This window comes from Alteromonas sp. ABH2_165, from assembly GCF_056159945.1.
This window is the reverse complement of the sequence record NZ_JBSWWF010000008.1, coordinates 230686-287267: the sequence shown is the minus strand read 5'-3', so window position 1 is coordinate 287267 and position 56582 is coordinate 230686. Positions and strand designations below refer to the sequence as shown.

The following is a 56582-nucleotide window of genomic DNA, read 5'->3' as shown; positions in this document are numbered from 1 at the left end:
CGGTTTTTGTGTGGAGTTTGCGTATTCGAGTGCGCTAGAATGCCTCTTACTAAATGCAGTAATAGACGTATCAGTCGGTTAAGCAGGAATAGACAACAGATATGAAACCAATTCGATTAATGATGCCACTGGTAGTGGGCGTCATGATTAGCGTGACGGGCTGTAGCTCATCTGACGATTCAGAAGAACGCGCAAGACTGGCCAACATGGGCTCTCAGCAAATGTACGACCATGCGAAACGCAGCATGTCAGTAGGTAACTTTGGGCAAGCCGCAACCACCCTCAGCGAACTGGATTCACGTTATCCGTTTGGTCCTTTGTCTAATCAGGTGCAACTTGATCTGATTTACAGCTACTACAAGTCAGGAAAAATTGACGAGACGTTGGCGACTATCGATCGCTTCATTCGTTTGAACCCTAATCACTCTGATGTTGACTACGCCTACTATATGCGTGGGCTAACCAACATGGAATCAGACGCCAACCTGTTTCAAGAGATGATGCAAATCGACCGTTCAGACCGCGATCCAACAAAAGCACGAGAAGCGTTTGAAGATTTTCGCCGTTTGATTCTGCAATATCCTGACAGCAAATACGCCGTTGATGCCAAAAAGCGCATGATGTTTATTAAACAACGTTTGGCGAAATATGAAATTGCCATCGCCCGTTTTTATATGCGCCGTGAAGCCTATGTTGCCGCTGCGAATCGTGGCCGCTATGTACTGGAAAATTACTCCAATACCGACCAGGTGCAAGAAGCACTTGAAATCATGGTTTCCAGCTACGACCTGTTAGGTCTGAACGAGCTTAAAGAAAACGCCATGAAAACGCTGAAACTGAATTTCCCAGACAGTGATTTTATTGGCTAAACGCCCTGCCTACATACAAAAAAGCCGGATTACTTTCTAAAGTAATCCGGCTTTTTTTATACATGAATATTACTGCACGAAGTCATTCATGTGCGATTGGTCGGGCAGCGCGTCGAACGCACCATAACGTGCTACAGCAACAGCACCGCATTGGGTAGCAAACCGCAGTGTTGTTAGAATATGTTCAAAGTTTCCTGCCCACTGCACAAATGAATGTCGGTTTTCCACAGCGTTTGACATCATAAACAAGAATCCACCCACGAAAGCGTCTCCGGCTGCGGTAGTGTCAACAGCCTCTGCCTCGGGAACGGGAAACGTGCCATCTGTGTCCCGGGTATAAAACGACACGGGTTTCGCGCCATTGGTTAATAAAATCAATGAAACACCGCTGTCTAGCCATTGCTGAATTTTACTGTCGACCTGACTTTCACCATACAATTCGACAAGTTCTTCCCGGCTCGCCTTTATCATGTCTACTTTGCCTGCCGCATCGCTGATAACTTCTGGCGCCAATGCCACGTTATCCCAGAATGCCGGACGGTAATTAATATCCAAACAAAGTACACTTTCTGCATCAGTAAATTGCTTGAGTCCGGCTTCGGTAACCTGTCGTAGCGCAGAGGTACTGAAAGACCCTGAGCAAAAACTCACTATTCGCGGGCGGTCAAATAGCGCGGATACCAAATCAGCTTCGGTTAGGTCGGTATGGGCGGCATTATCAATATAAAAATCGAAAGAGCGCTCACCCTCATCATCAAGACCTACGAATGCCAGCGCCGTTTTGCCTTTGTCAGAAAAAGCCGTGAATGTGGTATCGACGCCAAGTTCAGTTAACGTTTGATGTAAGTAATGTCCAAATTGATCTTTACCTAACTTTCCAAAAAGCGCGCTGTCTCCACCTAACTTAGCTACTGCCACAGCGACGTTCGCCGGCGCACCACCGGCAAATTTTCGGAAACTTTCAATCGTGCCGCTGCCGTTTTGCTCTTTGGTTGCAAGCATGTCGATTAATGCTTCCCCCATACACAATACCTGCATGTACTGTCTCCCGTTAACGTTTCAGACAATCATCTGATTAATATTAAAAAAGTAGACCCGCCAGGTCGACGTCCAGTCGTAAACCCACCACCCACGCATCAGGTAAATCTTCAGCGCGTGACCGCTCATTAAACTGATCGGGGTTGATGATGTAATGCAGGTTTGGCTGAATTCGAATGTGGTCATTAAACTGAATACCGTAGCTCAACTCCATCATTGTCTGACTGCTCGCAGGCATTCCTACGCCACCGTTCAACATCCTGAGCAGCGCCTGGTCTTCGAGGGCGTCGTCGCTATACTGCTGACGGGTTATCACAAACCCAATGGTGTCTTCGTCTCGTCCAGCAAAGGTGCCATGTTTAACAAATCCTGCTTTGATAAAGTAATCTTGCGTTAGCTCACCGGAAAGCCCAGTCAGAAACGCGCCAAAAACGGTAACGCTACGTTGAGAATTCAAATCTGGCCGCAACACAGTTTGTTCAAAACGCACAAAAGCACCTGAACGACCATTTCGTGTGGCATAGTCTTCAGCCGTTACTGCGGCAAAATCACCATTGCTGTCACGGGCTGGATCGGTATAGTCAGCACCATCGTACCAACCACCAATTTCATACTGCCGCGGATAGCTATCATTTTCCCAACTGGTTCTGTAACCCAGCGTTAACGGTACTATTACACCGGTTGATCCTGACGTGCGCCAGTCAAAACCATGATCGCCTGGTCGCTGATGCACGGTATTCTCTTCGTACACACCAGCATGAAAATACATCTTGTCATTGATGTTGTACTGGGCATGTCCTCCCCAACTCGAAACCGGCCACCAGGTAAAGTTACTCGTACGAAAAACGAAGGTTGGATTACCGCAGGCTGCGTTGGTCTGAAAATACTGGCATAACGATGAGCCAAGGAAACTGATGTTCGCCACGGTCCTGCCCGCTTCTACCTGAAGCTGACCATCGAAGAATGTTTTTTCAATGGTTAACCGGGCTAAGCGGGAGCTTTGTCCACCGTAAATTTCCTGCACCGAGGTACTATTACCAATGTAGTTTTGAGCCAGGTTCTGGCCATGACGATTCGTCAGCGCAACATGAATTTGGGTATCTTTCCATTCGACGGCCTTTTCCATATCGAAATCTGCGCCAAGGAAAAGTTGCCCGGCGTAGGCACTTCCGCGTTGCTCACCACCTTTCACATTGGCAGCCGCTTCCCCGGTGTACGCTGCTTGCCAGTGAATATAATCCATGCTGTTTTCAGCGGCAGTGGCTACGGAAGAATGACCCAGGCTGAATGCCAAAATGCCAGAAGAAACAACGCCCATCATTGGCATTACATTCATCATCGCCTGGTACAGACGTGGCTTCATTGAAATGCTTTTTCTGCTCATATTACGTCCTAACTGGGTGTAATCAGTAGGCACAACTCGATTACACCGTATTAACAGAGGTTCTGGAAGCGCAATGTAAAGCAGGTGAAAATTTAAATCAACTTTTATTATTTAATTATTTACAAACTAAATTGGGCAAGTAAGGGCAGGTTCGCACAGCCGAGTGCCCGCGCTTCAGCACCTACGGTACCGGGAAGGAAAGCAAGAGAAGACAAGCCCCGCAAGTCGGCCTGTTGGTAGTGATGTTTACATCGCGCCAGCAATTGTTGCTTAACGGACAGTGGCAACGCCCCTTCTATAACAACGGCGTCTAAATCCAAAAAGGCGTGGGCACTAATGGCTGCATGGACAATCCCTTCAGCAACCGACGCTATCCAACCACTTAAACCGGGAAGGTCCTCAGGCCAGTTTTGCTGACGGCCGTGCATAAAGCTGGTATCCACACCGGCTTCTTCGAGTTGTTTTTCAAGCAGATAAACCGATGCCACGTCAAGTAGCTGCTTGCTGTTACCGGCATAGGTGAAAGGTAAGGAACCTACCGCTCCACCATTGCCGCTTCGGCCTACATGTAGTTGCCGGTTTAGTACCATGCCGCCACCAATAAACGTCCCCACGAAGCAGTATAGGTAGTCGCTAAGCTGCCGGTGCTGTCCAAACCAAAGCTCTGCGGCACAGGCTGCAGTATCGTCGTTACAAAGATAAACCGGTAAATCGACAATCGATTGGATTGCCGCCAGTACATCGTACCCTTTCCACTTCGCGAGCTTATCCGCCGGCGCCCCCGCCTGTTCGCTCCAACGCCAAATTTCAAAGGGCATAGCAATGCCAACCCCGCTAACCCGGCCAACTTCGTCTTCGTCCAGCGTAGACAAAATGGCCTTTAGACCTCTTGATGCGAACCGTTCCATGGCTTCTACACACGGATATTGCCAATGCTCACAGAGTGAAGCACGCACGGTGCCACAAAAATCAATGAGTGAAATCTGCATACTACGACGGCCAATTTTTAACCCTAGACCATAGGCCCCCTTAGCACGCAAATAAAACGGCACGCTAGGCTGACCGCGCTTGCCCCGGTGTGGCTCACCTCGCTGCAGCAAGCCGTCTTCTTCCAGCCGATTGATGATGACAGTGGCGGCCTGGGCTGATAATCCGGTTTCTTTTGCTATTAGCGCTTTCGGTAACTGCTGATGATGTCGGATGAGGGTAAGAATGCGCCGCTCATTCAAGGCTCTGAGGCCTGACTGCCCTTTGGCTTTAGTGCTTTGCTGCCATACGGCTGACGTGGCATTGGGTTCCTGATGGGCTGAATTCGGCATAACAACACTCTTATTTACATTAAATCAACAGCCTATAGTAGACCGTCAAACCCCTGATGCCCAGTATTAGTTAGACATCCGCTAACACCCGGCCTAGATCAAAAGAAAACAGATTAAATAAATTATGTTGATTTATTGACACTGAAAAAAAATGTTGTTTAAATCGCTTAACTAAAATTTTACATTGAGAGGCATGAAGTGCGAAAACGTGCACCATTGGTTTCAAAAGATACTCTGCTCCCTTTTATTTTGCTTACCATCTGTTTTGCCGCCTGGGGCGTTGCTGCGAACATGACAGATCCGCTGGTAAAGGTGTTCAGTAAAATTTTCACTATGTCGTCTTTGCAGTCAGCATTGGTTCAATTCGCCTACTACGGTGCTTACTTCTGCCTGGCCATTCCCGCCGCATTCATTAACAAGCGGTTTTCTTACAAAACTGGCGTACTCACCGGATTGGGTTGTGCCGCTGCCGGTGCTTTTCTGTTTTATCCTGCAAGTCAAACCATGACGTATGGCTTTTTCCTGCTCGCGTTGTTCGTTCTGGCTGGCGGTTTATCGATTCTGGAAACCTCGGCCAACCCTTATGTGATGGCCATGGGCTGTGAAAGAAGTGCCACGCGCCGTTTGAACCTTGCCCAGGCTTTTAACCCGGTTGGCACCAACCTTGGCGTGTTTCTGGCTGCCACCCTTATTTTGCCGAATCTCAATCAGGCATCCGCAGAAGAGCGTGCGGCTATGTCTGCGGCTGAACTGAAATCGGTTATCGGTGCCGAACTTGATGCTGTTATGCTGCCGTATGTCGGTATGGCGTGCGTACTGGTGGTAGTGTGGATTGCTATAGCCTGCATTAAAACGCCAGTAAATGAATCAACAGAACAGAAGAGTGAAAACATTCACTTAGGTGCATCTTTTAAGCGACTACTGGCAAACCGTCACTACCGCTTTGGTGTGCTGGCGCAGTTTTTCAATGTGGGCGCGCAGACCTGTGTTTGGACGTTTACCATTCAATACGCCATGGCAGCGACAGGCGGCAATGAAGTTGATGGTGGGCAAATCCTGCAATACAGCATGATTGTATTTCTGATTTCCCGCTTTGTAATGACCTGGGTTATGCAGTACCTCTACCCTGCAAGACTGCTTATGATCATGTCACTGGTTGCTGCGGCGCTGTGTATCGTAATGACACAAACCTCAGGCGTTGTTGGCATACTCGCACTGGTGTCTATCTCTGCGTGTTTGTCGCTCATGTTTCCAACCATTTATGGCATTGCCCTGGACGGACTAGGAGACGACACGAAACTAGGTGCAGCAGGCCTTGTTATGGCAATTTTGGGCGGTGCGATTCTGCCACTATTCCAAGCTGCACTCATCGACTCTAACGGTGTAGTGGTTTCTTACATTGTGCCGGCACTGTGCTTCTTAGTGGTTGGCGGATATGGTATATTTGATATAAAAACACGTGAACATAAGCACGACCAAACAGCTTCAACCGAGGAACGCACTGCGTCACCATTGTCGAGTAAATGATTGAAAGCGTGATTGAAGGCGCAAAGAAGTTTAACAATCGAGAAGGTCAGTAAATATTGCTGGCCTTTTTTATTGTTCGAATAACCGTTCAGCGGGTTAATAACGTTTATCGAAAGAACAAATGGCTGAAAGGGTTTAACAGCCGGGCAATGCCAGAGGTGAAATGAAGGGGCTCATCCAGTAACGTAAATACCAGACACCCCTCTCGATGATCAGAATGAGGGGCATGGGTATTATCGTCGGTCATTACGACAAAATCACCGGTACGATAGTGGTTAATGCCGTCATTAAATTCACCATCAAGTACCAAGGTATACTCCACTCCGCGATGGGTGTGTTCAGGTACACTGCCCCCCCGCCCCATGTAAATAAAATTCGCCACGCCAGGATAATTTAACTCTACAGGGGCTTGCCATAATCGACCTACAAGTCCCGACCAGTTACCTGTTTTCGCTGCAATTCGCTGAAGCGTAGGAGGTAAAGTAAATTGGTGCCCGTCGAGCTCAAGTGTTTTCACAAGGGAAGAAGTGGCGATAGACTCTAGAGTCGACACATTGAGTTTGTTGTCTGGCGCAGCTGGGGCTGTCTCACATGCTGGAAGTTGGGTTATTGCGGCGAGCATTGCGCCGTAGTTTTCCAGTGAATCTTTCGGCTGTGGGGTATCAAACACTTCAGCAGCAATGAGTTGGGTTTGATGATGTACGAATTGGCGGCATCTGTGACACAGATCGCAATGCGCCGAGACGATTAACGCCTCGGCGGGGGATATATTACCTTGAACAAATTGTGTTAGTTGGGATTGCTCTGGGTGATGCTTAATCATGATCCTGTAACATGCCTTTAAGGCGTTGCAGCGCTAGCCGCGTGCGGGACTTCACAGTGCCTAATGGAATATGAAGTTCATCTGCTACCTCTTGCTGCGACTTGCCATCGATGTAAATAGCTTCAATAACCGATTTTTGCTTCAGCGGTAATTCTTCGAACATAAATCCAATCTGCTCTAATGTAATTTGCTCATCAAGAGACTGCTCATTGGCATCAGGCGTTTGTTCGCAAAGTACCGGCCATAAATCATCGGAACAAATATCTTCCTTTCGATTCTGCAACTTACGGAGCATATCAAATCGGATGTTACGTGCAATGGTGAAAATCCAGGTGGAAGGGCTACCCTTCTCAGCATTAAACAGATGTGCTTTTTGCCAGACATTCGACATTGTGTCTTGCACCATCTCCATTGCCAAGGCTTCATTTCCCATTTGCTTTAACGCATAAGAACGCAAACGGGGGGCAAAATAACCAAAAACTCTTGCGAACGACGCTTTGCATCGTTGTTCTGCAACTTTAACAATGTAGTCTGACATTTCTGCCGCACAATCTTTCGGCTTAATTACGCTGTTACTTTGTTCCACTGGAATTCCAACTAACATAAGTATTGTCCATATCCTATAAAGTTAATAGTCGCTACGAACAGACAATTCAAGAAGATGACAGAAATGTAAGATTTGCTCAGACTGACCGTGTAATTATTACAAGGTACTTATTGCACTAGCGCCGACAAATAATTTTGTAATTTGACGCAATCTCTTTGAGCAAGAAAATACTGTTTCTGTTTGGCGTCTACGGGGAGCAACTCTAGCCAGCGGTACATTATCCAAAGCGGGTCGTTAAATTCCGGCTTCTCGTACATTTGGCCTAACTCGGTGTAGCGCTCGAAGATCTCCTTTAAACGTTCGTCCATAGGTGAAATCTGTTGAGGTGTTAAGTCACACTTCCATTCTGGTAATGCATGACACTTGCCAACTCGCAACCCATCGGGTTCAGTGGACATTTCAGTAACCTCTACACAGTACTCACCAGCAACCTTTATGCCAAGCAACCCATCTTCGAGCATGTCGAAGTCGATCACAGAGGAAACCGTACCGATAGGAAAGACATGTGTATTTGCCGTTTTGTCACCGGCTTGATTTAGCATGCAAACCACAAATTTACCGTTACTCGCACACACTTCTTTCACCATGCGAATGTAGCGTGGCTCAAAGATCCGAAGCGCCATACGACCTTGTGGAAGCAAGGTTGCCGAGAGCGGAAATAAGGGTAGGATTTGCTGCGTCATACACAATTTATGTTGATGTTATCTTCATCATAACTACGGCAAAAAATAAATTTGGATCGCAAGATAACGACAGGTTTTTCGACTGCAGATTCTCGCTTCCTGATCTTGTTGTCAGTAAATTTGGTATACAAGTAAGACGTTTTTACATACTACTTTTCACATTCATAAAGAATCAGCGCCGTGAACATGATTGATAAATTTTGTAAGTTGTACGCCGAACTTCACGATACAGATATGTCGGCATTGGGAACGATTTACACAGAGCATGTAGAATTTATTGATCCCATTACCACCCACAGCGGATTACAAGACCTCACGGACTATCTTTCTTCATTAACTGAGCAGGCTAAAACCTGTTTCTTCGATATTCATGATGTGCATGCAGAGGGTCACACAGACACAGGTTCTGCAACCATTACCTGGACCATGCGTCTAACGTTGAAGTCAAACGCAAAGCAAATGACGCTGGATGGCGTCAGTCTCATAAAGTTTGCTGATAATAAAATCTTTTTCCAGCGCGACTATTATGACCTCGGCGAAATGGTGTATGAGCATGTTCCTGTGCTTAGCTGGATTATTAAAAAAATTAAACAAAGGTTAGCCTCATGAAAACTATTCTTGTTACTGGTGCCACATCCGGTATAGGTAAAGCGTTTGCGCTGCATGCGGCGTCTGCGGGCTACCACGTGATCGCTTGTGGACGAAATGAAGATGCACTGGCAGAACTCAGTAAAAACAGTAAGATAACAACAACTCAGTTTGATTTAACGGATTTGGCAGCAACAAAGTCGGCCATTGCGGAACTGTCATTTGATATTGCCGTGCTCAATGCCGGTAACTGCGAGTATGTCGACGTTGATGATTTCCAACCCGAGATGTTTCGTCGGGTTTTCGAAATTAACTTTTTTGGCATTATTCACAGCGTCGACGCGTTATTGCCTAAACTAAAAGCTGGCGACCAACTGGTCATTGTCGACAGCATGGCGCGACTGGTGCCGTTTACACGTACTGAAGCTTACGGCGCCAGCAAGGCAGCAGTGCACTACTTTACTAAAAGCCTGGAAGTGGACTTGGCGCACAAAGGCATTCTTGTGCAATCTGTCTCGCCGGGATTTGTAGAAACGCCACTTACTGATAAAAACGACTTCGATATGCCGATGAAAATAACCGCTGACGAAGCGGCGAAAGCATTACTTGAAGGAATAGAAAAACAAAAACACAGCCTGTTTTTCCCTACGGGATTCGGTTGGATCATGCGTACATTGCACAATCTTCCCACAGGTATTCAAAGATGGTTGTCTTTAAAAATGAGGCAACAGCAGTAATAAGGGTTTTAATATGCAACGGCGAATTGCAATTATTGGCAGCGGCATTTCGGGACTGACTTGCGCTCACCTGCTACACAAACAGCATGATGTAGCCGTATTTGATATTAACGATTATATAGGTGGCCATACCGCCACTAAAGAAATCAAAGTGAAGGGGCGTGCTTACCAGGTCGACACCGGCTTTATCGTATTTAATGACTGGACCTACCCAAATTTCATCAAACTCATGGATAAGCTGGGCGTGTCACGTCAGCCTACTGAAATGAGTTTTTCGGTGCATAGTGAAAAATCCGGTCTTGAGTACAACGGTAACAATTTGAACACGCTGTTTGCCCAGCGCCGCAATCTTTTCCGCCCCCGTTTCTGGCGCCTAGTTCGCGACATCCTCAAATTTAATAAAGCTTGTAAAGCACGTCATGAAGAAGCGCGCGAAGAAGATTTTACCACCACGTTGTTTGAATACATTCAATCGCTTGGCCTAAGTGACGAGTTTGCTAACCTCTATATTTTGCCCATGTGCGCGGCTATTTGGTCTGCCAGCCTTGAGCAAACCAAACAGTTTCCCCTCGCCTTCTTTTTGCAGTTTTTCAATAACCATGGCCTGCTCAGTGTCAACAATCGCCCTCAGTGGTACACATTGATCGGCGGTTCTCACAGTTATATCCCTGGCATCACTAAAGGCTACGAAGATAAAATTCACCTGTCGTCAGCGGTCTACAAAGTAAAAAAAATAGAAGCAGGCTGGGAGGTATGTATTGAAGGCCGGGAAAGCAACGTTTTTGATGAAGTGATTTTTGCGTGTCACTCGGATCAGGCATTGCGTATGCTAGATGCGCCTACCGATGCACAACAAGCGATACTTGGCGCTATTCCTTATGCCAGTAATGATGTGGTGCTTCACCTCGATACCACACAATTACCCGACAGAAAGCTGGCTTGGGCGAGTTGGAATTACCGTTTAAAAGAAACACCGGATGAGCGTCATGCGCCGGCCTCGGTTACCTACGACATGAATATTCTGCAGCGTTTTGACAATGCCCCGGTCACCTTCTGTGTGACGCTAAACAACACAGATGCCATTGATGAAACAAAAATCTTACGACAATATTCTTATGCCCATCCTCAATTCAGCGGCAGCATGGTAGCCGCACAGCGTCGACGCGCTGAAATCTGTGGCATTGATGGCATACATTTTTGTGGCGCATACTGGTACAACGGCTTTCATGAAGACGGCGTGCGCAGCGCATTGGATGTCTGCGAACGTTTTGGGGCTTCGCTGTGAACGTAAAACCCAGCGACATGGAAAGTGCGATCTACCAGGGCAAAGTTTTTCACCAACGGTTTCGCCCCACTCAGCACAAATTCGACTACGATATATACTTGTTTTGGTTGAAATTGTCTGAAATTGATTCCCTGAGTCATACACTGAGACATTTTTCTATCGGCAAACGTGGCTGGCTCAGTTTCCATCGCGATGATTATTACGGTGAGCCATCAGTGCCGTTAGATGAAGCGATACGCCAAAAAATGACGGCGCTTAATCAGGGTAAAAAGCTCGATGGTGAGGTTTTCTTTTTTGGTCAACTTCGCACTTTAGGCATTTATTTTAGCCCGGTAAATTTTTACTTTTTAAGAAGTCCTGAGCACAATCGCTTCACGCATATGCTCGCTGAAGTCAGCAATACGCCGTGGAATGAACGACATTACTATTTGGTTGATATGGAAACCCAGGAAGATACCGAGAAAGCCTTCCATGTGTCGCCGTTTAACCCACTGGACATGACTTATAAATGGACAATTAGGCAGCCCGATGCACATTTCAACCTGGTAATGGCGTGCCATCGAAAAGAAAAGGATTTTACCGCTGGTCTGAATATGAAAAGAATTTCATTAGATAATACTAACCTGCGCATTATGCTTAGACGTATACCTAGTATGACAATAAAAACAGTGGTGGGGATTTATTGGCAGGCGTTGAAGTTATTCATCAAACGCACACCAATATACGATCACCCTAACAGCCAGGAACCGAGATAATGTCACACGGTGAATCAGCGTTTATTTTTGAGCAGGAAGCCAGCGGTATAGACCGCGCCTGTCGCGCAGCTTTTTTAAAAGTGCTGTCGATTTTACCTGAAGGTCACATGACCATTCAGGAAAACGGCACGACAGTGGGTGAATTCGGTAACCCGTCACACGATTTGAAAGCAGACGTAAACATTCTGAATGTGAAAGCTTACCGTCAATTATTATTTGGTGGTAGCGTTGCAGCGGGCGAAACGTACACCGATGGCTTGTGGACAAGCAGCGATCTTACGTCGGTCATTCGTATCTTTGCTCGTAACCTACCAATGCTGGATAAATGGGAACAGAAATACCGTTTGTTCATGCTACCTTTTCAGAAGGTGCAGCATTTTCTCCGCCGCAATACCGAAATTCAGGCGAAGAAGAATATTGAAGCCCATTACGATTTGGGCAACAAGCTCTATACCCGCTTTCTCGACCAGTCAATGATGTATTCATCTGCTATCTACCCAGATCCCAACGCATCGCTATCTGACGCCCAGACGCATAAATTAAAAACCATTTGTGACAAGCTGCAACTCAAAACTGGTGAACATTTAATGGAAATCGGCACGGGCTGGGGAGGGCTAGCCGTTTACGCAGCGAAACATTACGGTTGCCACGTGACTACCACCACCATCTCTGAAGAGCAGTTTGCGTATGCACAAGAATGGATAATTAAAGAAGGGTTGAGCGACAAGGTTACCTTATTAAAGCAAGATTACCGAACCCTTGAGGGTCAGTACGATAAACTTGTTTCCATCGAAATGATTGAAGCGGTGGGCAAACGTTATCTGGGGAACTTTTTCAGTAAATGCGCTTCACTGCTAAAGCCTGAAGGGCTCATGCTGCTGCAATCTATCACCATTGATGACCGCCGCTACGAAAGCTACAGCAACAGTGTCGACTTCATTCAGAAATACATTTTCCCGGGCGGGTTCTTGCCCTCGCAACTCATTATTAATGATTACCTGAAACGTCACAGCGACCTTTCAATTCGCGATTTGCAAGATATCGGCTTGGACTACGCTAAAACCTTAGATGATTGGTACGAGGCATTCATCAATGCCAGAGACCCCTTAAAGCAGGACGGTTACGATGAACGTTTTATGCGTATGTGGACTTACTACTTAAAATACTGTGAAGGTGGATTCCTTGAACGCACTATTTCGACGGTGCAATTGCTGCTGTCGAAACCGCATTACCGCGAGGCAATTACACGGGGCGCATAACAGCGCCCCTCTTTATTCTTCTTCCCCGCCGCTGGCGCTGTTGTTGAGCACCGAGATAGGATCTGAAATCAGTGGCTTGCCTTGGTTGATATTGATCTCTACCCGGCGATTACGTGCTCTGTCGTCAGACGTAGCCGCGTTTTCCACCAGCGGTTTAGTGTTTGCAAGCCCTACTACCGACATGCGGGATTCATCAAAGCCTGGCGCATTTCGCAACTCTTCAGCCACCGCCACCGCACGCTGGGCAGACAAGTCCCAGTTTGAACGATATAACTCATTCGCTATGTGCTGACCATCACTGTGGCCTGAAATCTCAATTTCTCCCGGCATATCTGCCAGCATCGTACCAATTTTTCTGAGCACCGGTTTGAACTGAGGCTGTAAAAATGCAGAACCGGCAGAAAAAGAACCATTCTCACGAATTCTGATCGTGATCTGCTGACCCAGCGATTCCATTTCAATCGAACCGTCTGCAATTTCTTTCTGCAGTTGTTCAGCCACCTTTTTCATCATTTCGTTATCTTGTTCTTTATCAGAACTTTGCGACGAGGATGCGGCAGAATCAGATGCTGTTTGTTGCGCCTGACCACCACGCTGATCACCCCGTTGGGTTTGACGGCCCCCGGAGGAATCTTCATCACCGGCCTGGAACTCCAAGGTCGGCTGCGTCATATCAATGGTTTGCTGCTGAATGGTTTCAATGGGGGTAGGATCAGGTCGACCTGGACGGAACTCCATCGCAATAACGCTCGTTCCTTTAGGGATATCCTTTACTTCGATTTTATTTTGCACACCAAAGGCAAACTTCATCGAACCTGCGATTTGTTTAAACTTCAGTACGTCCATTTCCGAAAATGACAACAGCAGTACGAAGAAACACATCAACAGTGACATCAGGTCGGCAAATGTCCCCATCCATGCCGGCAGACCGGGAGGAGGACATTTAGGGCATTCGTCAGACATCGCCCCTACTCCTCATCACCGCCGCGCTTACCGGCAGCAATGTAGTTTTTCAAAATGCCTTCAATGACTTTCGGGTTCTGGCCATCAGCAATGCCCACAATGCCATCAAGGATGAGTGACTGATTGAGCTTCTCTTCTTCTTTGCGGTTCTCAAGCTTCGCTGCAATGGGCAGACAGATTACGTTGGCTAAGAATGCGCCGTAAAGTGTAGTTAACAATGCAACCGCCATCGCAGGACCGATAGACTTCGGGTCGTCCATGTTAGAAAGCATGGCAACCAAACCAACCAAGGTACCAATCATTCCCATGGCGGGGGCAACGTCGGCCAGGCCTTTAAAAATAGAACCACCAAACTCGTGTCGCTCGGTGGTCATCAGAATATCTTTTTTCAGCGTTTCGCGAACCACTTCAATATCGTGTCCGTCTACCAGCATATCTACCCCTTTCTGCATAAAGGGGTTATCAATTTCTGCTTCTTCCAATGCCAGAAAGCCACCTTTCCGTGCCGCATCTGCCATTTCAACGATTTTTTCAATAAGCGCATCTGGCGGATCGATTTTAAACATGAACGCTTTACCCGCCACCTTGCCGGCACCGAAAAATTGGCCAAGGGTGAACTGGGACATAACCACGAAAATAGAACCACAGAAAACGATGAGCACCGAGGCGACATCGACAAACATGGACAGATCTCCACCGAGGATCATGGCCATGACAATAAAGCCGATACCACCTAACATGCCAATGACGGTTGCTAAATCCACTTATTGCTCCTCAAAAAACTCGTACTAGCGCTGTTGGCAGGTTGTTGTGAATGGTCGTTTACGACCTTGTTTATTATAACCTGTTTTATTCGACCTGCCGGAAACTGTCATCGCTGACTTATACTCTATCGGCCAGATTTCTGAATTCTATAATCAAAGCATGAACTTTTCAGGATGAATCCTCATTATCAGGTATCCTGAGCGAAACCAGTCGGATAGCCGCTTTTTCCGGCATGCTCATTGGACAAACCAATTGACCCGGCGGAAGCCCTCGGTTAATGTGCGCGTTTACCATTAGTTACCCACGGGATCTCTGACGTGTCTGAAGAAAAAGCGCCTTCTCAACCTTCATTCGAAGCCTCGCTGCAGGAACTTGAAGCCATAGTGACAGAAATGGAATCCGGCGAATTACCGCTTAATGAAGCATTGGAAAAGTTCGAGCGCGGTGTAAAATTATCTCGTCTCAGCCAACAGGCTCTCGCCCAGGCAGAACAAAAAGTCAAAATTCTGCTCCGCGAACAAGGTGAGGACAGCCTCGTTGACTTCACCCCATCTGAAGACTGATTAACGGCGCCCATGGTGCCTCTGCTACCCGTTTTACAGGTAATTCATGATTAATATCGACAGCTTACGTCAGAAGATTAAACAAAATACTGACGAAAGCCTGCTGCAATACGTAGCACAACTACCTGACCACGCCCCGCAACTTCGTGCGGCTATCGAATATTCATTACTGGCTGGCGGTAAGCGCATGCGCCCTCTGTTGGTTCATCTTATTGGCAACACGCTGGATATTCCTGGTCAGGATCAAGCTGCAATTAGCATGGCCATTGAATGTATTCATGCTTATTCACTTGCCCATGATGACTTACCCGCCATGGATGATGATGATCTCCGCCGCGGAAAACCCACTTGTCATATACAGTTTGATGAAGCAACAGCCATTCTCGCTGGCGATGCACTGCAAACGATGGCGTTTAGTATTTTAGCCGAAGCGCCAATGAGTAAGTTCGCCCAGGATAAGCGCGCTATATTAGTTAGCATCCTTGCCCGTGCCTCAGGCTATATGGGCATGTGTGGCGGCCAGGCTATTGATTTGGCGTCTACAGGTAAAACCATAGATATCGATGCACTAACGCGCCTGCACCGTTTAAAAACAGGGGCGTTATTGCAGGCTTGCGCCGAAATGATCACATTACTGGCTGAAGAACTCGACCCTGCGCACCGTAACGCCCTTATTCGTTACGCCAGCGATATCGGTCTTGCCTTTCAGATCCAGGATGACATTTTAGACGTGGAAGGCGATGCAGCTGTGATTGGAAAGCCTCAGGGCTCCGATATAGAAGCAGGGAAAAATACCTTCCCGGCATTGTTAGGGATGACACAAGCAAAGGCGGAATTAGCCCGTCTACACGATAGTGCACTTCAAGCATTAGACAGTTTGCCCTACAATACCGAGCTGTTATCTGCGTTTACCGATTTAATGGTAAAGCGGACATTCTGATTTTCATGCTAAACAACAAAATGAAAAAAGAACAATGAGTTTAGATTTATCGCACTACCCTCTTCTGGCGCAGGCACAGACTCCGGATGAACTCAGAAAATTGCCGCAGGAAAAACTGCGGGCCGTAGCAGACGAACTTCGACAGTTCTTGCTGACTTCGGTTAGTCAAACCAGTGGCCACTTTGCCTCTGGCTTGGGTACCGTTGAGTTAACCGTTGCATTGCACTACGTATACAACACGCCCTTCGACAGACTACTGTGGGATGTAGGACACCAGGCCTATCCACATAAAATCCTGACGGGCCGCGCGCAGCGAATGTCTACTATTCGTCAGAAAGACGGTTTACACCCCTTCCCTTGGCCGCCTGAAAGTGACTACGACACGTTTGCCGTTGGGCATTCTTCAACGTCGATCAGTGCGGCGCTGGGTATGGCTGTGGCTGCCGATAAAGAAGGCCAAAACCGTAAAGTCGTTGCGGTAATTGGTGATGGTGCGATGACTGCAGGTATGGCGTTTGAAGCGCTGAACCACGCTGGCGATATCAATAAAGACTTAGTGGTCGTGCTGAACGATAACGAAATGTCGATTTCGGAAAACGTAGGTGCGCTAAACAGCCACCTTGCTCGCCTTCTTACCGGCAACTTCTTCAATAAAATTCGCGATGGTGGTAAGAAGCTCCTCAGCAATGTACCGCCAATTAAGGAATTCGCCAGCCGTGCGGAAGAGCATATTAAAGGCATGGTGGTACCGGGCACAATTTTCGAAGAGCTTGGCTTTAACTACATTGGCCCTATTGATGGCCATGACGTAAACGCCGTGGTAGATACCCTGCGTAATATGCGCCAATTTTCGGGCCCTCATATTCTTCACGTGGTAACACGTAAGGGGAAAGGCTACCCGGTAGCAGAACAAGACCCAATTAAGTATCACGCGGTACCGAAGTTCAATCCGCTGGATAACGCATTACCTAAAGCAGCGCCATCAGCCCCTACTTTCTCGGCGATTTTTGGCCAATGGTTGTGCGATATGGCTGCGGATGATCCAAAACTCATGGCGATTACACCCGCCATGCGTGAAGGGTCTGGCATGGTGAAGTTTTCACAGCAATTCCCTGAACAGTACTTTGATGTCGCAATAGCCGAACAGCACGCGGTGACGTTTGGCGCCGGCTTGGCGAAAGAAGGTTACAATGCTGTTGTGGCAATATACTCGTCGTTCCTGCAACGGGGTTACGATCAGTTAATTCATGACGTGGCACTGCAAGAGTTACCGGTATTATTCGCTATCGACCGCGCTGGTGTGGTCGGCGCCGATGGCCCAACGCACCAAGGGGCATTTGATATTGCGTTCTTACGCTGCATTCCAAACATGATAATCATGACGCCCTCAGATGAAAACGAATGCCGTCAAATGCTGTTTACCGGTCATAAAGCAAATATGCCTGCGGCTGTCCGTTATCCGCGAGGAAGCGGCAATGGTAAGCCCGCCGATGACGTTATGACAGCGATGACGCTGGGTAAAGCCCGTACGCTTCGAGCAGGCAAAAAGCTGGCTATCCTGAACTTTGGTACTTTGCTGCCCGGCGCGCTGGAAGCGGCTGAAAAGCTCGATGCGACCGTGGTGGATATGCGTTTTGTGAAGCCCATCGATGGCGATATGATCACCGAACTTGCCGGTTCTCACGAGCTGCTGGTCACACTGGAAGATGGCTGTATCATGGGCGGTGCAGGCTCGGCAGTCAGTGAGTACTTAAGTGCGAATAAGCTGCTTGTCCACACATTACACCTTGGTCTGCCAGACAGCTTCATTCAGCAAGGTACCCAGCAGCAAATGTACGCTGAGCACCAGATTGACGGAGCAGGAATAGAAGCGCAAATTACGGCGTTTCTTGCCAGGTAGTCAATATAGTCTGCTAACCAGCATAGTGCTTAACAATAGACGGGGGCCATCAGGCTCCCGTTTTTATTTTTCGCACTGCGACACTATTGCTTTAAGACTTCTTTGAACGTGCTGGCAAACATTAAATCTTGTTCTTTCACCAATCTCTGTTAATCACAACAACGTAGCAATGGTTCATTCTCAGAACAGGACGCTGCATATAATGACCTTTCGACTCAGCCTACTATCACTCTCGACGCTATTTTCATTTTCCAGTTTAGCTCAGGTCGCCGTTGCGCCTGAAAACGGTTACGCACCTGGTCAGGTCGTTCCCCTGCCCGAGCCATTTGCTACCGAGTCAATAGATCGGAGAACTAAAGTGATCGGCTGGCCTGAGGGAAAAACACCTACAGCGCCACAAGGGTTTGAAGTGAAGCCTTTTGCTAGTGATCTGAAACACCCACGCTGGATTTACATACTCCCTAATGATGATGTTTTAGTTGCGGAGTCTGACGATGCGGAGAAAGGCAGCGCCGACAGAATCACTTTATTACGTGACACAAACGATGATGGCGTTGCTGATGAGCGCCATACGTTTATTAACCATAGCCTGAACCAGCCGTTCGGCATGGCCCTTCTCGACGATAATTTTTATGTCGCTAACTCAGACAGCATTATGCGATTCCCTTATATTGAGGACGCAGAAACCATCTCTCAAAAAGGCGTTGTGGTTCATGAACTCCCCTCCGGAGGATACAACCATCATTGGACACGCAATATTGAAGTTGATAACACTGGGAAGAAGTTTCTACTCACAATTGGATCATCAAGTAATGTAGGCGAGCATGGCATGGATAAGGAAGCCCGACGGGCTAAAGTCCTCACCGTAAATCCTGATGGCACTAATGAGACAATATTTGCATCCGGGCTGCGTAATGCAAATGGTCTGGACTATAACCCGGTTACCGGCGAATTGTGGGCTGCCGTTAATGAGCGAGATAAACTGGGTGACAACCTGGTGCCAGATTATGTCACCAGTGTGAAAAAAGGCGGCTTCTATGGTTGGCCTTATAAATACTACGGCGAGAATATTGACCCGCGCTGGAAAGATAAGATGCCTGATGATTTACCGGAAACGACAATAATCCCGGATATTGCGCTTGGCAATCATACCGCCACGCTGGATTTGGAATTTTACGACAGCAATAGTTTTCCTGAACGCTATCACAACGGTTTATTCGCTGCTCAGCATGGCTCCTGGAATCGTGCAAAATACAACGGCTATCGCATTGTTTTTATGCCATTCAAAGACGGCAAACCCACTGGTGAGATTGAAGAATTTCTAGGTGGTTTCATTAAAAGCATGGATACAGATGAAGCCTATGGCCGACCTAGCGCAGTGCGTGTCACCTCCAGCGGCAAGTTATTGGTTGCAGATGACGATGGTAATACTATCTGGTCAGTGCAAGCTGCAGATTAATGGCCTTCTTTTTTCTAAAGCTAAGCGGGAAAAATTAAGCAGATACAAAAATCCGGCACTTATGCCGGATTTTATATTTCGCCTACAACTAATAATTACCTAAGCAAGACAGGAAACAAATAGATCGCGCCCTGCAAGCAGGCAAAAGACATCAGCCCGGCCAGAATATCATCCAACATTATTCCCAAACCGCCATGCACGGTTTTATCCACTGGGCCGATTGGCCAGGGTTTGAGTATGTCGAAAATGCGGAACAGTACAAACCCTGCAATGACAGTCCACACTGTCAGCGGCACAAACATGAAGGTAAGTAGCATACCTGCCACTTCGTCCCATACAATAGAACCGTGGTCATGCACGCCCATATCGCTCGCGGTACGGCCACAGAACCAGATTCCAACGATGCAACTAACAAGGGTAGCGGTTAAGAAAATACTATCGCCTAACGGCGCGAGAAGAAGAATTAGCGGGATTGCCGCCAGTGAGCCGAAGGTACCAGGCATCAATGGAATAAGCCCTGAACCAAATCCCAGTGCACAGAAATGCACGGGATTTTTCATCGAAACTCGGGCGCGATACTCAGGTTGCATTAAAACTCGTGCTCGTAACCCACAGCATCAGGTAGTTCATAAGGTGCATCGTACAGCTTGAGGTCTACCTTGCCCTTTTGTCCGGTAACCTGGCCAATACAGGTCGCTTTTACACCAGTAGAAGCCAAAGAGGTTTCTAAATTCCCCCGCTGCTCCTCATTTACTGTGAAGACTAGCTCGTAGTCGTCACCAGCGGTTAACGCGTAGCGGTAAGCTTCCTGCGCACCCAGGCAATTAAATAATGGGGATGAAACCGGCAAACGGTCTACATGAACCAGGGCACCGCAGTTCGACGCTTTTAGTATATGGCCCAAATCAGACAGCAGGCCGTCAGAGACATCAATACAGGATGTGGCAGTGCGACGAATCGCCGTCCCCACTGCTACCCTCGGCGTAGGATACAAGTGACGCTTCACTAAAAACTCTTTATCCGCTTCTGATTTTGCCTCACGCTCGCCTTTCAGGATTTCGAGGCCAGCGCCGGCATCACCGGTGGTGCCGGTAACGTAAATCCAGTCGCCCGGTTTTGCACCACTGCGTTTTAGCGCGTTTTCAGGTGGAATAAAGCCCTGTGCAGTGATTGTCATCGCCAGTGGACCACGTACCGTATCACCGCCAATAAGCTGCACCGAATAGTAACGGGTTAGCTCGTAGAGGCCGTTGGCAAATTCTTCCATCCAAGCTTCATCAACATGTGACATCGATAAGGACAGAGAAATCCACGCGGGCTCGGCACCCATGGCCGCCAAATCACTCAAGTTCACCGCCACCGCTTTATAGGCAACAGAGCGCGCAGGTGCATCTTTAAGGAAATGAACGCCAGATACCAATGTGTCAGTGGTGATGGCTAATTGCTGATTTGCAGGTACAGACGTTACCGCACAGTCATCGCCGATGCCGACAAGTACGTCTTTTCGTTGATGCCCGCCATCTGCAAAATAGCGGCCAATGAGGTCAAATTCTTTCACGTAATACCGATTGATTCAGTGTCGTCGAATATCTACGGATTTCCCCGTAAATAGATCGCTGATTAACGTTCGTGCTGACGCAGGGTTTTTACTGCTTTATCCAGCGCGCCGTTAATGAATTTATGGCTTTCTTCGGCACCGAAAGACTTAGCAAGTTCAATCGATTCGTTGATAATTACGCGATAAGGCACGTCCATGCGCTCAGTCAGTTCATAGGTAGCAATACGCAGAACGGCTTTCTCGATAGGATCAAGCTCTTCCGGCAAGCGGCCAAGATACGGTTTGATTTTCGTATCCAGTGTTTCTACGTTCTCGACGACGCCGCGCAGAATGGCCTGAAAATACACCATATCAACCTTTTGCATGTCATTGCTGGTTGCCAGTGCAAGCTCAACCTGGGCAATGTCATTCTTACTCATCTGCCACGAGTAGATACCCTGCAGGGCGAGTTCTCTGGCTTTATGACGTGCGGATACTTTCACGTAACCCCCGATTAAAGATCGTTAAGGGCAGAAACAACGTTCACCATTTCCAGCGCGCCCAGTGCAGCTTCTGCACCTTTGTTGCCGGCTTTAGTGCCTGAACGTTCTATTGCCTGTTCGATTGAGTCTGTGGTGATTACACCGAAAGAGACCGGAATACCGTATTCTAAAGAAACTTGCGCCAGACCTTTGTTACACTCTCCAGCAACAAAATCAAAGTGCGGCGTACCTCCACGAATAACCGCGCCCAATGCGATGATGGCATCGAACTGGCCCTTTTCCGCGATTTTTTTAGCCGCTACAGGTAACTCATAAGCGCCTGGAACACGAACAAGCGTGATGTCGCCGTCGCTGACTTCGCCGTGACGCTCTAAGGTATCAAGTGCACCTTCCAGCAAGCTTTCTACAACAAAACTGTTAAAACGAGACACAACAATAGCGAATTTTTTGCCTGTCGCGCGAATGTTACCTTCAATTACCTGCATGGAATTCCACCCCTATGAAAAAACGGCGCGCAGTATAGCATAACTGCGCACAAACTGAATCGATTGTTCACGAAAGCAACGCGAACTTATGAATGAATATATTCGACAACGTCGAGCCCGAAACCTGACAATGCATGATACTTAACAGGCTTACTTAACAGGCGCATTTTCTTCACGCCTAATGTTGCCAGGATCTGACTTCCCACACCGACGGTGCGCGACGAGCCTGTCCACGTCTTGCCTTCTGGCTGTTCACCGCGGTCTTCCGCGGCAAACTGTCTAACCTGGCTTTCCAGATCTTCTTCTTTGCCTAGCAGCACCAAGACGCCACCTTCATCGGCAATCCGCTTCATCGCATCCTGCAGCGTCATCGTGCGGCTAATATTGCGGGTTGAGCCAAGCAAGTCACCCAATGTATTGTGCAGATGTACCCGAACGAGCGTGGGATCTTCTGGATTGATATCCCCTTTCTTCAATGCGAAATGGATTTGGTTATCAATCACATCTTTAAATGTATGCAATTCGAAATCGCCGTACTCCGTCGGCAAATGACACTGCGCGACTTTTTCGATGGTGGTTTCGTTAAGATTACGGTATTCAATCAAGTCGGCAATGGTGCCAATTTTAATATCGTACTTCTCGGCAAACTTTTCTAATTCAGGACGACGGGCCATGGTGCCGTCTTCATTTAGAATTTCAACAATCACCGCAGCCGGTTCGCAACCTGCTAATCGAGCCAGGTCAACACTGGCTTCGGTGTGCCCAGCGCGATTCAGCACACCACCGTCTTTCGCGATTAAAGGGAAAATATGTCCAGGTTGAACCACATCGGCAGCAACGGCATCTTTGCCAACAGCGGCAAGCACAGTTGTGGCACGATCAGCGGCAGAAATACCGGTGGTTACGCCACGCGCAGCTTCAATCGATACGGTAAATGCGGTGTGGAATTGAGCGCCGTTTTTATCGACCATTAATGGCAGGTTTAAACGTGCACAACGTTCCTGGGTCATAGGCAGACAAACCAAACCACGGGCGTGGGTTACCATAAAGTTAATCGCTTCTGGCGTTACATGCTCCGCCGCCATGATGATATCGCCTTCGTTTTCACGATCTTCGTCATCCATCAGAATGACCATTTTACCCTGACGGATATCTTCAATTATTTCTGCTGATGTGTTGAGTGCCATAATTTCACTTGTGTAGGGTTATTTTCTCAAAAAGCCATTTTCGGCAAGAAACGCCATACTGATGTCTTTTTTACTCGATTTCTCTGCCGCTTTCTCGCCCATCATCAACCGCTCCAGGTAGCGTGCTACCACGTCGACTTCCAGGTTGATCCGGCTACCGGCTTTATAAGTGCCAATCACCGTTTCTTGAAGCGTATGGGGAATAATCCACAGCATAAATTCGTTGCCGTCTACCTCATTGACTGTGAGGCTCACACCGTCGACAGTAATACTGCCTTTGTGGGCGATGTACTTAGCCAGATCAGTGGGGGCAGCAACCCAAATTTCAATATAGGTGGCGTGCTTAACAATACGTTTTACTTCGCCTACACCGTCTACGTGACCGGAAACAATATGACCACCGAAACGATCGGTAGGACGCATGGCCTTCTCAAGGTTTACGGTGCTACCTGGCTTATAATTGGCGAAGCCCGTGTACTTAATGGTTTCGGCTGAAACATCGGCGCAGTAGTAGTCTTGACCAAACTCGGTAACCGTTAAGCAAACGCCGTTTGTGGCAATGCTATCGCCTAACGCCACATCCGACATGTCGAGCTTCTCAGACGAAACGGTGAGTTTGATGTCCTCACCACGGTGGTCCAGTGAACGAATGGTTCCCAGAGCCTGGATAATACCGGTAAACATATCGGTTAGCCTCCTGGCTGAATTTAACTAATTATATCGTAGGTCAGGCGGATATCCGGGCCAATTTGCCTGACTTCGGTCAAAGAAAGTGATGGTGTCTGATCCAGCGCAGTGAAATCCTGCAAGGTAAGCATACTTTTCGCCTTATCGCCGAGTACTTTAGGGGCCTGATATACCACGAGCTGATCGACCTCTCCGGCAGCTAACAGTGCACCTGCGAGTCCAGGGCCAGCTTCCACCCAAACATCGTTAAGCTGGCGCTCACCCAATTTCATCATCAATTCATGTAAATCGATGTGATCGCCTTTCATTGAGATTGCCTGAGCCGGCACGTCAGTCTCTGGCGCTATGGGCTGCCCAGTAATGCGCAGTGTTTTATGACCGTCGGTAAACAACTGTAAATTGCTCGGTAAAGCATTATGAGAATCAATGACAACGCGCAGAGGCTGGCGCAGTGGCAATGCAGGATAGTCGGACAAATCGGCTTCGGCTTTTCTTACCAGCAAGCTGGGGTTATCAGCCAGCGCAGTACCAGAGCCGGTAAGCACTGCACAACTCTGCGCGCGCTGTAATTGCACATCGCGGCGGGCTTCAGAACCAGTGATCCACTGACTCACACCATTGGATAAGGCAATTTTACCATCGAGGCTAATGCCCATTTTTACGGTCACTCTTGGCTTACCGGTAACCATGCGCTTAATGAATCCCGGATTGAGCGCAGCGGACTCAGCGGCCAGTACGTCGGTAACCACGTCGATGCCGGCATCCTGCAAGCGCCGTATGCCATTACCACTCACTTGCGGATTTGGGTCGGTCATCGCCACCACCACCCGGCTCACGCCGGCATCGATGAGGGCATTGGCACAAGGAGGCGTGCGACCGAAATGGCTGCATGGCTCCAAAGTGACATACGCGGTGCCGCCACGGGCCTTTTCACCGGCTTCACGTAGCGCATGCACTTCAGCGTGTGGCGTCCCCGCCTGAACGTGAAAGCCCTGCCCGGCTAACTCACCTTTTGCATCGAGAACGATACACCCAACCCGAGGGTTCGGTGAGGTGGTGAAGCGGCCTTTTCGGGCCAGTTTGATGGCCTTAGCCATCCAGGTGTAATCGTCATTTACTGACGCAGATAATGAGCATGTCATAACAGCGGATTAGTCTCCCAGGCGGGCAATTTCCTCACCGAACTCGCGAATATCTTCAAACGAACGGTAGACAGAGGCAAAGCGTACATAAGCCACTTTATCCAGTTCTTTAAGGGCATCCATAATCAGATTACCCAGATATTCACTAGAGACTTCACGCTCTCCAGTAGCACGTAGGGCGGATTTCAGTGACAAAATCACTTCCTCAATACGCTCTGTACTCACCGGACGTTTTTCCAGTGCACGCTGCAGGCCTGCACGGAGTTTGTCTTCGTTAAACGGTTCCCGCGAACCGTCACGTTTAATCACACGGGGCATCACCAATTCTGCGCTCTCAAACGTAGTAAAACGTTCGTGACAGATCACGCATTCCCGGCGACGGCGCACCTGATGCCCTTCTGCCACCAGACGGGAATCGATAACTTTGGTTTCCTGAGCCGAACAAAACGGGCAAAACATGGGGAGTCCTTAAAACAACAAAACCGCCGGACAGGGTTGTCCGGCGGTTCTTAGTTTAACGCGAGGGGCTATTAACCGTAAACAGGGAATGCTTCACACAGTTTGATGGCTTCGCCTTTAACACGCTCAACAACACTTTCATCACCCATGTTGTCAAGAATGTCGCAAATCCAAGTAGCTACCTGTTTTGCTTCCTGCTCTTTAAAACCGCGACGGGTAATTGCCGGGCTACCAATACGCAGACCGCTGGTTACGAACGGAGAACGCGGATCATTTGGCACCGAGTTTTTGTTCACTGTGATGTTCGCGCGGCCAAGGGCAGCGTCGGCATCTTTACCAGTGATGTCTTTCTTGATCAGGTCAAGCAGGAACAGGTGGTTTTCAGTACCGCCGGAAACGATGTCGAAACCGCGCTCAAGCATCACTTCAACCATCGCTTTCGCGTTCTTAACAACCTGCTGCTGGTATGCTTTGAATTCAGGCTGCAGGGCTTCTTTGAATGCTACTGCTTTTGCAGCGATAACGTGACACAGAGGACCACCCTGGTTACCCGGGAATACTGAACTGTTTAGCTTTTTGTAAATATCTTCGTCGCCACAGGCAGACAGAATAAGACCACTGCGCGGGCCAGCCAGTGTTTTGTGCGTGGTGGTAGTTACCACGTGTGCGTGAGGCAGTGGGCTTGGGTAAACGCCAGCTGCAATCAGACCGGCAACGTGTGCCATGTCGACTAACAGGTACGCACCCACTTTGTCTGCGATTTCGCGGAAACGGGCCCAATCAACCACTTTAGAGTAAGCAGAGAAACCACCGATGATCAGCTTAGGCTTGTGCTCAAGCGCCAGAGCTTCAACCTGCTCGTAATCAATTTCGCCGGTTTCCTGATTCAGACCATACTGTACTGCATTGTACGTCTTACCAGAGAAGTTTACGTGTGAACCGTGAGTAAGGTGACCACCTTCAGATAGGCTCATACCTAATACGGTATCGCCAGCGTTGATCAGCGCCATGAACGCTGCCGCATTGGCCTGTGAACCTGCGTGCGGTTGTACGTTTGCGTATTCAGCACCAAACAGCTGCTTCGCACGGTCGATAGCTAATTGCTCAACCACGTCTACATGCTCACAACCACCGTAATAACGCTTACCAGGATAACCTTCAGCATATTTATTAGTCAGCTGTGAACCCTGTGCTTCCATGACTCGGGGGCTACAATAGTTCTCTGATGCGATGAGCTCGATGTGGTGCTCTTGACGCTCAGCTTCTTTCGCCATGGCATCTGCCAGTTCCGGATCGTAATCCGCAATAGTCATATCGCGAGGTAACATGAAGGCTCCTTACTCTGCGTATTTTTGGACTGCTATAAAATGAGGGGCATATTTTAGTCATTTTAGACGCTATGTATACTGCTTTGTTAGCATTAATCATAAGATCCGATGTGAAGAAAGTTTCACATCGGCATGGGGCATACAACCGGTGGGCTTTAGCAATTATTTATTTAACTGATATGAAAGTGGAATAAGCGGTTAACTCAGTTATTTTGTAAGGCAAATTCCACTGCCTTTTGCGCGTGAATGGCGGTGGTATCGAAAAGTGGCACTTCGGTATCGGCATCCGTGACTAACAAGCCGATTTCTGTACATCCGAGTATGACCGCTTCAGCGCCGTTAGCGCGGAGTAAATCGATAATACGTAAATACTCTGCTTTCGACGATGCTGAGATGTTTCCAAGGCACAATTCCTCATAAATAACGCGATGCACAATGTGGCGATCGACCTCTTCAGGTACGATAACATCCAGTCCATGAGTCCGCAGGCGCCCCGTGTAAAAATCCTGCTCCATGGTGAAAGCCGTGCCAAGCAAACCGACTTTTGCAACCTTGTCTGCCACCAGCCGTTCAGCCGTCGCATCGGCAATATGAATAAGCGGCAAATTCGTTGCCGCATTCACGGCATCTGCCACCTTGTGCATGGTGTTGGTACAAATAAGTAAGCATTCCGCGCCAGCAGACTTTAACTGACGCGCTCCGGCAGCCAGCAAGGCCCCGGCGGTTTCCCAGTCACCACGAGATTGGCATGCTTCAATTTCGGCAAAATCGACGCTCACCAACACTATTTTCGCTGAATGCAATCCTCCCAACGCTTGCTTCACGCCTTGGTTTATTGCTCGGTAATAGCCAACGGTACTTTCCCAGCTCATGCCGCCGAGTAACCCGATCGTCTTCATAATTGCCCCTTTAGAAAAACCGAACTGCAGATACAAAAACAGGCTCCTATGAGCCTGTTCAGTATAAGGTAGACCTTACTGGCCCCCTTTTTCCAGTGCTTTAACCCGGTTAAACAGGTCGTCTATCTGTCGGCCTCGCACAGTAACCTTGCGCCAATCGCGGTTCTTCATCGCTGGCTGACCAGAGGAATACACGCCGGGTTCTGTGATGTCCTGCACGATCATGGTGTAGCCGGTAACCTGCACATTATCGCAAATAGAAATATGACCGTTGATGCCTACGCCACCGCCGATGATCACGTATTTACCGATATGACAACTTCCGGCGATGCCGGTGGCACCGCAGATACAGGAATGGTCGTCAATGATACAGTTATGACCCACCTGTACCTGGTTATCGATAATCACATTCTTACCAATAATGGTGTCTTCCATGGCGCCACGGTCGATACTGCTGGAAGCACCAATTTGCGCATCGTCGCCAATGCGGACACTGCCGGTTTGTGGAATTGGGATCCAGGTGCCTTTGTCGTTGGCATAACCGAATCCTGATGCGCCAATAACCGTTTGGCTGTGAATGGTAACGCGCTTACCAATATTAACTTCATGATAAATGGTCACATTCGGATAAATGGTGGTGTCTTCACCAATTTTCGCACCTTTACCGATAACGGTATTTGCGCCAATAGTGACGTTGTCGCCCAGCACCACGTTGTCTTCAATAATCACATTGTGACCTAATGACACATTGGTGCCCAATGTGGCAGACGACGCCACTACCGCCGAGGCAGCAATACCTGTAGCGACAACTGGCGTGGTATCGAACAACTGCGCGATGCGCGCAAAGGCAGCGTGCGGATTACCATGAATGAGTGCCGGTACCGGGCATTCGTCTGCGGCTTTATCATGAATGATTACCGCACCGGCCTTGGTTTCGGCCAACTGAGACTTGTATTTTACATTGGTGAGAAAAGAAATTTGATGGCTTTCTGAGCCAGCCAGTGTACCAACACCACTGATTTTCACTTCTGCGGCATTTCCCTGACCGCCCACCTGACCACCTACGTGCTCAGCCAGTTCGGCAAGAGTATATGTGTGCTTTTTTTGTGCTGTCATGCGCAAATCCTGTTCGGAAATTTTGTGTGTATGCTACTGTAAAATATCACTCTCGTCCTGACCCTTATCACTAAAATCCGTTGGTTTAACAACTATGCGGATATTTTTCCGCCAATTGCCAAAATCGTTACCGGCTTCACTGGTCAGATCCACGGGAAAACGAGTACAATACGGTTAATTCATTTAAGGACACTGTTACGAGTATGTCTCAATACGTATATTCTATGCATCGGGTTGGCAAAATTGTGCCACCCAACCGTCATATCTTAAAAGATATCTCTTTAAGCTTTTTTCCTGGCGCTAAAATCGGCGTACTCGGTCTGAATGGTGCGGGTAAATCCACCCTGCTGCGCATTATGGCTGGTGTGGACACCGAAATTGAGGGCGAAGCCCGCCCACAGCCGGGTATCAATATCGGTTACCTCCCTCAAGAACCGAAGCTGGACGAAACCAAAGACGTACGCGGCAACATCGAAGAAGCGGTTGCTGACGTAAAACACGCCCTTACCCGTCTAGACGAAGTGTATGCCGCCTATGCCGAAGCTGACGCCGATTTCGATGCGTTGGCTAAAGAGCAAGGTGAACTGGAAGCCATCATTCAGGCTAAAGATGGTCACAACCTGGATAACGCATTAGAACGTGCCGCCGACGCCCTGCGTCTGCCACCGTGGGATGCCGATGTGTCTAAATTATCAGGTGGTGAGCGTCGCCGTGTTGCGCTGTGTCGTCTGTTGCTTGAAAAGCCAGACATGCTGCTGCTTGACGAACCGACTAACCACCTAGACGCCGAATCTGTTGCCTGGCTGGAACGCTTCCTTCACGACTATGAAGGTACCGTAGTAGCCATTACCCACGACCGTTATTTCCTTGATAACGTGGCAGGCTGGATTTTGGAACTCGACCGTGGTCACGGTATTCCTTGGGAAGGTAACTATTCTTCTTGGCTGGAACAGAAAGAAGCCCGCCTTGCCCAGGAAGAACGCACTGAAAATGCCCGCGTGAAATCGATGAAGCAGGAACTGGAATGGGTACGCTCGAACCCGAAAGGCCGTCATGCTAAATCGAAAGCCCGTATGGCCCGTTTTGAAGAAATGTCCACCTCTGATTACCAGAAGCGTAATGAAACCAACGAACTGTTTATTCCACCTGGCGAACGTCTGGGCGATAAAGTCATTGAAGTGAAGCACCTGAAGAAAGCTTACGGTGACCGCATACTTATCGATGACATGGACTTCGTGGTACCGAAAGGCGCTATCGTGGGTATTATCGGACCGAACGGTGCGGGTAAATCGACCCTGTTTAAAATGATTTCAGGTCAGGAACAACCTGACGAAGGTGAAGTCGTAATTGGTGATACCGTTCATCTTGCCAGCGTGGAACAGTTCCGTGACCACATGAACGACAAAAACACCGTGTGGAAGGAAATTTCTGACGACTCGGACATTATCCGCATCGGTAACTTTGAAATTAATAGCCGCGCTTACTGCAGCCGCTTTAACTTCCGTGGCAGCGATCAGCAAAAATTCATTGGCGATCTGTCCGGTGGTGAGCGTAACCGTGTTCACTTGGCCAAACTACTGAAAGCCGGTGGCAACGTACTGCTGCTCGATGAACCTACCAACGACCTCGACGTGGAAACCCTGCGTGCACTGGAAAATGCGTTATTGGAATTCCCAGGCTGTGCCATGGTTATTTCGCACGATCGCTGGTTCCTCGACCGCGTAGCTACCCACATCATTGACTATCGTGATGAAGGTAAAGTTAACTTCTTTGAAGGTAACTACACCGATTACGAAACCTGGCTGAAAGAAAACTTCGGACAAGACGTTGTAGAGCCCCACCGCTTGAAATACAAGCGAATGGCGAAGAAATAATCATCGAACCCCGCGTCATGCGGGGTTTTTATTATCTATTTCGTGCTTTTACCCATTGGGTTTGATAAATTTTACCTATCAGGTTGACCTTACCCTTTTGTTTATACTAATAATTAGGGGTAAGCATGTGGGAAGGATAACGTGGATAAACGCCAGTTCCAGCGAGTTGATTTGAAAGTACCGGGAGAATTAAGCCTTCACGGTAATAGCATACCCGTCACAATTGAAGATGTTTCCCTGCAAGGGTTGAGGCTAAGCGCGGCCGAAGCCATGCTGGAAATGTTGCCCTTTGACAGCCATGACCCCTACACGGTTGTGTTCAAAGCCAACCCCGACAGTCCATTAATTACGCTTTATCTTCAGCAGCTTTATCGCCAGTCTCAGGGCAATTCTGATCTGATATTTATCGGCTGTAAGGTCGACCATGTCGAGGTGGAATGCCTGGCTGAATTGCGCACACTGATTAATTTAAACAGTGGCGATCCTGGTCTGAGTGAACAGGATCTTAATGCTCTTATTGATGCTGTGTATAAAAAAGACGCGTAGCACTACTGTTCGCTAACGGCTTCTAATGCATCTGAGAGTTGACTCACCGGAACTACGATCAATCCCGGGATAGGTTGCTTCGGCGCATTGGCTTTAGGCACAATAGCCCGCTTAAAGCCATGTTTAGCCGCTTCAGTAATACGCTCAGTGCCATTGGGCACCGGGCGAATTTCCCCAGCCAGCCCAACTTCGCCAAACACAATCAAATCCCGCGGTAATGAACGGTTGCGGAAACTGCTCACCATAGCCAGCAGTAGCGCTAAATCAGCACCCGTTTCACCAATTTTCACACCGCCCACCACGTTCACGAACACATCCTGGTCGTTCATCTGCACATTGCCGTGGCGATGCAGCACCGCCAGTAGCATGGCCAGGCGGTTCTGTTCCAATCCCACGGCAATTCGCCGGGGATTTGCCATCTGGGAATAATCCACCAGCGCCTGAATTTCTACCAGTAGCGGCCGCGTCCCTTCCCACACCACCATGACGCTGGAACCCGGTGCCTGATTTTCACCGCGGCTGAGGAAGATTGCCGAAGGGTTATTCACTTCTTTTAAACCCCGCTCGGTCATGCCGAACACGCCCAGCTCGTTCACCGCACCAAAGCGATTTTTGTGGCTGCGCAAGGTTCTAAATCGCCCATCACTTTCCCCTTCCAGCATCATAGAACAGTCGATACAGTGTTCTAACACCTTGGGGCCAGCCAAGTTGCCGTCTTTGGTAACATGACCAACGATAAACATGGCTATATGATTCTGCTTAGCAAAGCGGGTCAGGTAGGCGGCACTTTCACGTACCTGCGACACACTGCCCGGCGCAGACTGCACATCTGACACATTCATTACCTGGATGGAATCGATAACCATGATCTTCGGTTGCTGAGTGAGTGCCAGCTCGCAGATGGTTTCCACATTAGTTTCTGCTAGCATCATCAACTTGTCAGTAGGCAGATTCAAACGCTGAGCCCGCAGCGCAACCTGCTGCAGCGATTCCTCACCGGTGACATACAAGGCGCTTTTCTCTTTTGCCAGTTCGCACATAACCTGAAGCAGCAATGTACTTTTACCTGCCCCGGGAGAGCCACCAATCAGCATGGCAGCGCCAGGAACAATGCCGCCCCCGAGCACCCGGTCCAGCTCTTTGAAACCTGAGCTAAATCGCGGCAATGCCTCTAAATCAATGGCATTGAGAGGCTCTATTCGCGCGTTGGTTTGTCCTGCATAGCCACTTAATCCGGCTTTGGGCGTTTTTGCTGGAGAGACGACAAATTCAGAAATGGTGTTCCAGGATTTGCAGTCACTGCACTGCCCCTGCCAACGCGGAAATTCAGCGCCACAATCGGAACATACGTATGCGGTTTTTCGTTTAGCCATAGTGATAGTTGAGTAAAGATGTAACAAAACAGTGGTATTTGCCGCTATTCTACCGTTAATATCTGTGGTCCGCACACCGGAAAAATAATAAAGGATAAGCTTCCGGTCTTAATTTAAGTTGTAGTTACCTGCAATGCTGCCGATAAAGACAGATGATGTTGGCAGCCAGATAAGATTAGTCGGTGAAATGGAAAAAGAACTTCAGCAATTTGCAGATGTCATTGAGCAATTGAAACCGTCTGTCGGGCGTCCGGAATTTAATCAGGTTCTGAGCCAACTTACCCGTGAGCTTCCTTCAGAAAAGCGCTTCTTGATTAAGATGGAGCTCAAACGGTTGGCCAAGCCCTGCCTTCGCGCCATTGACTTACGAGGCCAGGTTGACGGCGATTGCCGACTGTTCGAATTTCGCGATCGAAAACACTACTTGGACGACGTAGCCATTGACGTGTTTAAACGTCAAGTCAAAGTATACGGCAACTACACGTTTGGCGTTTACGAAGCGGTGATGAAAACCGAAAACAATTTTCGGGTTATGCGCGACCGGGCCGAAGCAGCCCGCTCTGAAGAAAAAAACACCCCTGAATCTAACCAAGAAAATCTACCAAACCACATTATTCCCGTCGTAAATTTGTTGGCGTACCATCATCGTAATCATGAAAGGATGAACTTTGCGGTTGCGTTAGACATTGAAGATGAACATCACAATTTCTTCAAAGGCACGAGTGTAGACATTTCAATAGAAGGGCTTCGACTTAAGCTTCCTAACGAATATGCCTTTACTTCTGGTCAGCCATTGCAAATCCATTTCCGCGGATTTGAAGATGAATTTGCTATGGACAACCGAAATGGCATTCATTATCACGTTATCACTACCAAATTTGAGCGCGGTAATTTCTATTTAATTTTAAAAAGAAACACAGATTTCCCAGCACCGTCATTTGATAAATTTCTAAATAACTTTATCCACGGAAACAAGCGGCGGTATAAGGTAAATCTAAATAACACCGTTGAAGCGATTATCAATAAAACGGCTGAGCAATATATTTCACCTTGTAGCCCATCTTTGCCCATTTTTATTGATGAGCAAGACAATCATCTGCTACCCCGCTACGCCATGCTCAACAGTACAAACAAGGAAATTCTGGACTACTGGAAAGATGAAAAAGATGATGTGAAGTTGGGTTATATGCTCAAGCCCTCGCGTCTGGCCTGGTTGCAGAAGCAGTCGACAACCCAAGCGGAAATGTACATTTACTGCTTTACTCACTTAAAAGATGGCGCAGTGTATTTCTATTCTGCTTCCAATTTAGAGCTTGAACAAAATGACAAACTCAAGGCCCTCTATATTGGCTTTGGCTCTCGGAAAGTCAGTTGGCGGGTGTTCAAACTCACCTTGTCCTCGATGACACCCGACGAGGCTTATGCCCCGCTATCCATTCCCGATAGTGCCGCTAACGCAGCGAAAAAACAAAATTCGCCACCGTCGGCTCGACTAATGGCAAGACTCAAAAACCTCAAGTATATTGTCCATATCACTGATGTGACCTCCCTTTCTGGCCAGCGGCAATATGCCTCACGCAAATTCGACAGAAAGAACCTTGGTGGATTACGTGTTTTTGGTCACCCCAGAAACAAAGCGCCCATAGCCGTTAAACCCTACCGCTATCGTTTTTCCGAACAGCGAATGGAGACGCGCTACATTCTGCGTTCACCTATCGAATTGACGGGCTTCGATGACAGCTTCCATAGCACAGGCATTTCTGAAGACATTTCCATATCTGGCTTGCGCCTTGAAATTTCTCCTGAGTTTGCGGGGGATGCTGGGAGTATGGTGAAAGTACAATTTCCTCGCCTGTCCGCGAAGTCAGCTACGGTCAGTATGAACTATGAAGTGATTCATCATAATGCCGACCGCAATATTCTGCATTTGAAAGCCGTAGAAGGCGAAGCCGGCGCAGCGGCACGGCAATTCTTCAATACACTCATAAAACAAAACAAGCAGTCATTGAAAACCTATCCTGAAGAAGAGGAAACCCCAGGGATTGGTCATGCGCTTCGCTGTATTAATGCGCGTCACACGCCTAATTTTGCTTTCTTGCTGGCTAAAACCGGTGTGAGATACGAACCTGATACGGCAGTCTATCAAAACAAAGGGACCGTGCCTTGTCACTTACTCTCCCATGCTGCGTCGCAAAACAGCGTTAATATTGAGTTCCTATACCGGGACAGACAACAAGAATCGCCGCTTATAGCAAGCAGTATAAAGACGTTGAAAATCGACCATCAGTTAGTAAGAGAAGAGTTATTGGTTGCGTATGACCCTACAGCGAAAAAGATTGGCCAGGCAGTAATACCCAAGCTTGATAAGCAGTTTGCTAACGATGAGAGTAAGAAAGCATTTATTTCAGAGGCGATTTCAAAAGGGCATTTTGTTGCGTTTCAGGTGTTAATTACGCTTACAGGTAAGCCCGATTTGGCCATGCTGCAAGCTGAATTAAATTATGTCAGCACCTATGCTTTGCACCGCGCAAAAGAGTTAGAAGAAAAAATCTGGTCTATGGGTGCGTCAGTGCATTTAATCGACATGACCCAGGAAGTACTCATGCGTTTCGGGTATGACCAAGCCACGATTGCGCGTAATAGCCAGGTTGTAAAAGCCAACGAGGCAACAAACCGCATTCAAAAAATGTTGAATTGACTCAGGTAAAAGGGTGACTCGCGTTCCCGCTATCACCCTCCGTACTTTACGAATAATTCTTTTGCGACTTATAGTACTGCGAATCGCATTTCTGCAACGCGTACCTTGACTAAAAACCCATTATTTGAGTAAATAAAGCATGCCTTGTAAGCCACTGTAACGAATAGCAGTATCGGCTTTTTCACGTACTAACGGCTTAGCATGACAAGCAACACCCAATGCGGCTTTAGCCATCATCACTAAATCGTTAGCACCGTCGCCCATCGCCACCGTTTGCGACATGGGAATTTGCCATTCATCTGCCAGCGACGCCACTGTGCGTGCTTTAACGTCGGCGTCAACGATTTCACCCACCACTTCTCCGGCTAACACGTCGCCGTCAACTTTTAACGTATTCGAGTAAGCCGCATCTAAACCAAGGCGCTCCTTCACATAGTCAGCGAAGTAAGTAAAGCCGCCAGAGGCAATAGCAATTTTCCAGCCATGGGCTTTTAATTCTGTAATGAGCGGTACAACGCCTGGCATCAGTGGAATGCTGTCACGAATTTGCGCGAGCTGTGCAACTGGCACCCCTTTTAAGCAAGCCACTCGGGAAATCAGACTTTCGCTGAATGCCAATTCACCGCGCATGGCCCGTGCAGTTACTTCTGCGACTTTTTCACCCAGTCCCGCTAGTTTGGCGATTTCATCGATACATTCAATTTGGATAATAGTGCTGTCCATGTCCATCACTAACAAACCCGGTTGAGCAAGTTCTGGTTGATTATGCTGTACAACAATATCGACATAATACTGGGCGGCAATAGCTTCCAACTGCGGCTCCAATGCAGATTCATCTAACACCGTTACCGGTGCTTTTACCACCACTTCATGAAACTTACCGCTAAGCGGATGCAGGGTAAAACCGTGAAGATCACAAGTTCCTTCCAACGCTTGAGTAATACCTGCCAGTTGGCCAAGGGTAAGCGCCGGGGCATACACGGTTAACACTGCGTCTGTCGCAGCTTCACTGCCACTTGCAGCCTGCCACTGCGAATCTTTAAACACCACGCCATCTGGTTGTGCGCTGAATAACGCCAGCAAGCCTTGCTGACTATGTAATGAAGAAACCGTTAACACGCTCAAAATAAAATCCTGCCAATAAAAGTATGCGTATCCTAGCGAATTCATCGACAAGGTAAAACAGCCTTTTATGAATAGATTATGCCCAGGAACCGAAAACCGGTATCATGAACACAAACCGTTAAGCTTTTTGAATATGACTGATAAATACGCGGCATGGAAAACGCCCGCCCTAGAGAAAACGCATTGGTTTGCATGGCTGCAAAAGCGAAACGTGCACTTGATAACGGTTGTTCTGCTAATAACAGCTGCGATCACGCTGGCTGTGTTTCAGAAACGTGATTCACAGCAGTCGCTGGAACTGGCCGCTTCTGCACCGGTAGATGTATTAGCCGAACAGTATAGGTTACTGCTGGCGGATGCAGCGGAGATGCGGCAGCAGGAAAAAATTAACAGCCATCTCGCCAGACTGGTAAAATCTCATATTATCCACCGGGCTGCTGTTTTTGACCTTGAAGGTAATATGCTTGGCAGTGCAGTAAGTGAACCTTCATACGTTGAAAAACAGGACCCAGCTAAGTTCGAAGACTCTGTAAGAATGGTATCGATTAATAATAAGCAACAGGTGCAAACCGCTTTGTTGCAATTAGTCATTGATAACAACGCACTGCTTAAGGCCCAGCGACAACTTACCTCCTCGGCATTTAGTTTTCACGCTGGTCTGCTGTTCTTCGGTGTGATTACCGGCGCAGCACTGACTCTGCTGTCATGGCGATATCGCTTTTTGTTGCTTAATAAAATTCGCTAGCGCCAGTACTCTGGCAAAGCTCGTACACTCTGCATTCTATTTTTCTACCTCAGCCCGTTACAGTGCATAAACCCTCCAGGCTGGAATCCCTGCCCTCCTGTTAAACAAATTTAACCTTGATTAGGCCTTATTCGCGGCCTTCTGAGTAATCTCTGCAGGTTTACCCGTAGTAGAAATTGGTGTTAGCGGTTGTTTAAGCAACCTGACCCTACCGCTAACGCCACTGAGCATGCTCCCGGCATGCAAAAGCTTCGGGTCATTGCATATCAGCCAGATAATACATTCTCACTTGCCACACGGGGAAATCATGATTGACACATTAAACATTATTGCAATGGTACTCACTATCGCGCTGGGGTTAGTCGGGTTTCTCGCTCCCCGCTATACCATGGATAAACTCGGTCTCAAAACAGATGGCAGCAATATGGGCTACACGGAAATTCGGGCGGCAAATGGCGCGTTATTTATCGGCGCGGGGGTCGGTGCAATCTTGCTTTCTATCCCTGAAGCTTATGCGATGGTTGGCTTTTTATATGCTGGCGCTGCTGTTGGCAGAATTTCGGGTATCTTTGGCAACAAAGCGGGATCTAAACAAAGCTGGGGATATTTTACTGCTGAAGCTGCCCTGGCGGTTTACCTGCTGATAGCCAACCTCTGAGCTCTTAATTTAATTCACCTTTTTTGATTCAGGGAGACATTTATGAAATCTATTATAGTTACAGGCGCTTCATCAGGACTCGGTGAATCTATCTCTATCCGGTTTGCGCAGGAGGGATGGTTAGTGTTTGCAGGTGTGCGCAATGAAGATGATGCGCAAAACCTTAAGGAAAAAGAAGCGAGTATCCAGCCCCTGTTTCTGGACGTATCCAAGCCGGAGCAAATCAGTTCAGCCGTGGATGCAGTTTCAGAGCAGCTAGCAGGTCACACCCTCAACGGACTGGTTAACAATGCTGGTATAGCTAAAATTGCCCCGTTGGCGTTACAGGATATCGATGAGTTTATACAGCATTTTGAAGTGAACGCATTCGGCGGGCTGCGAATGGCCCAGGCCTTTTTACCACTTCTGGGTACCAATGAGTCATTGGACGGGGCCCCCGGACGCATTGTTAATATTACCAGTGTAGGTGGGGAGCTGCCGTCTCCGTTTCTGGGCGCTTACACTGCCAGCAAACACGCCATGGAGAGTATTACCGATAGTTTGCGCCGCGAGCTGTTGGTATACGGTATAGACTCAATATCAATTGGTCCAGGCAGCGTTAAAACTCCAATATGGAAAAAAGCAAAGGAAGCGGATGCTGCCGGGCAATATAAAGGGACCGCCTGGGAAGATTCAATTAAGACCTTCCTCGACGTAATGATAGAAGGAGGCGAAGACGGGCTCGAAACCGACTACATCGCCGACGTGGTTTACGAGGCAATGACCGCAGAAAAGCCTAAAGCACGCTATGCTCCGGTGCCGAACAAGCTGGTTAACTATACCCTACCTACCATGCTACCAGAGCGAATGGTTGATAAAATACTCGCGAAAAAATTTGATATTAAAGAAAACAGCTAGTGGAGTGCTGCGAAAGCTAAGCATTTACTTTGTCCGGCTGCTGACTTTTCGGCAGCCGTGGTGCTCTCCAATGTCGTTAGATGAATATTCTTATTATTCAGTTGTGCAATCGACTTTGATAATGTTTAAATAACAACCAACACCTCTTTGAGAAAGGAGCTTGGTATGAAAGTTGTCAACATAGTTTACTTAGTTGCAGTGTTTCTTCCCGTCCTGCCGGCAGCGGCCCTCCCAGAGCAGGATGCTCCACCGCCTTCCAGTAGCATAGCCCGCGAAGTCACCGGTAATGAGCTCAGCTACGACAGTATGATCAACAGCCATAATCAGCTTAAGTGTCTTTACGGCTACGCAGCAGAGAAAACCGGCGATCACGCTGCAGCCCTGGCAATCTTTAATGACTGCATCGAACGTTTCGACAGCGTTTACGCCATGATTTGGCTTGCACAGATGTATGAAACCGGTGTGGCGGTACAAAAGGATCTAGCGAAAGCCACGGCACTGATGAAGCGTGGCGCCAACACCAATGACGCCGCGGGCTATTCCAGTTTGGCGAAATATCACTATGGTGTCGCGCTGATTGAGGGCCGAGGTGTAATGGCCGATCGTCAGCAGGGTATTGCCTGGCTGAAAAAAGCCAGTCTCGAAGGAGTGACTGATGCCGATGAATACCTTACCAGTATGGATATGAAGCCTTCTGGTCAGGGCTGAGTAAACAACTGCCTGAAATGCGTGTTTGTGCGGGCGCTGATAATTTCCGGCGAGGTATAAAAGGCTTCGGCTAATATGCCTACCACATTTACCAGCCTAGCCGGCTCGTTGCGCTGCCCCTGGTAGCCATAAACGGGCATATCAGGGGTATCGGTCTCAAGCAGAATATTATCTAACCCTACTTCCACCACCGCGTTTAACGTCTTTTGCCCTCTGGGATAAGTGACAGTGCCACCAACCCCAAGTTTAAACCCTAAATCAATATACTGCTTTGCCACTTGCGCGTTGCCAGAGAAAGCGTGGACGACACCACCATGGGTAAAGCCTGACTGTTTGATGAGTGCAGGTAGACGGTGATGGGTTTTAAGGTGATGAAGGATTACCGGAAGTTTATATTGCTTAGCGACATCTATTTGTGCCAGTAACCACGTTTCCTGCTCCGCAAGAGGTAATTCGATGGTGGCATCAAGGCCGATTTCTCCAATGCCGCAAACCCTTTCACGGTGTGTTGCGACCATTTGCTGCAAATCAGACAGAGCATCATCCAATGTGCCATGAATGAACCAAGGATGAATGCCGAAAGCCAGATAGATATTTGAATATTTGGCCTGAATGTCGAGCTGTTTTTGCCAGCCCGCGGGCGTGGTACCCGGAATTAAAAAACCACTGACGCCCGCTTCTTTCGCCCGTTGAAGTACATCATCAAGATCGTCATCAAAGGCGGGTAAATCCAGGTGACAGTGGCTGTCTATCATAAGTAGAAGCTACGGCATTAAGCGCTGCGTGGTCCAGTTGCCGTCTGCGGTTTTATTGTATTCAAAACGATCGTGCAGACGGTCTTCCCCACCCTGCCAGAACTCTATCTGGTGCGGTTCAACACGGAAACCACCCCAGAAATCCGGTACCGGCAGTGCTTTGTTAGCGAACTTATCTTTAAGCTGCTTAAACTGCGTCATAAGCAGCTCGCGGGTTGCAATAGGCTGACTCTGACGAGAGGCATAAGCCGCGAGCTGACTGTCTTTAGGACGAGAGAAGAAGTACTTTGCATTCTCAGTGGTAGACAGTTTATGCGCGGTGCCACAAACGCGTACCTGGCGTTCCATAAAAAACCAAGGAAAATGCAGAGAGATTTTGTTGTTTTGCGACAACTCTTGCGCCTTGCGACTACCAAGGTTGGTGTAAAACAGGAATCCATCCTCACTAACATCTTTTAGCAATACAATGCGCTGCGATGGCTGGCCTGATGGGTCTACCGTGGCCACTGTCATTGCAGTGGGGTCCGGACTGTCTGACTGAATGGCATCATCTAACCATTTACGAAACAACGCGATAGGATGCCCAGTGAGCTCCTGCTCAGTTAAATGCGCATTTGAATATTGCCGACGAATATCAGAAAGAGACATTTTACCTCCACAACATGGTAAGACGGATCACTTAGTCGTCGCCGTAGCCCAGTGAACGTAAGGCGCGATCATCATCAGCCCAACCCTGTTTCACTTTCACCCACAGCTCAAGGAAAACCTTATTATCAAACAGGTTCTCCATATCTTTACGGGCCTGCTCGCCAATGGTTTTAATATGGTTGCCGGCTTTACCAATAACCATACGTTTTTGGCTATCGCGTTCTACCAGAATAAGACCATTAATTCGGTATACACCATTTTCCATGAGTTTGAATTGCTCTATCTCAACCGTGGTGGAATAAGGCAGTTCATCACCGGTGAATCGCATCAGTTTTTCGCGGATAATTTCCGCTGCCATAAAGCGACTGGAGCGATCAGTAATGTAATCTTCAGGATAATAGAACTCGCTCGGCGGCAAAGACTTCTGCACCATTTCACGCAGTGCATCTACTTGTTTGCCGTTTTTTGCACTTACCGGAAAAATATGGTCGAACTCATGTTTTTCAGACAGCATTTGGATTTGATCAATCAACGACGCTTTGTCTTCGACTTTATCTACTTTATTGATAACGAGGTAACAAGGCAGGCGACTGTTTTTCACTTTCGTCAGCACCATCTCGTCTTCTTCAGTCCAGCGAGTCCCTTCCACCACAAACAGCACCAACCCAACCTCAGCCAATGAGCTGGAAGCGGCACGGTTCATGTAACGGTTGATGGCTTTTTTCTCGTCTTGGTGAAGCCCTGGCGTATCAACGTAAATGGTCTGATAAGCTTCTTCGCTATCAATGCCCAAAATACGGTGACGGGTCGTTTGCGGTTTACGCGAGGTAATACTGACCTTTTGACCCAAAATACGATTCAGTAGTGTGGATTTACCCACATTTGGACGGCCGACAATGGCAACCAATCCGCAATAGGTTTCGACATCATCATTCAGATGCATGTTCAAGCTTCTCCAATGTCTCTTTAGCAGCCTGTTGTTCTGCTTTGCGGCGGCTATTCCCCACACCAAAAACCGGTGCATCCAATCGCGCTACGGTGCAACTGACTTCAAAGGTTTGTGCGTGGTCCTTACCGCTAATGGTCACCACTTCGTAAACCGGTAACGGCTCACGGCGGGACTGGAGGTACTCCTGTAACCGGGTTTTGCTGTCCTTAGGATGTTCATTCGGATCAAGGCGATCGATACGGTCTGACCATAAACGCAGAATAACACCGCGTACGGTGTCGATACCGTCATCTAAATAAATTGCGCCGAGAATGGCTTCTACGGCATCAGCGAGAATAGAGCTTCGACGGTGACCGCCACTTTTCAGCTCCCCTTGGCCCAGTTTGAGCAGTTCGCCGACGCCGGCTTCTTTTGCCATTTCTGCCAGGGTGTCACCTTTTACCAGTGTGGAACGCATGCGAGTGAGCTTGCCTTCTGGCACCGTGGGAAAGCGGGCAAATAAGGCGTCGGCGACAACCATGCCCAATACTGCGTCACCTAAAAACTCCAGGCGCTCGTTGTGCTTTTTTGCCGCACTGCGGTGCGTGAGCGCCTGCTCTAATAACCCTTCGTCCTTAAAACGATAGTCGAGTAACTTCGACAACCGTGCGTATCTGTCGATACCCTGCATTACTCAATGCCACCTACACGGTTGAAACGGACGCCGGTAGGAACCCAACCCGGCAGGAAGCTGTCTGCAGAACGTTCAAATTCAAAGCTGATCCAGATGGCTACCGCTTTACCAACCAGGTTGTCGTCGGGTACAAAGCCCCAGAAACGGCTGTCACGGCTGTTTTCGCGGTTATCACCCATCACGAAATATTCGCCTTGCGGCACAATCCACTCGTTGCTACGGGTACCTGGTTGTGTATAGAAATTTGAAGCAGGAATACTGCGACCCGGATTACGCAAAATATCGTGAGTCACATCGCCCAGTTGCTCGGTGTAGCGAAGCAGCGGCACCATATCCTGAACAAATTCACCGCGCTCCTGAAACTCCAGTGGAACCGGCTCCATTTCAGGGCAGTCACTGCCGCTTTCGCAGTAAGGCTTAATAAAAACCTGTTTGTTCTGATAAACGATAGTGTCACCCGGCAGACCAATCACACGCTTGATGTAATCAACATTGGTGTCTTCAGGATATTTAAACACCACCACATCGCCCCGCTCAGGCTCGCCGGTTTCGATAAATTTGTTTCGCAGCACCGGATCTTTCAAACCGTAAGCAAACTTTTCTACCAGAATGAAATCGCCCACCAACAGAGTTGGCATCATTGAGCCCGACGGTATTTGAAATGGCTCATACAAGAACGAGCGCAGCACCAATACAAAGGCGATAACAGGAAAAATCTGTTGAGATGTATCTACTAACCACGGCAATTCGGCTTGCTGGCCTGTCGCAGACGATGCAGCTTCTGTACCTTGTACAGACTTCTGCTTCCTTGCCGGTGCCCATAACAAACTATCGAGAAGCCAGATGAGACCGGTGGCTACCGTCAGGATAACCAACAAAATCGAAAAATAATTTGCCATTACTTACCTACCTTGAGAACAGCGAGGAACGCATCCTGAGGTAACTCAACGTTACCTACCTGTTTCATGCGCTTCTTCCCTTCTTTTTGTTTTTGCAGCAGCTTTTTCTTACGACTTACGTCACCGCCGTAGCACTTGGCGATTACGTTCTTACGCAGTTGTTTCACTGTGCTTCGTGCAATAATATGGTTACCGATTGCCGCCTGAATGGCGATATCAAACATCTGACGAGGAATGAGTTCACGCAGCTTTTCCACCAGTTCACGGCCACGGCCCTGACTGTTTTCGCGGTGCGTGATCATCGCCAGCGCATCAACACGCTCACCGTTAATCAATACATCCACCCGCACCATGTCTGATTCTTGGAACTTCTTGAAGTTGTAATCCAGTGAAGCAAAGCCCCGGCTAGTTGACTTAAGACGGTCGAAGAAATCCATCACCACTTCAGCCATCGGCAGTTCATAGGTTACCGCGACCTGCTTACCGTGATAAGCCATGTTGGTCTGCACACCACGCTTCTCAACGCAAAGTGTGATGACATTACCCAGGAATTCCTGCGGAACCAGAATATTGGCCTCAACTACCGGTTCGTGAATTTCAGCAATTTCATTTACGGCTGGTAGCTTAGACGGGTTGTCCACTTGCACCGTTTCACCCTTGGTAGTAACCACTTCATAGATTACTGTGGGTGCGGTAGTGATAAGATCCAGATTGTACTCGCGTTCAAGACGCTCCTGAATAATCTCCATGTGCAGCATGCCCAGGAAACCAATACGGAAACCAAAGCCCAGTGCGGCAGAACTCTCTGGTTCGAAGAACAAAGAGGCATCATTCAGGCTGAGTTTATCCAGCGCATCACGGAAATCTTCGTAGTCGTCTGAACTGACCGGGAACACACCGGCATAAACCTGCGGCTTGATTTTCTTGAAGCCCGGCAAGGCTTTTTCAGCAGGAGCACGGGCCAGCGTGATGGTATCGCCCACCGGCGCGCCGTGAATTTCTTTGATACCCGCAATAATGAAACCTACTTCACCGGCTTTAAGGGTACCGGTTTCGGTTTGCTTCGGCGTGAAGATACCCACTTTATCTGCCTGGTGCACCTGGCCGTTGGACATGATTTTAATTTTGTCTTTGGCATTCAGTTCGCCTTCGACAATACGAACCAAAGATACAACGCCCTGATAGTTATCGAACCAGGAGTCAACAATCAATGCCTTTAGCGGTGCCTCACGCTCACCCACAGGTGGCGGTACACGCTTAACAATCACTTCGAGTACTTCTTCGATACCAATACCGGTTTTCGCTGAACAGCGCACGGCGTCAATAGCATCGATACCCACGATGTCTTCAATTTCTTCTGCCACACGCTCAGGTTCAGCCTGAGGCAGATCGATTTTATTCAGGATTGGCACAACTTCCATATCCAGATCGATAGCGGTGTAGCAGTTGGCAAGTGTCTGTGCTTCCACGCCCTGACCGGCATCAACCACTAGCAGTGCGCCTTCGCAGGCTGCCAGTGAACGGGAAACTTCATAGGTAAAATCTACGTGTCCCGGGGTATCGATAAAGTTCAGCTGATAAGTTTCGCCATCGTTCGCTTTATAGTTCAGCGTTACGCTCTGGGCTTTGATGGTGATACCGCGCTCACGCTCCAGATCCATTGAATCAAGAACCTGCGCAGCCATTTCCCTGTCAGTCAATCCTCCGCAATGTTGGATCAGACGGTCTGATAACGTGGATTTCCCATGGTCAATATGGGCAATGATAGAGAAATTACGAATGTGCGACTGTTGCATAATGCTGGAAAATGTCCTGCGAGATAGAATTAAACAAACCGGAAAGTAAGTTTATGACTTACTGTTTCACGACACCACTTGCGTTTATAAAAATACGCTGGTGCAAAGCGTGCGGATTTTACCTATTTATTCGGCGAAAAGCGAATAAGCTTCACCATTTAGGATAGTCTACGGTATTAACACGAATTATTGCAGAAATTGAGGGGTGATACCGGGGCTTGGCGTCACCCCTTCGCTATTTTTGTGGCGTGTAAATCTCTGGAGTGGAAATGGTAGCGCTTAAAATAACCGGTTGAAAGCGAGTTTGGTCAATTTTCTTCAGATGACCTGAGATCAGGATGAACGAGCCAAAGGTTAACAGTAGGCTGGTTGCCAGTGCCCATAGTTCGCTGTGCAAACCCAGGCGGGGCAAACTCTGCCCTGCCCCAATAGCCGATATTACCAATACGATGAGAGGCACAACATAGAGCCATAAAGACGCTGCCACTACCCCGGCTTCAGGTACACCGATACGCACAGTATCGCCCACTTTACAGGGAACCGGCGAACGCAAGGAAAGCTGTTGCGTGCGTGGCGACAGTGCCCGTGAAATAACTCCAGAACCACAATCACTTTGCGCCTGACAGCTTGAGCACGTAGTTTTAATGGCCGCTTCCACGGTGATGAGATCGCCGTCTACGGCCACCACTGTCGCCGTTTCTTTAATCACCGTTGTCGTCCTTTAATTTCAACGAGGTTGCAATGGCATTCGCCGTTTGCAAAGGAATTTCTCCGATCACCGTAACCTGGGCTTTACCGTCAGTCAGGCTCAGAAACGTACTCAGTTCATGGCGCAACACCAGGTCAGAACCGATGGCATCGGCTGCGGGCTGCACATAAACTGACACATCGACCAGTCCATCAGAAAATAATTTGTATTCAACAACCTGACCGGTTCCTGCCAGTCGCCTGATATCCTGTTTTACCTCAACCATGCCACTGGGGAGGTAATCCACTTCCCAGTTTTGCGCCCGGTTTGCTGCCGAATGCAGTGCCAGGGCGGCAGGTAACGAGTCTCTGTTTACTTTTGCAAAATATTCCGGAGCCTGTTGATGAATCTCAAACGAACTTACCTGGATTTGTTCAAGCACATTACCCTGTAAATCCAGGGTATTCATTTTCAACAGCATACCTGATTGCTGATCAAGCCATAGCTGATAACTGAAACGCGTATTATCACGACTAACAACCCGTAGCTGCTGAGCAGGTCTGCCGGCTACGCGCGCACGGCCAACAGAAACAAAATCGTACCCCTTCACCAGCGACATCGGATCATAAAGTAACTCGCTGGGAATAGGACCATTGATGTATTTAGACTGCAAACTATAAGGCGGTGCATCAGGTTCAAAAATACTGACTACATCACCAAATCGAATCAGTTCCCGTCCAGGTCCATTTTGTAAATTCAGCTGTTCAACCGAAGTGCCATCGTTAAGCACACCATGACGCCACAAGAACGGTACCGTTTCTTGATTCAGTCTGCTTACAACAAACGACACTTCAAAATTCAGCGTTCTCACCGCCGCAGACATTTTCAGCATCCAATCTGTGGCAGATTGCGGTTTTTCCGTGAGAGCATAGGGATAAACATCAGCCAATGCATTATTGTCGTCGTCGGCCAGCATGGAGTTTTGCTCAGACACAATAGCATCTGGCTGGGATTGGCTCTTTACTTGTGGGGGTGGGGGCTGTTGTGCATGAACAGAAAATGCGAGCCCAACACACGCCAGGCTATAAGTGCAAAAATTCCGCGGTGAAAACAAACGTACCAGCTCCGAGGGAGCTGGTACGTTATTAAAAAATGCTCTTGTCATCGAAACTCTTAGTCTGGATTAACGTTTGACCGCGCTTCCTGATCTACCTCGTTACTCTGATCTTCAGCTTGTTTCAGCTGAATCTGCTGCTCGTGGTCTGCAATGATAGCATTAATCTTACGTTTCTTTTCCAGAACCACGCTCATATCGTTGCGAGGCAACGTACGAGTTTGCTCAAGACTAACTGGTGATAAACCACCAATGCGTCCCGGCGTTTCGAATGTCGAAAACGGTTCCGTAGGCTCTGGCTGATTCATCTGCTGCACGCCTAAGATAACGGCAACGGCAACGGAAGCCGCAACCGCAAACTGGCCACTTTGCTTTGCAAATGGAACCACGTTGCCAATAAGTGGCAGTGATTTCCAGCCTGAGCGCTTAGGCGCCATGACTGTTGGCTCGCTGTCTAACGCTGCAGCCACTGCTGCGGTGATATCCATTTCTGGTGCCACCGTTGCTTCTTTGCGTAAACCACTACGGATAACATGGTAACGCTGCCATTTTGCTTTCAGCTCTTCATCATTGAGGATAGCTTCCATAATTTCAGCGCTATCTGTCTCACCATCCATAAAGGCTGACAATTTTTCTTGCTGTTGCGTCATACTATAAAATCCTGATCCAAATGATCGCTTGCTACCATAACACAGCTAGTTAGTTCACTTCATCCCGAGAAAGTTCAACTTCATCGCGAAAAAAAACTAAATTAATTTTCCAAAAGTGGCTGAATGACTTTGTCGATGGCTTCACGTGCCCGGAAGATCCGAGAACGTACCGTGCCTACCGGACAACCCATTACACTGGCGATCTCTTCGTAACTTAGTCCTTCGATCTCCCGAAGCGTAATAGCCATACGCAAATCGTCAGGCAGTTTTTCTACCACACGGAACAACGTTGCTTCAATTTCATCAGAAAGCAAACTGCGTTCGGGGGTAGACTGCTCTCTGAGCGCGTCACTGCCGTCGTAGTAATCTGCCTCTTCTGCATCTACATCGTTGGCAGGCGGTTTTCTCCCCTGAGCAACGAGATAATTTTTTGCACTGTTAACAGCGATACGGTAGAGCCAGGTATAAAACGCACTGTCTCCACGAAAATTGGGCAAAGCACGGTAAGCTTTAATAAACGCATCTTGCGTGACATCTGCAACATCACCAGTATTTTTCACATACCTTGACACCAGATGCATGACTTTATGCTGATAACGGGTTACCAGCAGGTTAAATGCGTTTTTATCACCGTTCTGTACCTTTTCAACAATCTGTTGATCGGTTATCTGCTCGCTCATCCGAGCCATTTCTCCTTAACATCTACCACATAAACAGCTCATGCAAGCAACAGGTAGACTGCATATTTTTCAGAAAGTTCGAAGAAAATGCGGTCAAACTTTAAATTATCAATAAAAGATATAAGAAAATTTACCATAACGGGATATTGGCGATTTGCCTTTTTCCACGCTTCATTTAGACTTGCCGAACCTTATCCTAGTTATAAACCGCTAAAATACCATGAAATCAGTGGCTTCATCACTACCTTCAGCGGAACATCAAAGTATTGAACACCAGTGCGACGTACTCGTAATAGGCAGTGGCGCTGCGGGTCTTAGTCTTGCGCTTAAACTCGCCGACCATTGCCGGGTTATCGTACTGAGTAAAAGTGATCGTAATGAAGGCTCTACCCGATACGCTCAGGGTGGCATTGCTGCCGTGTTCGATGAGCAGGATTCAATTGACGCGCATGTGGCCGACACACTTAATGCGGGTGCCGGTCTTTGCGAGGAAGCGGCGGTTAGATTTACCGCCGAAAATGCCAAAGAAGCGCTCACCTGGCTTATTAATCATGGCGTACCTTTCGACACCGAAACCGATGAAAAAGGTGAAGAACGTTTTCACCTTACCCGTGAAGGTGGACACAGTCATCGCCGCATTCTGCATGCTGCAGATGCCACCGGCGAAGCATTGCAAATTACGTTAAATGACGTGGTTTCAGCCCATCCAAACATTGAATTTCTTGAACGCTATAATGCGATTGACCTTATCCGTTCAAAGCAAAATAGCCAGAATTGTACTGGTGCGTATGTATGGAACCTGCAGCGCGCTCACGTTGAAGTTATTCGCAGCAGATTCATCGTGCTTGCCACAGGTGGCGCCAGTAAAGTTTACCAATATACGTCGAACCCAGATGTTTCAAGCGGTGATGGTATTGCTATGGCATGGCGCGCAGGTTGTCGTGTTGCCAATATGGAATTTAATCAGTTTCATCCAACCTGTTTATATCATCCCCAGGCCAGAAACTTTTTGATCACCGAAGCATTGCGCGGTGAAGGTGCCCGCCTTTGTCACGCTGACGGCACACCATTTATGAAACGGTTTGATGAACGCGGTGATCTGGCTCCCCGCGATATCGTCGCCCGTGCCATCGATTATGAAATGAAACGTCTGGGTGCAGAATGTATGTATCTCGACATCAGCCACAAGCCGGCGGAATTCGTGGTCAAACATTTCCCGAATATCTATCGGAAGTGCTTGTCGTTGGGTATTGATATCACCACACAGCCCATTCCCGTGGTGCCCGCAGCGCATTACAGTTGCGGGGGCGTGATGACAGATTTCAACGCTAAAACGGATCTGGACAACGTATACGCTGTGGGCGAGGTAGCTTATACCGGATTGCACGGTGCTAACCGAATGGCGTCAAATTCGCTGTTAGAATGTGTGGTGTACGCCGCCGCAGCAGCAAAAGACATTCTCAGTCATCTGCAAGACAATTACGTAGAAGAACCGATAGCGCCGTGGGATGAGTCTCAGGTGACCAACTCTGATGAAGAGGTCATCATTCAGCACAACTGGCATGAACTGCGCTTCTTCATGTGGGATTACGTTGGCATTGTGCGCACCAATAAACGCCTGGAAAGAGCACTACGACGAATACAGCTACTGAGCCAGGAGATTCAGGAGTATTACGCCAATTTCCGTGTCTCCAACAATTTATTAGAGTTGCGTAACCTGGTCACTGTGGCTGAGCTTATTGTTCGCTGTGCCATGGAGCGTAAAGAAAGTCGCGGACTACATTATAATCTTGATTATCCTGACTTGCTTCCTGAGGCCAAGCCTACAGTGTTGAAACCGCTTCCTGCGAAATGGCAACCCGAACCCGGCTCTATGGCGACGGTAAAAGACCACTAAGGGTCTACCGGAAGTGATCTTGTCACCAAACAAAAAGCCCACGTTAATTAACGTGGGCTTTTTATTGAGCTAAAAGCGTCGGTTACAGGGCAAAGAAGTTCGCCATAACGCCGGTTATCACCGGCTCATTGTTGTCTGCATTTTCCAGTAAGAAGCGAGTATCGCCGTTACTCTGCGCCGTCTTTAACTGCGCCAGGCCAGGCAATAACAACGGCTTCTTAAATTGATTATTAACGGTGATTTCCGTGACCGGTGCTGCCGGATAAAGATGACTTACCGACATGGCGAGTGTCCACATACCATGAGCGATGGCGCGAGGGAATCCGAATGGTTTGGCCGTTAACGCATTCAAATGTATAGGATTCGCATCACCGGACAGTTTCGCATAGCGCCTGCCAATATTCCTTGGCGCTTCGATATGCGTGGTTGCGTCAGCATATTCTATCTGCGGCTTGATATGGACCGTTCCGGTGCCAGCATTGTTTTCCGTTGACACATGGGGCGCTTTTGCTTTCACAAGATAGGTCGCTTGCGCATCATACACCAACTGATTGTCTTGCAACGCGCGGGCGTACATTTTCACGTCCCACCCTCTTTTGTGGGCACTAATATCGGAAAATCCCACACGCATCTCAAAAGGCTTTGCTTTATCGAGGTGATTCAACTGACGAATCTTGTTTTCCCGATGTACCAAGCCTAACAGGGGAAAAGGACTTCGTTTATGTGCCAGACATTGTAACTGCAGCGGCAATGACAGCACTTGAATATAACACGGGTGCAATACCGCATGCTCCCAACCGGTTAGCGATGCATACTGGGCCAAATGCTTATCATCAATAATGATATTCTTTTCCCGTGTAATCGCGGGTACCACGGGTGGCTTAAATTGCCGTAGTAAATTTTTGTCAGGCCGGTGTGTCAACGCCTTGAACATTAAACCAAACATACACGCATCTCCAAAAAAGCTTCATGTAACGATAAGCCGGCTCAATCGACGATAATACAACTCATCGCATTCCCCTCTGAATACCCAGCGATAGCTCACATCACCGTTTTCAGTTCTGAATTGAAGGAACATTGCACCGGGAAACAGTCGGCTGTGGTTTATATTTATTTGTCTGCGTCGTATCGCTCCTGACTCTTGTTCAGTCCAAATGTCGCCATCGACTTCAACGAATATAGTTGGGCGGGCAATATCTCTCGCTGAATCGTGAACAGGCCTCTTCAACAACGCGCAGAAAACACACAGAATGTTAGTTCTAAATTGCCATACTGACGTTATTACTACGAGAAAAACGATGAGCAGTTCAGGTAGGTTTCCCGGCAGCCAGCTTTTCGCTGTAGGAGGAAGGCACAACAAAACGATAGACGCCGCCGACAGTGGCATTAAGAATCCCAATCGACGGAACGACCAGCATTTCAGAGTGAAATTATACTTTGACACGATCCAGGATGATTTTCACCATTTCGGCAAGTTCAGGATCGTCACATTTCTGGTGGCCCATAAACCAGGCAAAAAGATCAGGATCATCACACGTTAACAGTCGTTCAAAGGTTTCTTGTTTCTCTGCGTCTAAATCACTAAATGCTTCTTCAACAAAAGGCAGAAACAGTACATCTAATTCAAGCATGCCGCGTCGACAGGCCCATTTTAAGCGGTTGTATCTTTTCTCTGTGAACATTTATCTATCTACCTCATTACTTATCCGCCGCACTATACCAGAAGCCCGACCTACTCTCACCGTCCTTTTTACCCGTTTCGGTGGTTGAGAATAGAAAATCCTCCCCCATTGATAGGAGATAAACCAGTTTACTACGGATTTCCAATGGTTACGCCTGAAACACTTGATAGCCTTGCTGCTGATTATGCCATTCCACTGACTCACTACACGGTGCTGTCGATTGCTGGTGAGCAACGTGACGATTACTTGCAAGGCCAACTGACTGTAAATGTTAAGAAGTTAGATGAGCAAACCGCCAGACACGCGGCCCATTGCGACTTTAAAGGTAAAACATGGTCGCTCAGTACCGTTTACAGATGGCAAGATGAAATTTGGTTAACAATGCCAAAAGGCTGTGCCGAATCCTCGCTGGAGCAACTGAAAAAATATGGCGTTTTTTCCAAAGTAGAAATTAACGACAGAGCAGATGATGTCACGCTGTTTGCGGTTTCTGGCGATAAAACAGCACAATGGGTAGTTGACGTTTTTGGTGCCCTTCCCGATGTTGGACTCACTACACTGCAAAATGACGCGGGTGTGGTGGTAAGACAAGATTTTCCCTCTGATCAGTTGCTCCTGGCACTCCATACCGACGCTGCGACCCAATTTCAGCAATGGATGGCAGATAACTCGGTGACAGAATATGCCTCGGATGTGTATGAAGCATTAGCGATAAAGCATGGCATCGCCGATGTTTCAGGCGCTGTAGTGAACGAATTCGTGCCGCAAATGATGAACGTGCAAGCCTTGAACGGTATTGATTTCAACAAAGGCTGTTACATGGGGCAGGAAGTGGTGGCTCGCACTCGCTATCTGGGTAAAAACAAACGCGCAGGTTACGTTTTTTGTATCCCACAGGCTGTTGATGTTAACGTAGGTGATACCGTAGAAAAAGAATTGGAAAATGGCTGGCGCCGCGGCGGCACCGTTATTCGTAAAGCGCAACTTAAAGAACAGACTTGGTTTATGGCTGTGTTACCGAATGATACCGAAAGTAGCACGCAGCACAGATTGGCAAGTAGCCCTGAACTACAGGCATGTTTTACAGCATTGCCTTATAATTTAGAATAATCGTCGTTATCTGACTATCACCACACTGATTGCTCAATAACACACATTCACGTGTCGTGAGACACAATCCATCACAGGAATAACTATGACTATTACAACAGATAGTGTGGTAACGCTACACTACACTGTCTCGACAGACGGTACCGAACTCGATTCATCTGTGGGTAAGAACCCGCTGGTAGTATTGATGGGCAGACGTTTTCTGATTGAAGGCTTAGAAGACGAGTTGGTTGGTAAAACGGCTGGCGACAAATTCAGCACCACAGTAGAACCCGAAAAAGCATACGGTCAGCGTATGGATGAGCTGGTGCAAAGCGTGCCTAAAAATATGTTTGAAGGGATGGAAGTAGAACCCGGCATGTCATTCCGCGCGTCGTCGGAAGGCGGTGAGCAGTCTGTAATCGTTATTGAAGTAAACGATGATCATGTGGTTGTAGATGGCAATCACCCGCTGGCAGGCGTTACCTTACAATTCGACGTTGAAGTGGTCGAGGTAAGAGAAGCCACGCCGGAAGAACTTGATCATGGTCACGTTCACGGCGAAGGTGGTCACCACCACTAAGCTCGATTATGTACAAAAAAAGCCGGATAAGGCCCTGCCTTCTCCGGCTTTTTCGTTTTAAATCGCTTCTTCGTTCTGTTCGCCGGTACGAATACGGATGGCGGTTTCTACAGAAGTCACAAAGATCTTCCCATCACCAATCTTGCCTGTTTTTGCTGACGCCTCAATAGCTTCGATTGCCTGCTGTACTTGATCGTCGGCCAGTACCAGTTCAACTTTGATTTTTGGCAGAAAGTCGACCTGGTATTCAGCACCACGGTAAAGCTCTGTATGCCCTTTTTGACGGCCAAAACCTTTAACTTCAGTGACGGTCATACCCGCGATACCTACCTCGGCCAGCGCCTCACGAACATCATCCATTTTGAACGGTTTGATTATCGCTTCAATTTTTTTCATAACTTGCTACTCATTGTTAAGTGAACTGATACGACATCCATCTGCGTCGCAAAACCATTGTATAACAAAAACTTGCTTTCACACACAGACGAAAGGTGTAAAGGGCCGTACCATCGTCCCTATTTCGACTTAAATCCTATTTCTTAATTATATACGCCTGAAACGAAAAAGGTGTTTAAAATCGACACCCCATCATCAGTCGTTGATATTGGTTTGGGTATAGGCGTATAGCTGTATGCTGTAATTTATATACGCAACAACCGCCTAATTCGGTTACTCTGATTAAAGAGTAAAAAGCATTCTGACCAATATTCCATGAGCAGGCAAACCGGTTTAACACTAATTGAATTAATGATAGGCGTTGCCATTGTGGCGATTTTGCTGACCGTCGGTGCGCCGGCCATTCAAACCGTGCTCGAACAAAACAAGGTTATCGCCACCGTTAACGATATCAGTAATGCAGCCCGCACAGCGCGTTTCACAGCAATCGATACTGAAGAAACCACACTGGTATGCCCATCGGCCGATTATAAAACCTGCTCAGGCGACTGGCGTCAGGCAAAAATCGTCTTCGTAGACAGTAACGGTAATGGTAGTCGTGATGATGCAGAACCCTTAATCAGTTCATCCGACCCCGTCTCTTCGGGTGTCAATATCTCAGGGCACACAGGTGCTTTGGTATTTTCCCCTGATGGCAGCGTTAGTAACGCGGTGACCATCAAGCTCTGTCCTGCTTCTGGTGATGCTAAATCTGCCTCAGCGGTGTTAATCAGCTTATACGGACGGGTGGCGGTGGCCGTGGATAATAGCGGCAACGGCATTAAAGAAGATTTAGCTGGCGCCGACCTCACTTGCAGTTAACGCCAACACTTTGCCGGCAAATAGCTCCCCGACCCGGTAACAGTAAGTGTATCGCAACCATCGTTTAACGCCCGTGTGCGCTTAGCTTGCAACGTATAGTCTGTTGCAGTAACAGCGACAACACTAAACACATAATCTGCCACCGACACTGAAGACAATTCCGCCGTACTGGCATATTTGTCGTTTCCCAGCCGGAATCGAATTTGCTCAGCCTGCCATGTCATGAGCTTATGCCGAACTTGTTGCATGTCCTTTCGCTGTAAATAATCCATGTAAGACGGCACCGACAGCGCACTTAACACCGCAACAATTGTCATTGAAATTAATAACGAAACCAGGCTAACGCCCTGTTGAGCCGTGGAATCCTTCCTTTGGTACAGCATACTTTCTTCCTTGTAGTCACTAAACTGCAATTCACTTTATCAGGTTAACTACGCAGCTCTCTGCAGAACACAAGGACAGTTCTGGTGCGACAACACGGACTTACTTTTACTGAATTACTCGTCAGTCTTTCAATCACAGCGATTCTGGCTACACTCGCCGTACCGGCATTCAGCGAGCAATTGTCGTTACTCAAACTTACCCGGGTTCTCGACAATGCCGCACTGCAATTACGAAGGGCTCAAAACCTGGCGATTGCATCATCAACGAATGTCACTGTTTCACATGCTGGCGGCAACAACTGGTGTTTGGTTATTGCGCTTAAAACGTGTGATTGCAAAGTGGCTGGTGATTGCAAGGCCGTAGTTGGCATCCCGCCGGCTAACATTCGCACCCACGCTGATGTCACGCTTGAAAAAACAACTTATAAAGCCACAACGCATCCGACTTTCTCCGCCTCTACCGGTGGCGTGTCGGGCCGAGCTGGAAGCCTCACTTTCAGCATTGATAACTTAAGTGGAAAAGTCATCGTGAGTAACCAGGGGCGGATTAGGGTGTGCTTGTTGCAACGCCGTTTTGGTGGCTATGCTAAATGCTGACGCAACGGGGCTATACCTTACTCACCATGCTTATTACATTGGCGTGCGGCCTCTCGTTTATCGTAAGCCTGACCAGTCTCATTGCCACTATGAGAAATAGTCAGCAACAACTTTTAAACGAATTGTTGCTGCAGCACGAAATGATGCGCATTGTGGCCACGCTCACGACAGAACTGCGTCAGAGTGGTTATACGGGCACGAATCGCCAACATGTTCTGGCAACAGGAACCAACATCGTTGCATTCCAGCAAACAGTGGAACTTGGTGCCTATCCAGGCGAAATAGCGAAAAGTTGTGTACTTTTTGCCGTCGACCTCAATAACAATGGCATTGCCGATAATGCACCAGTAAATGAACACAAAGGATTCCGGCTAAAAGACAGTGCGCTGGAGTCGCGCACCGCGGGCAGACGTTGCGGCCAAACCGGATGGCACGATATCACCGACCCTCGCTTTGTCACCGTTGAACACTTTTCAATAAATCTAACCCCATCACAACAACAGCATTTGCTACACATTGAACTGAGACTCGCATTGAAAGGCGCTTCGACGATATTCAGGGAAACGCAATTTACGGTAGCGCTGCAACATGGAAACTAACGGAATGCGTTCTGCCTTAAGACATTATCAACGCGGGGGCATTTGGCTAAGCGCGACTTTATTACTACTGCTACTCGTGGCCGCCACCGGTATGACATTAACCATGACCTTAACCGGTACGACAGAACAGCTCCTCTGGCGACAACAATTTTTGGCAGTTCAAGCTAAAAAAGACGTAGCGATCAACAACGTTATCACGCAAATGTATCTGC

At 48.1% G+C, this 56582-nt stretch carries 60 protein-coding genes (1 of these 60 running past the window's edge); 25 read left to right on the top strand and 35 right to left on the bottom strand.

The annotated features are described in order from the left end of the window. The first annotated feature begins 101 nt into the window (after positions 1-101). Entirely contained in the window at positions 102-869 is a 768-nt protein-coding gene (locus ACXAFQ_RS16710) for an outer membrane protein assembly factor BamD (RefSeq protein ID WP_474824563.1), read from the top strand. A 69-nt stretch (positions 870-938) separates the two neighbouring features. Here ACXAFQ_RS16710 and ACXAFQ_RS16705 read toward each other — a convergent pair whose 3' ends face one another. From ACXAFQ_RS16705 to ACXAFQ_RS16695, 3 genes are all read right to left on the bottom strand, one after another. Then, a complete protein-coding gene (locus ACXAFQ_RS16705) occupies positions 939-1907 on the bottom strand; it encodes a carbohydrate kinase family protein (protein ID WP_474824562.1) in 969 nt (322 codons plus the stop codon). 43 nt (positions 1908-1950) lie between these two features. After that, positions 1951-3291, bottom strand: coding sequence for a carbohydrate porin (locus ACXAFQ_RS16700; protein WP_474824561.1), 1341 nt, complete (start codon positions 3289-3291; stop codon positions 1951-1953). Between the two features lie 119 nt (positions 3292-3410). Next, on the bottom strand, positions 3411-4610 hold the full coding sequence (locus ACXAFQ_RS16695; RefSeq protein ID WP_474824560.1) for an ROK family transcriptional regulator: 1200 nt from the start codon (positions 4608-4610) through the stop codon (positions 3411-3413). A gap of 198 nt (positions 4611-4808) precedes the next feature. On the opposite strand from ACXAFQ_RS16695, the gene fucP reads away from it, so the two are divergent. Beyond that, positions 4809-6137, top strand: a complete 1329-nt coding sequence (gene fucP, locus ACXAFQ_RS16690; protein ID WP_474824559.1) for an L-fucose:H+ symporter permease — start codon at positions 4809-4811, stop codon at positions 6135-6137. 106 nt (positions 6138-6243) lie between these two features. Here the strand turns inward: fucP and ACXAFQ_RS16685 are convergent, their stop codons facing one another. The 3 genes from ACXAFQ_RS16685 to ACXAFQ_RS16675 form a co-directional block, all read right to left on the bottom strand. After that, complete coding sequence (locus ACXAFQ_RS16685; RefSeq protein ID WP_474824558.1) at positions 6244-6960, bottom strand: ChrR family anti-sigma-E factor; 717 nt, start codon at positions 6958-6960, stop codon at positions 6244-6246. Further along, positions 6953-7564, bottom strand: a complete 612-nt coding sequence (locus ACXAFQ_RS16680) for a sigma-70 family RNA polymerase sigma factor (RefSeq protein ID WP_474824557.1) — start codon at positions 7562-7564, stop codon at positions 6953-6955. The genes ACXAFQ_RS16685 and ACXAFQ_RS16680 overlap by 8 nt, the downstream gene beginning before the upstream one ends. A 110-nt stretch (positions 7565-7674) precedes the next feature. Continuing rightward, the gene (locus tag ACXAFQ_RS16675; protein WP_474824556.1) at positions 7675-8250 is read right to left on the bottom strand and encodes an LON peptidase substrate-binding domain-containing protein; all 576 of its coding nucleotides are present in this window, start codon (positions 8248-8250) and stop codon (positions 7675-7677) included. Between the two features lie 186 nt (positions 8251-8436). On the opposite strand from ACXAFQ_RS16675, the gene ACXAFQ_RS16670 reads away from it, so the two are divergent. From ACXAFQ_RS16670 to ACXAFQ_RS16650, 5 genes are read left to right on the top strand one after another with little or no spacing between them, the layout of a single operon-like run. Then, on the top strand, positions 8437-8859 hold the full coding sequence (locus ACXAFQ_RS16670) for a nuclear transport factor 2 family protein (protein ID WP_474824555.1): 423 nt from the start codon (positions 8437-8439) through the stop codon (positions 8857-8859). Beyond that, positions 8856-9575 (top strand): SDR family NAD(P)-dependent oxidoreductase, encoded by a 720-nt coding sequence (locus tag ACXAFQ_RS16665; protein WP_474824554.1) that lies wholly within the window; start codon positions 8856-8858, stop codon positions 9573-9575. The genes ACXAFQ_RS16670 and ACXAFQ_RS16665 overlap by 4 nt, the downstream gene beginning before the upstream one ends. A 13-nt stretch (positions 9576-9588) precedes the next feature. Continuing rightward, complete coding sequence (locus ACXAFQ_RS16660) at positions 9589-10860, top strand: NAD(P)/FAD-dependent oxidoreductase (protein ID WP_474824553.1); 1272 nt, start codon at positions 9589-9591, stop codon at positions 10858-10860. A gap of 17 nt (positions 10861-10877) precedes the next feature. After that, positions 10878-11615: a DUF1365 domain-containing protein gene (locus ACXAFQ_RS16655; RefSeq protein WP_474824574.1), complete on the top strand. Its 738-nt coding sequence runs from the start codon at positions 10878-10880 to the stop codon at positions 11613-11615. Continuing rightward, positions 11615-12874 (top strand): class I SAM-dependent methyltransferase, encoded by a 1260-nt coding sequence (locus ACXAFQ_RS16650; protein WP_474824552.1) that lies wholly within the window; start codon positions 11615-11617, stop codon positions 12872-12874. The genes ACXAFQ_RS16655 and ACXAFQ_RS16650 overlap by 1 nt, the downstream gene beginning before the upstream one ends. 12 nt (positions 12875-12886) lie before the next feature. Here the strand turns inward: ACXAFQ_RS16650 and ACXAFQ_RS16645 are convergent, their stop codons facing one another. Beyond that, positions 12887-13837, bottom strand: coding sequence for a flagellar motor protein MotB (locus tag ACXAFQ_RS16645; RefSeq protein ID WP_474824551.1), 951 nt, complete (start codon positions 13835-13837; stop codon positions 12887-12889). Between the two features lie 5 nt (positions 13838-13842). Continuing rightward, positions 13843-14601, bottom strand: a complete 759-nt coding sequence (gene pomA / locus ACXAFQ_RS16640) for a flagellar motor protein PomA (protein WP_474824550.1) — start codon at positions 14599-14601, stop codon at positions 13843-13845. Between the two features lie 318 nt (positions 14602-14919). Between pomA and xseB the strand changes: the two genes are divergently transcribed. The 4 genes from xseB to ACXAFQ_RS16620 all read left to right on the top strand — a co-directional run bounded on the left by xseB (position 14920) and on the right by ACXAFQ_RS16620 (position 19464). Next, positions 14920-15165: an exodeoxyribonuclease VII small subunit gene (xseB, locus tag ACXAFQ_RS16635; protein WP_070126704.1), complete on the top strand. Its 246-nt coding sequence runs from the start codon at positions 14920-14922 to the stop codon at positions 15163-15165. A gap of 49 nt (positions 15166-15214) precedes the next feature. Then, on the top strand, positions 15215-16105 hold the full coding sequence (ispA, locus tag ACXAFQ_RS16630; RefSeq protein ID WP_474824573.1) for a (2E,6E)-farnesyl diphosphate synthase: 891 nt from the start codon (positions 15215-15217) through the stop codon (positions 16103-16105). A 34-nt stretch (positions 16106-16139) separates the two neighbouring features. Next, positions 16140-18005, top strand: coding sequence for a 1-deoxy-D-xylulose-5-phosphate synthase (dxs, locus tag ACXAFQ_RS16625; RefSeq protein ID WP_474824549.1), 1866 nt, complete (start codon positions 16140-16142; stop codon positions 18003-18005). A gap of 202 nt (positions 18006-18207) precedes the next feature. Beyond that, a complete protein-coding gene (locus ACXAFQ_RS16620; protein WP_474824548.1) occupies positions 18208-19464 on the top strand; it encodes a PQQ-dependent sugar dehydrogenase in 1257 nt (418 codons plus the stop codon). A gap of 95 nt (positions 19465-19559) precedes the next feature. Here the strand turns inward: ACXAFQ_RS16620 and ACXAFQ_RS16615 are convergent, their stop codons facing one another. The 11 genes from ACXAFQ_RS16615 to lpxD form a co-directional block, all read right to left on the bottom strand. Beyond that, a complete protein-coding gene (locus tag ACXAFQ_RS16615; RefSeq protein WP_474824547.1) occupies positions 19560-20054 on the bottom strand; it encodes a phosphatidylglycerophosphatase A family protein in 495 nt (164 codons plus the stop codon). After that, positions 20054-21022, bottom strand: coding sequence for a thiamine-phosphate kinase (gene thiL / locus ACXAFQ_RS16610; protein ID WP_474824546.1), 969 nt, complete (start codon positions 21020-21022; stop codon positions 20054-20056). The genes ACXAFQ_RS16615 and thiL overlap by 1 nt, the downstream gene beginning before the upstream one ends. Positions 21023-21084: 62 nt before the next feature. Next, entirely contained in the window at positions 21085-21504 is a 420-nt protein-coding gene (nusB, locus tag ACXAFQ_RS16605; RefSeq protein WP_070126699.1) for a transcription antitermination factor NusB, read from the bottom strand. Between the two features lie 11 nt (positions 21505-21515). After that, positions 21516-21989 (bottom strand): 6,7-dimethyl-8-ribityllumazine synthase, encoded by a 474-nt coding sequence (gene ribH / locus ACXAFQ_RS16600; protein WP_070126698.1) that lies wholly within the window; start codon positions 21987-21989, stop codon positions 21516-21518. Between the two features lie 86 nt (positions 21990-22075). Next, positions 22076-23176, bottom strand: a complete 1101-nt coding sequence (gene ribBA, locus ACXAFQ_RS16595) for a bifunctional 3,4-dihydroxy-2-butanone-4-phosphate synthase/GTP cyclohydrolase II (RefSeq protein WP_474824545.1) — start codon at positions 23174-23176, stop codon at positions 22076-22078. Between the two features lie 18 nt (positions 23177-23194). Continuing rightward, a complete protein-coding gene (locus ACXAFQ_RS16590) occupies positions 23195-23860 on the bottom strand; it encodes a riboflavin synthase (protein ID WP_474824544.1) in 666 nt (221 codons plus the stop codon). 23 nt (positions 23861-23883) lie between these two features. Continuing rightward, on the bottom strand, positions 23884-25005 hold the full coding sequence (gene ribD, locus ACXAFQ_RS16585) for a bifunctional diaminohydroxyphosphoribosylaminopyrimidine deaminase/5-amino-6-(5-phosphoribosylamino)uracil reductase RibD (protein WP_474824543.1): 1122 nt from the start codon (positions 25003-25005) through the stop codon (positions 23884-23886). Positions 25006-25014: 9 nt separating this feature from the next. After that, a complete protein-coding gene (gene nrdR, locus ACXAFQ_RS16580; protein WP_070126694.1) occupies positions 25015-25464 on the bottom strand; it encodes a transcriptional regulator NrdR in 450 nt (149 codons plus the stop codon). A gap of 71 nt (positions 25465-25535) precedes the next feature. After that, positions 25536-26792, bottom strand: coding sequence for a serine hydroxymethyltransferase (gene glyA / locus ACXAFQ_RS16575; RefSeq protein ID WP_474824542.1), 1257 nt, complete (start codon positions 26790-26792; stop codon positions 25536-25538). A 203-nt stretch (positions 26793-26995) separates the two neighbouring features. Beyond that, complete coding sequence (locus ACXAFQ_RS16570) at positions 26996-27691, bottom strand: aspartate/glutamate racemase family protein (RefSeq protein WP_474824541.1); 696 nt, start codon at positions 27689-27691, stop codon at positions 26996-26998. 75 nt (positions 27692-27766) lie between these two features. Further along, the gene (gene lpxD / locus ACXAFQ_RS16565) at positions 27767-28807 is read right to left on the bottom strand and encodes a UDP-3-O-(3-hydroxymyristoyl)glucosamine N-acyltransferase (protein WP_474824540.1); all 1041 of its coding nucleotides are present in this window, start codon (positions 28805-28807) and stop codon (positions 27767-27769) included. Between the two features lie 203 nt (positions 28808-29010). On the opposite strand from lpxD, the gene ettA reads away from it, so the two are divergent. Both ettA and ACXAFQ_RS16555 read left to right on the top strand, forming a co-directional pair. Continuing rightward, on the top strand, positions 29011-30681 hold the full coding sequence (gene ettA, locus ACXAFQ_RS16560) for an energy-dependent translational throttle protein EttA (RefSeq protein ID WP_474824539.1): 1671 nt from the start codon (positions 29011-29013) through the stop codon (positions 30679-30681). Between the two features lie 141 nt (positions 30682-30822). Then, the gene (locus ACXAFQ_RS16555) at positions 30823-31227 is read left to right on the top strand and encodes a PilZ domain-containing protein (RefSeq protein WP_474824538.1); all 405 of its coding nucleotides are present in this window, start codon (positions 30823-30825) and stop codon (positions 31225-31227) included. Between the two features lie 2 nt (positions 31228-31229). On the opposite strand, the gene radA is transcribed toward ACXAFQ_RS16555, so the two are convergent. Continuing rightward, positions 31230-32600: a DNA repair protein RadA gene (gene radA / locus ACXAFQ_RS16550; RefSeq protein WP_474824537.1), complete on the bottom strand. Its 1371-nt coding sequence runs from the start codon at positions 32598-32600 to the stop codon at positions 31230-31232. Positions 32601-32787: 187 nt separating this feature from the next. On the opposite strand from radA, the gene ACXAFQ_RS16545 reads away from it, so the two are divergent. Beyond that, on the top strand, positions 32788-35298 hold the full coding sequence (locus ACXAFQ_RS16545; RefSeq protein WP_474824536.1) for a PilZ domain-containing protein: 2511 nt from the start codon (positions 32788-32790) through the stop codon (positions 35296-35298). 120 nt (positions 35299-35418) lie between these two features. Here the strand turns inward: ACXAFQ_RS16545 and serB are convergent, their stop codons facing one another. Further along, entirely contained in the window at positions 35419-36417 is a 999-nt protein-coding gene (serB, locus tag ACXAFQ_RS16540; RefSeq protein WP_474824572.1) for a phosphoserine phosphatase SerB, read from the bottom strand. Between the two features lie 139 nt (positions 36418-36556). Between serB and ACXAFQ_RS16535 the strand changes: the two genes are divergently transcribed. From ACXAFQ_RS16535 to ACXAFQ_RS16520, 4 genes are all read left to right on the top strand, one after another. Continuing rightward, the gene (locus ACXAFQ_RS16535) at positions 36557-37168 is read left to right on the top strand and encodes a hypothetical protein (protein ID WP_474824535.1); all 612 of its coding nucleotides are present in this window, start codon (positions 36557-36559) and stop codon (positions 37166-37168) included. A gap of 307 nt (positions 37169-37475) precedes the next feature. Further along, positions 37476-37826 (top strand): DUF4345 family protein, encoded by a 351-nt coding sequence (locus ACXAFQ_RS16530; RefSeq protein WP_474824534.1) that lies wholly within the window; start codon positions 37476-37478, stop codon positions 37824-37826. Positions 37827-37868: 42 nt separating this feature from the next. Next, on the top strand, positions 37869-38723 hold the full coding sequence (locus ACXAFQ_RS16525) for an SDR family NAD(P)-dependent oxidoreductase (RefSeq protein ID WP_474824533.1): 855 nt from the start codon (positions 37869-37871) through the stop codon (positions 38721-38723). Between the two features lie 165 nt (positions 38724-38888). Then, complete coding sequence (locus ACXAFQ_RS16520; RefSeq protein WP_474824532.1) at positions 38889-39431, top strand: tetratricopeptide repeat protein; 543 nt, start codon at positions 38889-38891, stop codon at positions 39429-39431. Here ACXAFQ_RS16520 and ACXAFQ_RS16515 read toward each other — a convergent pair. From ACXAFQ_RS16515 to rpoE, 10 genes are all read right to left on the bottom strand, one after another. Next, entirely contained in the window at positions 39422-40186 is a 765-nt protein-coding gene (locus tag ACXAFQ_RS16515) for a TatD family hydrolase (RefSeq protein WP_474824531.1), read from the bottom strand. The two genes, ACXAFQ_RS16520 and ACXAFQ_RS16515, sit on opposite strands and share 10 nt — an antisense overlap. 9 nt (positions 40187-40195) lie before the next feature. Beyond that, positions 40196-40834 (bottom strand): pyridoxamine 5'-phosphate oxidase, encoded by a 639-nt coding sequence (pdxH, locus tag ACXAFQ_RS16510; protein ID WP_474824530.1) that lies wholly within the window; start codon positions 40832-40834, stop codon positions 40196-40198. A gap of 31 nt (positions 40835-40865) precedes the next feature. Beyond that, on the bottom strand, positions 40866-41777 hold the full coding sequence (gene era / locus ACXAFQ_RS16505) for a GTPase Era (RefSeq protein ID WP_474824529.1): 912 nt from the start codon (positions 41775-41777) through the stop codon (positions 40866-40868). Beyond that, positions 41764-42453: a ribonuclease III gene (rnc, locus tag ACXAFQ_RS16500; protein ID WP_070126684.1), complete on the bottom strand. Its 690-nt coding sequence runs from the start codon at positions 42451-42453 to the stop codon at positions 41764-41766. Before rnc ends, era begins: the two co-directional genes overlap by 14 nt. Further along, entirely contained in the window at positions 42453-43355 is a 903-nt protein-coding gene (gene lepB, locus ACXAFQ_RS16495) for a signal peptidase I (protein WP_474824528.1), read from the bottom strand. The genes rnc and lepB overlap by 1 nt, the downstream gene beginning before the upstream one ends. Next, a complete protein-coding gene (gene lepA, locus ACXAFQ_RS16490; RefSeq protein ID WP_474824527.1) occupies positions 43355-45151 on the bottom strand; it encodes a translation elongation factor 4 in 1797 nt (598 codons plus the stop codon). The genes lepB and lepA overlap by 1 nt, the downstream gene beginning before the upstream one ends. 235 nt (positions 45152-45386) lie before the next feature. Further along, positions 45387-45860 carry a SoxR reducing system RseC family protein gene (locus tag ACXAFQ_RS16485; protein ID WP_474824526.1) on the bottom strand — a complete coding sequence of 158 codons (474 nt, stop codon included), beginning with the start codon at positions 45858-45860 and terminating at the stop codon, positions 45387-45389. Further along, complete coding sequence (locus ACXAFQ_RS16480) at positions 45853-46833, bottom strand: MucB/RseB C-terminal domain-containing protein (protein WP_474824525.1); 981 nt, start codon at positions 46831-46833, stop codon at positions 45853-45855. Before ACXAFQ_RS16480 ends, ACXAFQ_RS16485 begins: the two co-directional genes overlap by 8 nt. A gap of 179 nt (positions 46834-47012) precedes the next feature. Continuing rightward, complete coding sequence (locus ACXAFQ_RS16475; RefSeq protein WP_070126679.1) at positions 47013-47603, bottom strand: sigma-E factor negative regulatory protein; 591 nt, start codon at positions 47601-47603, stop codon at positions 47013-47015. 101 nt (positions 47604-47704) lie between these two features. Then, positions 47705-48283: an RNA polymerase sigma factor RpoE gene (gene rpoE / locus ACXAFQ_RS16470; protein WP_070126678.1), complete on the bottom strand. Its 579-nt coding sequence runs from the start codon at positions 48281-48283 to the stop codon at positions 47705-47707. Between the two features lie 220 nt (positions 48284-48503). Here rpoE and nadB point away from each other — a divergent pair, with 220 nt between their 5' ends. Beyond that, positions 48504-50180 (top strand): L-aspartate oxidase, encoded by a 1677-nt coding sequence (nadB, locus tag ACXAFQ_RS16465; RefSeq protein ID WP_474824524.1) that lies wholly within the window; start codon positions 48504-48506, stop codon positions 50178-50180. An 82-nt stretch (positions 50181-50262) separates the two neighbouring features. On the opposite strand, the gene ACXAFQ_RS16460 is transcribed toward nadB, so the two are convergent. Then, the gene (locus tag ACXAFQ_RS16460) at positions 50263-51126 is read right to left on the bottom strand and encodes a MaoC family dehydratase (protein WP_474824523.1); all 864 of its coding nucleotides are present in this window, start codon (positions 51124-51126) and stop codon (positions 50263-50265) included. 484 nt (positions 51127-51610) lie between these two features. Beyond that, on the bottom strand, positions 51611-51862 hold the full coding sequence (locus tag ACXAFQ_RS16455) for an FAD assembly factor SdhE (protein WP_070126675.1): 252 nt from the start codon (positions 51860-51862) through the stop codon (positions 51611-51613). A gap of 144 nt (positions 51863-52006) precedes the next feature. Here ACXAFQ_RS16455 and ygfZ point away from each other — a divergent pair, with 144 nt between their 5' ends. After that, positions 52007-52972 carry a CAF17-like 4Fe-4S cluster assembly/insertion protein YgfZ gene (ygfZ, locus tag ACXAFQ_RS16450; protein ID WP_474824522.1) on the top strand — a complete coding sequence of 322 codons (966 nt, stop codon included), beginning with the start codon at positions 52007-52009 and terminating at the stop codon, positions 52970-52972. An 85-nt stretch (positions 52973-53057) separates the two neighbouring features. Next, positions 53058-53534: an FKBP-type peptidyl-prolyl cis-trans isomerase gene (locus tag ACXAFQ_RS16445; protein WP_474824521.1), complete on the top strand. Its 477-nt coding sequence runs from the start codon at positions 53058-53060 to the stop codon at positions 53532-53534. A 57-nt stretch (positions 53535-53591) separates the two neighbouring features. On the opposite strand, the gene ACXAFQ_RS16440 is transcribed toward ACXAFQ_RS16445, so the two are convergent. Further along, the gene (locus ACXAFQ_RS16440) at positions 53592-53930 is read right to left on the bottom strand and encodes a P-II family nitrogen regulator (RefSeq protein ID WP_070126672.1); all 339 of its coding nucleotides are present in this window, start codon (positions 53928-53930) and stop codon (positions 53592-53594) included. Positions 53931-54245: 315 nt separating this feature from the next. Here ACXAFQ_RS16440 and ACXAFQ_RS16435 point away from each other — a divergent pair, with 315 nt between their 5' ends. Next, positions 54246-54791, top strand: coding sequence for a GspH/FimT family pseudopilin (locus tag ACXAFQ_RS16435; RefSeq protein WP_474824520.1), 546 nt, complete (start codon positions 54246-54248; stop codon positions 54789-54791). Here ACXAFQ_RS16435 and ACXAFQ_RS16430 read toward each other — a convergent pair. Continuing rightward, positions 54788-55174 carry a type IV pilin protein gene (locus ACXAFQ_RS16430; protein WP_474824519.1) on the bottom strand — a complete coding sequence of 129 codons (387 nt, stop codon included), beginning with the start codon at positions 55172-55174 and terminating at the stop codon, positions 54788-54790. The two genes, ACXAFQ_RS16435 and ACXAFQ_RS16430, sit on opposite strands and share 4 nt — an antisense overlap. Positions 55175-55258: 84 nt before the next feature. On the opposite strand from ACXAFQ_RS16430, the gene ACXAFQ_RS16425 reads away from it, so the two are divergent. The 3 genes in view from ACXAFQ_RS16425 to ACXAFQ_RS16415 are tightly spaced (each overlapping or abutting the next) and all read left to right on the top strand, a layout consistent with a single transcriptional unit that may run on beyond the window. Further along, positions 55259-55771, top strand: a complete 513-nt coding sequence (locus ACXAFQ_RS16425; protein ID WP_474824518.1) for a GspH/FimT family pseudopilin — start codon at positions 55259-55261, stop codon at positions 55769-55771. Continuing rightward, a complete protein-coding gene (locus ACXAFQ_RS16420) occupies positions 55765-56370 on the top strand; it encodes a hypothetical protein (RefSeq protein ID WP_474824517.1) in 606 nt (201 codons plus the stop codon). Before ACXAFQ_RS16425 ends, ACXAFQ_RS16420 begins: the two co-directional genes overlap by 7 nt. Next, a protein-coding gene (locus ACXAFQ_RS16415; protein ID WP_474824516.1) for a hypothetical protein crosses the window boundary here: on the top strand, positions 56360-56582 show its 5' portion. Its footprint extends 890 nt past the window's final position; 223 of the gene's 1113 nt are visible here — the first part of the coding sequence; it begins with the start codon at positions 56360-56362; the stop codon falls past the right edge of the window. Before ACXAFQ_RS16420 ends, ACXAFQ_RS16415 begins: the two co-directional genes overlap by 11 nt.

What these genes read in the sequence shown, in the direction of transcription:
- dxs (WP_474824549.1), top strand. Translation starts at nt 16,140, where the DNA reads ATGAGTTTAGATTTATCGCACTACCCTCTTCTGGCGCAGGCACAGACT.
- nadB (WP_474824524.1), top strand. Translation starts at nt 48,504, where the DNA reads ATGAAATCAGTGGCTTCATCACTACCTTCAGCGGAACATCAAAGTATT.
- pdxH (WP_474824530.1), bottom strand. Translation starts at nt 40,834, where the DNA reads ATGTCTCTTTCTGATATTCGTCGGCAATATTCAAATGCGCATTTAACT.
- radA (WP_474824537.1), bottom strand. Translation starts at nt 32,600, where the DNA reads ATGGCTAAACGAAAAACCGCATACGTATGTTCCGATTGTGGCGCTGAA.
- ACXAFQ_RS16680 (WP_474824557.1), bottom strand. Translation starts at nt 7,564, where the DNA reads ATGTTAGTTGGAATTCCAGTGGAACAAAGTAACAGCGTAATTAAGCCG.
- ACXAFQ_RS16615 (WP_474824547.1), bottom strand. Translation starts at nt 20,054, where the DNA reads ATGCAACCTGAGTATCGCGCCCGAGTTTCGATGAAAAATCCCGTGCAT.
- lepB (WP_474824528.1), bottom strand. Translation starts at nt 43,355, where the DNA reads ATGGCAAATTATTTTTCGATTTTGTTGGTTATCCTGACGGTAGCCACC.
- ygfZ (WP_474824522.1), top strand. Translation starts at nt 52,007, where the DNA reads ATGGTTACGCCTGAAACACTTGATAGCCTTGCTGCTGATTATGCCATT.
- ACXAFQ_RS16670 (WP_474824555.1), top strand. Translation starts at nt 8,437, where the DNA reads ATGATTGATAAATTTTGTAAGTTGTACGCCGAACTTCACGATACAGAT.
- lepA (WP_474824527.1), bottom strand. Translation starts at nt 45,151, where the DNA reads ATGCAACAGTCGCACATTCGTAATTTCTCTATCATTGCCCATATTGAC.
- ACXAFQ_RS16530 (WP_474824534.1), top strand. Translation starts at nt 37,476, where the DNA reads ATGATTGACACATTAAACATTATTGCAATGGTACTCACTATCGCGCTG.
- lpxD (WP_474824540.1), bottom strand. Translation starts at nt 28,807, where the DNA reads ATGACAGCACAAAAAAAGCACACATATACTCTTGCCGAACTGGCTGAG.
- ACXAFQ_RS16675 (WP_474824556.1), bottom strand. Translation starts at nt 8,250, where the DNA reads ATGACGCAGCAAATCCTACCCTTATTTCCGCTCTCGGCAACCTTGCTT.
- ACXAFQ_RS16665 (WP_474824554.1), top strand. Translation starts at nt 8,856, where the DNA reads ATGAAAACTATTCTTGTTACTGGTGCCACATCCGGTATAGGTAAAGCG.
- glyA (WP_474824542.1), bottom strand. Translation starts at nt 26,792, where the DNA reads ATGTTACCTCGCGATATGACTATTGCGGATTACGATCCGGAACTGGCA.
- ACXAFQ_RS16650 (WP_474824552.1), top strand. Translation starts at nt 11,615, where the DNA reads ATGTCACACGGTGAATCAGCGTTTATTTTTGAGCAGGAAGCCAGCGGT.
- ACXAFQ_RS16705 (WP_474824562.1), bottom strand. Translation starts at nt 1,907, where the DNA reads ATGCAGGTATTGTGTATGGGGGAAGCATTAATCGACATGCTTGCAACC.
- ACXAFQ_RS16430 (WP_474824519.1), bottom strand. Translation starts at nt 55,174, where the DNA reads ATGCTGTACCAAAGGAAGGATTCCACGGCTCAACAGGGCGTTAGCCTG.
- ACXAFQ_RS16655 (WP_474824574.1), top strand. Translation starts at nt 10,878, where the DNA reads ATGGAAAGTGCGATCTACCAGGGCAAAGTTTTTCACCAACGGTTTCGC.
- ACXAFQ_RS16545 (WP_474824536.1), top strand. Translation starts at nt 32,788, where the DNA reads ATGGAAAAAGAACTTCAGCAATTTGCAGATGTCATTGAGCAATTGAAA.
- era (WP_474824529.1), bottom strand. Translation starts at nt 41,777, where the DNA reads ATGCATCTGAATGATGATGTCGAAACCTATTGCGGATTGGTTGCCATT.
- ACXAFQ_RS16515 (WP_474824531.1), bottom strand. Translation starts at nt 40,186, where the DNA reads ATGATAGACAGCCACTGTCACCTGGATTTACCCGCCTTTGATGACGAT.
- ACXAFQ_RS16695 (WP_474824560.1), bottom strand. Translation starts at nt 4,610, where the DNA reads ATGCCGAATTCAGCCCATCAGGAACCCAATGCCACGTCAGCCGTATGG.
- ACXAFQ_RS16620 (WP_474824548.1), top strand. Translation starts at nt 18,208, where the DNA reads ATGACCTTTCGACTCAGCCTACTATCACTCTCGACGCTATTTTCATTT.
- ACXAFQ_RS16440 (WP_070126672.1), bottom strand. Translation starts at nt 53,930, where the DNA reads ATGAAAAAAATTGAAGCGATAATCAAACCGTTCAAAATGGATGATGTT.
- ACXAFQ_RS16475 (WP_070126679.1), bottom strand. Translation starts at nt 47,603, where the DNA reads ATGACGCAACAGCAAGAAAAATTGTCAGCCTTTATGGATGGTGAGACA.
- ACXAFQ_RS16570 (WP_474824541.1), bottom strand. Translation starts at nt 27,691, where the DNA reads ATGAAGACGATCGGGTTACTCGGCGGCATGAGCTGGGAAAGTACCGTT.
- ACXAFQ_RS16445 (WP_474824521.1), top strand. Translation starts at nt 53,058, where the DNA reads ATGACTATTACAACAGATAGTGTGGTAACGCTACACTACACTGTCTCG.
- ribBA (WP_474824545.1), bottom strand. Translation starts at nt 23,176, where the DNA reads ATGGCACTCAACACATCAGCAGAAATAATTGAAGATATCCGTCAGGGT.
- ettA (WP_474824539.1), top strand. Translation starts at nt 29,011, where the DNA reads ATGTCTCAATACGTATATTCTATGCATCGGGTTGGCAAAATTGTGCCA.
- ACXAFQ_RS16685 (WP_474824558.1), bottom strand. Translation starts at nt 6,960, where the DNA reads ATGATTAAGCATCACCCAGAGCAATCCCAACTAACACAATTTGTTCAA.
- nrdR (WP_070126694.1), bottom strand. Translation starts at nt 25,464, where the DNA reads ATGTTTTGCCCGTTTTGTTCGGCTCAGGAAACCAAAGTTATCGATTCC.
- ribH (WP_070126698.1), bottom strand. Translation starts at nt 21,989, where the DNA reads ATGCAGGTAATTGAAGGTAACATTCGCGCGACAGGCAAAAAATTCGCT.
- ACXAFQ_RS16420 (WP_474824517.1), top strand. Translation starts at nt 55,765, where the DNA reads ATGCTGACGCAACGGGGCTATACCTTACTCACCATGCTTATTACATTG.
- ACXAFQ_RS16455 (WP_070126675.1), bottom strand. Translation starts at nt 51,862, where the DNA reads ATGTTCACAGAGAAAAGATACAACCGCTTAAAATGGGCCTGTCGACGC.
- ACXAFQ_RS16435 (WP_474824520.1), top strand. Translation starts at nt 54,246, where the DNA reads ATGAGCAGGCAAACCGGTTTAACACTAATTGAATTAATGATAGGCGTT.
- ACXAFQ_RS16710 (WP_474824563.1), top strand. Translation starts at nt 102, where the DNA reads ATGAAACCAATTCGATTAATGATGCCACTGGTAGTGGGCGTCATGATT.
- rpoE (WP_070126678.1), bottom strand. Translation starts at nt 48,283, where the DNA reads ATGAGCGAGCAGATAACCGATCAACAGATTGTTGAAAAGGTACAGAAC.
- ACXAFQ_RS16520 (WP_474824532.1), top strand. Translation starts at nt 38,889, where the DNA reads ATGAAAGTTGTCAACATAGTTTACTTAGTTGCAGTGTTTCTTCCCGTC.
- rnc (WP_070126684.1), bottom strand. Translation starts at nt 42,453, where the DNA reads ATGCAGGGTATCGACAGATACGCACGGTTGTCGAAGTTACTCGACTAT.
- ACXAFQ_RS16645 (WP_474824551.1), bottom strand. Translation starts at nt 13,837, where the DNA reads ATGTCTGACGAATGCCCTAAATGTCCTCCTCCCGGTCTGCCGGCATGG.
- ACXAFQ_RS16525 (WP_474824533.1), top strand. Translation starts at nt 37,869, where the DNA reads ATGAAATCTATTATAGTTACAGGCGCTTCATCAGGACTCGGTGAATCT.
- ACXAFQ_RS16535 (WP_474824535.1), top strand. Translation starts at nt 36,557, where the DNA reads ATGACTGATAAATACGCGGCATGGAAAACGCCCGCCCTAGAGAAAACG.
- ACXAFQ_RS16460 (WP_474824523.1), bottom strand. Translation starts at nt 51,126, where the DNA reads ATGTTTGGTTTAATGTTCAAGGCGTTGACACACCGGCCTGACAAAAAT.
- ACXAFQ_RS16590 (WP_474824544.1), bottom strand. Translation starts at nt 23,860, where the DNA reads ATGTTTACCGGTATTATCCAGGCTCTGGGAACCATTCGTTCACTGGAC.
- ribD (WP_474824543.1), bottom strand. Translation starts at nt 25,005, where the DNA reads ATGACATGCTCATTATCTGCGTCAGTAAATGACGATTACACCTGGATG.
- ACXAFQ_RS16700 (WP_474824561.1), bottom strand. Translation starts at nt 3,291, where the DNA reads ATGAGCAGAAAAAGCATTTCAATGAAGCCACGTCTGTACCAGGCGATG.
- ACXAFQ_RS16660 (WP_474824553.1), top strand. Translation starts at nt 9,589, where the DNA reads ATGCAACGGCGAATTGCAATTATTGGCAGCGGCATTTCGGGACTGACT.